The organism is Streptomyces marincola, from assembly GCF_020410765.1.
GTDB classification, from domain to species: domain Bacteria; phylum Actinomycetota; class Actinomycetes; order Streptomycetales; family Streptomycetaceae; genus Streptomyces; species Streptomyces marincola.
The window spans coordinates 3,830,210-3,885,461 of the sequence record NZ_CP084541.1 but is presented as its reverse complement, the minus strand read 5'-3'; the positions used below and the strand labels follow the sequence as shown (position 1 = coordinate 3,885,461).

Annotated in this window: 57 protein-coding genes, 2 pseudogenes and 1 riboswitch; of the genes and pseudogenes, 23 read left to right on the top strand and 36 right to left on the bottom strand. The window is 74.4% G+C overall.

What is annotated here, in order from left to right; translation table 11 throughout:
- Positions 1-31 precede the first annotated feature (31 nt).
- The 9 genes from LC193_RS17020 to LC193_RS16980 all read right to left on the bottom strand — a co-directional run bounded on the left by LC193_RS17020 (position 32) and on the right by LC193_RS16980 (position 8,422).
- Complete coding sequence (locus LC193_RS17020) at positions 32-214, bottom strand: hypothetical protein (protein WP_086159214.1); 183 nt, start codon at positions 212-214, stop codon at positions 32-34.
- Between the two features lie 96 nt (positions 215-310).
- Entirely contained in the window at positions 311-586 is a 276-nt protein-coding gene (locus tag LC193_RS17015; RefSeq protein ID WP_226075186.1) for a hypothetical protein, read from the bottom strand.
- Positions 587-697: 111 nt separating this feature from the next.
- Positions 698-1,495: a type III pantothenate kinase gene (locus LC193_RS17010; protein WP_086159216.1), complete on the bottom strand. Its 798-nt coding sequence runs from the start codon at positions 1,493-1,495 to the stop codon at positions 698-700.
- Positions 1,496-1,497: 2 nt separating this feature from the next.
- Positions 1,498-2,505 carry a carboxylating nicotinate-nucleotide diphosphorylase gene (gene nadC / locus LC193_RS17005; RefSeq protein WP_404819538.1) on the bottom strand — a complete coding sequence of 336 codons (1,008 nt, stop codon included), beginning with the start codon at positions 2,503-2,505 and terminating at the stop codon, positions 1,498-1,500.
- Between the two features lie 35 nt (positions 2,506-2,540).
- Positions 2,541-4,301 (bottom strand): L-aspartate oxidase, encoded by a 1,761-nt coding sequence (locus LC193_RS17000; RefSeq protein WP_226078679.1) that lies wholly within the window; start codon positions 4,299-4,301, stop codon positions 2,541-2,543.
- Positions 4,302-4,333: 32 nt separating this feature from the next.
- Positions 4,334-5,197, bottom strand: a complete 864-nt coding sequence (panC, locus tag LC193_RS16995) for a pantoate--beta-alanine ligase (protein ID WP_226075183.1) — start codon at positions 5,195-5,197, stop codon at positions 4,334-4,336.
- Positions 5,194-6,159 carry a Rossmann-like and DUF2520 domain-containing protein gene (locus LC193_RS16990; RefSeq protein WP_226075181.1) on the bottom strand — a complete coding sequence of 322 codons (966 nt, stop codon included), beginning with the start codon at positions 6,157-6,159 and terminating at the stop codon, positions 5,194-5,196. The genes panC and LC193_RS16990 overlap by 4 nt, the downstream gene beginning before the upstream one ends.
- 223 nt (positions 6,160-6,382) lie before the next feature.
- Positions 6,383-7,060 (bottom strand): response regulator, encoded by a 678-nt coding sequence (locus LC193_RS16985; RefSeq protein ID WP_226075179.1) that lies wholly within the window; start codon positions 7,058-7,060, stop codon positions 6,383-6,385.
- Between the two features lie 147 nt (positions 7,061-7,207).
- Complete coding sequence (locus LC193_RS16980; protein ID WP_226075177.1) at positions 7,208-8,422, bottom strand: sensor histidine kinase; 1,215 nt, start codon at positions 8,420-8,422, stop codon at positions 7,208-7,210.
- A 115-nt stretch (positions 8,423-8,537) separates the two neighbouring features.
- Here LC193_RS16980 and LC193_RS16975 point away from each other — a divergent pair, with 115 nt between their 5' ends.
- Positions 8,538-9,542, top strand: a complete 1,005-nt coding sequence (locus LC193_RS16975; protein WP_226075175.1) for an SAM-dependent methyltransferase — start codon at positions 8,538-8,540, stop codon at positions 9,540-9,542.
- 22 nt (positions 9,543-9,564) lie between these two features.
- Here LC193_RS16975 and LC193_RS16970 read toward each other — a convergent pair whose 3' ends face one another.
- The gene (locus LC193_RS16970; RefSeq protein WP_226075173.1) at positions 9,565-10,707 is read right to left on the bottom strand and encodes an NADH-quinone oxidoreductase subunit D; all 1,143 of its coding nucleotides are present in this window, start codon (positions 10,705-10,707) and stop codon (positions 9,565-9,567) included.
- A gap of 55 nt (positions 10,708-10,762) precedes the next feature.
- On the opposite strand from LC193_RS16970, the gene LC193_RS16965 reads away from it, so the two are divergent.
- Both LC193_RS16965 and LC193_RS29005 read left to right on the top strand, forming a co-directional pair.
- Positions 10,763-11,275 (top strand): PH domain-containing protein, encoded by a 513-nt coding sequence (locus LC193_RS16965; protein ID WP_226075171.1) that lies wholly within the window; start codon positions 10,763-10,765, stop codon positions 11,273-11,275.
- A 1-nt stretch (position 11,276) separates the two neighbouring features.
- Entirely contained in the window at positions 11,277-12,836 is a 1,560-nt protein-coding gene (locus LC193_RS29005) for a PH domain-containing protein (RefSeq protein WP_264086274.1), read from the top strand.
- Positions 12,837-12,879: 43 nt separating this feature from the next.
- Here LC193_RS29005 and LC193_RS16945 read toward each other — a convergent pair whose 3' ends face one another.
- The 8 genes from LC193_RS16945 to folP form a co-directional block, all read right to left on the bottom strand.
- Entirely contained in the window at positions 12,880-13,227 is a 348-nt protein-coding gene (locus LC193_RS16945) for a hypothetical protein (RefSeq protein ID WP_226075169.1), read from the bottom strand.
- On the bottom strand, positions 13,224-13,871 hold the full coding sequence (locus tag LC193_RS16940; protein WP_226075168.1) for a hypothetical protein: 648 nt from the start codon (positions 13,869-13,871) through the stop codon (positions 13,224-13,226). The genes LC193_RS16945 and LC193_RS16940 overlap by 4 nt, the downstream gene beginning before the upstream one ends.
- Positions 13,868-15,256, bottom strand: coding sequence for a hypothetical protein (locus LC193_RS16935; protein WP_226075167.1), 1,389 nt, complete (start codon positions 15,254-15,256; stop codon positions 13,868-13,870). Before LC193_RS16935 ends, LC193_RS16940 begins: the two co-directional genes overlap by 4 nt.
- Positions 15,253-16,785, bottom strand: coding sequence for a hypothetical protein (locus LC193_RS16930; RefSeq protein ID WP_226075166.1), 1,533 nt, complete (start codon positions 16,783-16,785; stop codon positions 15,253-15,255). Before LC193_RS16930 ends, LC193_RS16935 begins: the two co-directional genes overlap by 4 nt.
- Entirely contained in the window at positions 16,782-17,075 is a 294-nt protein-coding gene (locus tag LC193_RS16925; protein WP_226075165.1) for a DUF6317 family protein, read from the bottom strand. Before LC193_RS16925 ends, LC193_RS16930 begins: the two co-directional genes overlap by 4 nt.
- A 41-nt stretch (positions 17,076-17,116) precedes the next feature.
- Entirely contained in the window at positions 17,117-17,848 is a 732-nt protein-coding gene (locus LC193_RS16920; RefSeq protein ID WP_226075164.1) for a hypothetical protein, read from the bottom strand.
- 223 nt (positions 17,849-18,071) lie between these two features.
- Entirely contained in the window at positions 18,072-18,575 is a 504-nt protein-coding gene (locus LC193_RS16915) for a nuclear transport factor 2 family protein (protein ID WP_226075163.1), read from the bottom strand.
- Entirely contained in the window at positions 18,572-19,492 is a 921-nt protein-coding gene (folP, locus tag LC193_RS16910; protein ID WP_226075161.1) for a dihydropteroate synthase, read from the bottom strand. The genes LC193_RS16915 and folP overlap by 4 nt, the downstream gene beginning before the upstream one ends.
- A 172-nt stretch (positions 19,493-19,664) precedes the next feature.
- Between folP and folB the strand changes: the two genes are divergently transcribed.
- The 3 genes from folB (at position 19,665) to LC193_RS16895 (ending at position 21,254) form a co-directional block, all read left to right on the top strand.
- A complete protein-coding gene (gene folB / locus LC193_RS16905; RefSeq protein WP_086159232.1) occupies positions 19,665-20,024 on the top strand; it encodes a dihydroneopterin aldolase in 360 nt (119 codons plus the stop codon).
- Positions 20,021-20,632, top strand: a complete 612-nt coding sequence (folK, locus tag LC193_RS16900; RefSeq protein WP_226075160.1) for a 2-amino-4-hydroxy-6-hydroxymethyldihydropteridine diphosphokinase — start codon at positions 20,021-20,023, stop codon at positions 20,630-20,632. Before folB ends, folK begins: the two co-directional genes overlap by 4 nt.
- Positions 20,633-20,750: 118 nt before the next feature.
- Positions 20,751-21,254, top strand: coding sequence for a DUF3180 domain-containing protein (locus tag LC193_RS16895; RefSeq protein WP_226075159.1), 504 nt, complete (start codon positions 20,751-20,753; stop codon positions 21,252-21,254).
- A gap of 43 nt (positions 21,255-21,297) precedes the next feature.
- Here LC193_RS16895 and LC193_RS16890 read toward each other — a convergent pair whose 3' ends face one another.
- The gene (locus LC193_RS16890; protein ID WP_226075158.1) at positions 21,298-22,479 is read right to left on the bottom strand and encodes an ABC transporter ATP-binding protein; all 1,182 of its coding nucleotides are present in this window, start codon (positions 22,477-22,479) and stop codon (positions 21,298-21,300) included.
- A gap of 50 nt (positions 22,480-22,529) precedes the next feature.
- On the opposite strand from LC193_RS16890, the gene LC193_RS16885 reads away from it, so the two are divergent.
- From LC193_RS16885 to LC193_RS16870, 4 genes are all read left to right on the top strand, one after another.
- Complete coding sequence (locus LC193_RS16885; RefSeq protein ID WP_226078676.1) at positions 22,530-23,300, top strand: ABC transporter permease; 771 nt, start codon at positions 22,530-22,532, stop codon at positions 23,298-23,300.
- Positions 23,301-23,302: 2 nt separating this feature from the next.
- A complete protein-coding gene (locus LC193_RS16880; RefSeq protein ID WP_226075157.1) occupies positions 23,303-24,064 on the top strand; it encodes an ABC transporter permease in 762 nt (253 codons plus the stop codon).
- The gene (locus LC193_RS16875) at positions 24,061-25,035 is read left to right on the top strand and encodes an ABC transporter substrate-binding protein (RefSeq protein WP_226075156.1); all 975 of its coding nucleotides are present in this window, start codon (positions 24,061-24,063) and stop codon (positions 25,033-25,035) included. Before LC193_RS16880 ends, LC193_RS16875 begins: the two co-directional genes overlap by 4 nt.
- A gap of 86 nt (positions 25,036-25,121) precedes the next feature.
- Positions 25,122-25,964, top strand: coding sequence for a hypothetical protein (locus LC193_RS16870; protein ID WP_226075154.1), 843 nt, complete (start codon positions 25,122-25,124; stop codon positions 25,962-25,964).
- Positions 25,965-25,972: 8 nt separating this feature from the next.
- On the opposite strand, the gene folE is transcribed toward LC193_RS16870, so the two are convergent.
- The 6 genes from folE to dacB form a co-directional block, all read right to left on the bottom strand.
- On the bottom strand, positions 25,973-26,593 hold the full coding sequence (gene folE, locus LC193_RS16865; protein ID WP_226075153.1) for a GTP cyclohydrolase I FolE: 621 nt from the start codon (positions 26,591-26,593) through the stop codon (positions 25,973-25,975).
- 96 nt (positions 26,594-26,689) lie between these two features.
- Positions 26,690-28,693, bottom strand: a complete 2,004-nt coding sequence (gene ftsH, locus LC193_RS16860) for an ATP-dependent zinc metalloprotease FtsH (protein ID WP_226078675.1) — start codon at positions 28,691-28,693, stop codon at positions 26,690-26,692.
- Between the two features lie 214 nt (positions 28,694-28,907).
- Positions 28,908-29,462, bottom strand: a complete 555-nt coding sequence (gene hpt, locus LC193_RS16855) for a hypoxanthine phosphoribosyltransferase (protein ID WP_086159240.1) — start codon at positions 29,460-29,462, stop codon at positions 28,908-28,910.
- 16 nt (positions 29,463-29,478) lie between these two features.
- Positions 29,479-30,540 (bottom strand): tRNA lysidine(34) synthetase TilS, encoded by a 1,062-nt coding sequence (gene tilS / locus LC193_RS16850; RefSeq protein ID WP_226075152.1) that lies wholly within the window; start codon positions 30,538-30,540, stop codon positions 29,479-29,481.
- 152 nt (positions 30,541-30,692) lie between these two features.
- Positions 30,693-31,832, bottom strand: a complete 1,140-nt coding sequence (locus LC193_RS16845) for a zinc-dependent metalloprotease (protein ID WP_226075151.1) — start codon at positions 31,830-31,832, stop codon at positions 30,693-30,695.
- A 51-nt stretch (positions 31,833-31,883) separates the two neighbouring features.
- Positions 31,884-33,305, bottom strand: a complete 1,422-nt coding sequence (dacB, locus tag LC193_RS16840) for a D-alanyl-D-alanine carboxypeptidase/D-alanyl-D-alanine endopeptidase (protein WP_226075150.1) — start codon at positions 33,303-33,305, stop codon at positions 31,884-31,886.
- Between the two features lie 102 nt (positions 33,306-33,407).
- On the opposite strand from dacB, the gene LC193_RS16835 reads away from it, so the two are divergent.
- Both LC193_RS16835 and LC193_RS16830 read left to right on the top strand, forming a co-directional pair.
- On the top strand, positions 33,408-33,902 hold the full coding sequence (locus LC193_RS16835; RefSeq protein ID WP_226075149.1) for an inorganic diphosphatase: 495 nt from the start codon (positions 33,408-33,410) through the stop codon (positions 33,900-33,902).
- 62 nt (positions 33,903-33,964) lie between these two features.
- Positions 33,965-34,028: riboswitch (guanidine-III (ykkC-III) riboswitch) on the top strand.
- 10 nt (positions 34,029-34,038) lie between these two features.
- Entirely contained in the window at positions 34,039-34,353 is a 315-nt protein-coding gene (locus LC193_RS16830) for a DMT family transporter (protein ID WP_226075148.1), read from the top strand.
- 65 nt (positions 34,354-34,418) lie between these two features.
- Here LC193_RS16830 and LC193_RS16825 read toward each other — a convergent pair whose 3' ends face one another.
- The 3 genes from LC193_RS16825 to LC193_RS16815 all read right to left on the bottom strand — a co-directional run bounded on the left by LC193_RS16825 (position 34,419) and on the right by LC193_RS16815 (position 37,954).
- The gene (locus tag LC193_RS16825) at positions 34,419-36,047 is read right to left on the bottom strand and encodes a threonine/serine exporter family protein (RefSeq protein ID WP_404819429.1); all 1,629 of its coding nucleotides are present in this window, start codon (positions 36,045-36,047) and stop codon (positions 34,419-34,421) included.
- 108 nt (positions 36,048-36,155) lie between these two features.
- Positions 36,156-37,004 carry an ABC transporter permease gene (locus tag LC193_RS16820; protein WP_404819428.1) on the bottom strand — a complete coding sequence of 283 codons (849 nt, stop codon included), beginning with the start codon at positions 37,002-37,004 and terminating at the stop codon, positions 36,156-36,158.
- Positions 37,001-37,954: an ATP-binding cassette domain-containing protein gene (locus tag LC193_RS16815; RefSeq protein WP_226078672.1), complete on the bottom strand. Its 954-nt coding sequence runs from the start codon at positions 37,952-37,954 to the stop codon at positions 37,001-37,003. The genes LC193_RS16820 and LC193_RS16815 overlap by 4 nt, the downstream gene beginning before the upstream one ends.
- Before the next feature lie 309 nt (positions 37,955-38,263).
- Here LC193_RS16815 and LC193_RS16810 point away from each other — a divergent pair, with 309 nt between their 5' ends.
- A complete protein-coding gene (locus LC193_RS16810; RefSeq protein ID WP_086159247.1) occupies positions 38,264-38,875 on the top strand; it encodes a PadR family transcriptional regulator in 612 nt (203 codons plus the stop codon).
- 43 nt (positions 38,876-38,918) lie between these two features.
- On the opposite strand, the gene LC193_RS16805 is transcribed toward LC193_RS16810, so the two are convergent.
- On the bottom strand, positions 38,919-39,827 hold the full coding sequence (locus LC193_RS16805) for a helix-turn-helix domain-containing protein (protein ID WP_404819427.1): 909 nt from the start codon (positions 39,825-39,827) through the stop codon (positions 38,919-38,921).
- Between the two features lie 299 nt (positions 39,828-40,126).
- On the opposite strand from LC193_RS16805, the gene LC193_RS16800 reads away from it, so the two are divergent.
- Complete coding sequence (locus LC193_RS16800) at positions 40,127-40,657, top strand: ATP-binding protein (RefSeq protein WP_450264470.1); 531 nt, start codon at positions 40,127-40,129, stop codon at positions 40,655-40,657.
- A 41-nt stretch (positions 40,658-40,698) separates the two neighbouring features.
- Here LC193_RS16800 and LC193_RS16795 read toward each other — a convergent pair whose 3' ends face one another.
- The 3 genes from LC193_RS16795 to LC193_RS16785 all read right to left on the bottom strand — a co-directional run bounded on the left by LC193_RS16795 (position 40,699) and on the right by LC193_RS16785 (position 42,532).
- Entirely contained in the window at positions 40,699-40,935 is a 237-nt protein-coding gene (locus tag LC193_RS16795) for a DUF397 domain-containing protein (protein WP_226075143.1), read from the bottom strand.
- 197 nt (positions 40,936-41,132) lie between these two features.
- Positions 41,133-42,281: a CobW family GTP-binding protein gene (locus tag LC193_RS16790; RefSeq protein ID WP_226075142.1), complete on the bottom strand. Its 1,149-nt coding sequence runs from the start codon at positions 42,279-42,281 to the stop codon at positions 41,133-41,135.
- On the bottom strand, positions 42,278-42,532 hold the full coding sequence (locus LC193_RS16785) for a type B 50S ribosomal protein L31 (RefSeq protein WP_226075141.1): 255 nt from the start codon (positions 42,530-42,532) through the stop codon (positions 42,278-42,280). Before LC193_RS16785 ends, LC193_RS16790 begins: the two co-directional genes overlap by 4 nt.
- 276 nt (positions 42,533-42,808) lie before the next feature.
- Between LC193_RS16785 and LC193_RS16780 the strand changes: the two genes are divergently transcribed.
- Complete coding sequence (locus LC193_RS16780; protein ID WP_226075140.1) at positions 42,809-43,783, top strand: DUF3048 domain-containing protein; 975 nt, start codon at positions 42,809-42,811, stop codon at positions 43,781-43,783.
- On the opposite strand, the gene LC193_RS16775 is transcribed toward LC193_RS16780, so the two are convergent.
- Positions 43,713-44,942: an MFS transporter gene (locus LC193_RS16775; protein WP_226075139.1), complete on the bottom strand. Its 1,230-nt coding sequence runs from the start codon at positions 44,940-44,942 to the stop codon at positions 43,713-43,715. The genes LC193_RS16780 and LC193_RS16775 overlap by 71 nt on opposite strands.
- A gap of 63 nt (positions 44,943-45,005) precedes the next feature.
- Here LC193_RS16775 and LC193_RS16770 point away from each other — a divergent pair, with 63 nt between their 5' ends.
- The gene (locus tag LC193_RS16770) at positions 45,006-45,977 is read left to right on the top strand and encodes a helix-turn-helix domain-containing protein (protein ID WP_226075138.1); all 972 of its coding nucleotides are present in this window, start codon (positions 45,006-45,008) and stop codon (positions 45,975-45,977) included.
- A gap of 2 nt (positions 45,978-45,979) precedes the next feature.
- Here the strand turns inward: LC193_RS16770 and LC193_RS16765 are convergent.
- A pseudogene (locus tag LC193_RS16765) lies at positions 45,980-46,253 on the bottom strand (hypothetical protein); the annotation flags it as partial.
- A 94-nt stretch (positions 46,254-46,347) separates the two neighbouring features.
- Here LC193_RS16765 and LC193_RS16760 point away from each other — a divergent pair.
- The 5 genes and pseudogenes from LC193_RS16760 to LC193_RS16740 all read left to right on the top strand — a co-directional run bounded on the left by LC193_RS16760 (position 46,348) and on the right by LC193_RS16740 (position 51,945).
- Complete coding sequence (locus tag LC193_RS16760; RefSeq protein WP_226075136.1) at positions 46,348-48,273, top strand: ABC transporter ATP-binding protein; 1,926 nt, start codon at positions 46,348-46,350, stop codon at positions 48,271-48,273.
- Between the two features lie 75 nt (positions 48,274-48,348).
- Positions 48,349-49,347, top strand: a pseudogene (locus LC193_RS16755) (rod shape-determining protein); the annotation flags it as partial.
- Between the two features lie 423 nt (positions 49,348-49,770).
- Positions 49,771-51,180 carry a dihydrolipoyl dehydrogenase gene (gene lpdA, locus LC193_RS16750; protein WP_226075134.1) on the top strand — a complete coding sequence of 470 codons (1,410 nt, stop codon included), beginning with the start codon at positions 49,771-49,773 and terminating at the stop codon, positions 51,178-51,180.
- 139 nt (positions 51,181-51,319) lie between these two features.
- Positions 51,320-51,556, top strand: coding sequence for a hypothetical protein (locus LC193_RS16745; RefSeq protein WP_226075131.1), 237 nt, complete (start codon positions 51,320-51,322; stop codon positions 51,554-51,556).
- Positions 51,553-51,945: a type II toxin-antitoxin system VapC family toxin gene (locus LC193_RS16740; RefSeq protein WP_226075129.1), complete on the top strand. Its 393-nt coding sequence runs from the start codon at positions 51,553-51,555 to the stop codon at positions 51,943-51,945. Before LC193_RS16745 ends, LC193_RS16740 begins: the two co-directional genes overlap by 4 nt.
- Positions 51,946-52,073: 128 nt before the next feature.
- Here LC193_RS16740 and LC193_RS16735 read toward each other — a convergent pair whose 3' ends face one another.
- Positions 52,074-52,508 carry an Rrf2 family transcriptional regulator gene (locus LC193_RS16735; protein ID WP_226075127.1) on the bottom strand — a complete coding sequence of 145 codons (435 nt, stop codon included), beginning with the start codon at positions 52,506-52,508 and terminating at the stop codon, positions 52,074-52,076.
- 128 nt (positions 52,509-52,636) lie between these two features.
- On the opposite strand from LC193_RS16735, the gene LC193_RS16730 reads away from it, so the two are divergent.
- Both LC193_RS16730 and LC193_RS16725 read left to right on the top strand, forming a co-directional pair.
- Entirely contained in the window at positions 52,637-53,386 is a 750-nt protein-coding gene (locus LC193_RS16730) for an SDR family NAD(P)-dependent oxidoreductase (protein ID WP_226075125.1), read from the top strand.
- A gap of 104 nt (positions 53,387-53,490) precedes the next feature.
- Positions 53,491-54,651: a sensor histidine kinase gene (locus tag LC193_RS16725; protein WP_226075123.1), complete on the top strand. Its 1,161-nt coding sequence runs from the start codon at positions 53,491-53,493 to the stop codon at positions 54,649-54,651.
- A 153-nt stretch (positions 54,652-54,804) separates the two neighbouring features.
- Here the strand turns inward: LC193_RS16725 and LC193_RS16720 are convergent, their stop codons facing one another.
- Entirely contained in the window at positions 54,805-55,227 is a 423-nt protein-coding gene (locus LC193_RS16720) for a DUF2000 domain-containing protein (protein WP_226075121.1), read from the bottom strand.
- Between the last annotated feature and the right edge of the window lie 25 nt (positions 55,228-55,252).

The window sequence follows — 55,252 nt, the reverse complement described above, 5'->3', positions numbered from 1 at the left end:
CGCGCGGCGCGGAGCGGCGCCGGGACCGGCGTCAGGCGGTGCGCTCGGCGGGCCGGTCGCCCTCGTCGGCGGCCCGCGCGGCGAGCGCCGCGTCGACGGCGGCGTCCTCCTTGTACTTGTTGGCGCCACCCTGGGTCTTGATGATCGTCCTGATCAGCAAGGTGAAGCCGACGGCCATGACGGCCGGCGGGAAGAGTGCGGCGATGTAGTCCACGGTGTTCGGCCTCCTGGAACGTGCTCGGCGAGCCGCCACTCAGCCTACCGACCGCCACCGGCCGCCCTCAGGTCGCCCTCCGGGCCGCCTCGCCGCCTACTGGCCGCCCTCGGCGGCCGGGCCGCCGCCCCGCCCGCCCGAGGCCGACCCGGCGGCGCCCTCGCCCTCCTCGGGCGCCGGGCGCGGCGACCCCTGCTGCGCCCCGGCGGACCCGCCGGGACCCGCCGGGGCCGCCGGGCGCTTGCGGTGCGGGGGGAAGACCTCCGCCGGGGTCGGCACGGGCCGGGCCGGCCGCTGCTCGCCGCTGTCGCTGCCGTCACCGCCCGCGGGGCGGGAGCCCCGCGAACCCTGGGAACCGTTCGACGTAACCATAAACCGACATTAAGTGCTAAACAGATAATCCGGCGCCATCTGCTCCGCCGACGGCGTGTCCCCCGTGCGGGCGGCGTCGGCGCCGGCTCCCGCGCCGGGGCCGCCGCCGGGTCACGACCTGGCGACGTTCCGCTCGTACACCAGGCGCAGGCCCACCAGGGTCAGCCACGGCTCGTGCTCGTCGATCACGGTCGACTCCCGCAGCACCATGGGCGCAAGACCGCCGGTCGCGATCACGGTCACGTCGTCCGGGTCGTCCGCCAGCTCGCGCGACATGCGCTCGACCATGCCGTCGACCTGGCCCGCGAAGCCGTACAGGATGCCGGACTGCATCGACTCCACCGTGTTCTTGCCGATCACGTGCCGCGGCCTGGCCAGCTCGACCTTGCGCAGCTGCGCGCCGCGCATCCCCAGGGCCTCGACGGAGATCTCGATGCCCGGCGCGATGGCCCCGCCCGCGTACTCGCCGCGCGCCGAGACCGCGTCGTACGTGGTGGCCGTTCCGAAGTCCACGACGATGCACGGGCCGCCGTACAGCTCGACCGCGGCGACCGCGTTGATGATGCGGTCGGCGCCGACCTCCTTCGGGTTGTCCGTGAGGATCGGCACGCCGGTCTTGACCCCGGGCTCGACCAGCACGGCCGGGATGTCCCCGTAGTACCGCCTGGTCACCTCGCGCAGCTCGTGCAGCACGGAGGGCACCGTCGAGCAGATGGCGATGCCGTCGATCCCGTCGCCCAGTTCGTCACCGAGCAGCGGATGCATCCCCATCAGGCCCTGCAACAGCACCGCGAGCTCGTCCGCGGTGCGCCGCGCGTCGGTGGAGATGCGCCAGTGCTCCACGATCTCGTCCCCGTCGAACAGGCCGAGGACGGTGTGCGTGTTGCCGACGTCGATGGTGAGCAGCATGGTCAGTCGCGCCTCTCGGGGCGGAGGTCGAGCCCGATGTCCAGGATCGGGGCCGAGTGGGTGAGCGCGCCGACCGCGACGTAGTCGACGCCGGCGTCCGCGTAGGCCCGCGCGTTCTCCAGGGTCAGGCGGCCCGAGGATTCGAGCGCGGCGCGGCCCGCGACCAGGGCGACCGCCCGCGCGGTCTCCTCGGGCGTGAAGTTGTCGAGCAGGATGAGGTCGGCGCCCTCGTCGAGCACGGGCTCGATCTGGTCGATGCGGTCCACCTCGACCTCGACCGGAACGCCGGGGAACTCCTCGCGCACGCTGCGGAACGCCTCCGCCACGCCGCCGGCCGCGACGACGTGGTTGTCCTTGATCAGCGCCGCGTCGGACAGCGACATGCGGTGGTTGGCGCCGCCGCCGCAGCGCACGGCGTACTTCTCCAGGGCCCGCAGGCCCGGGGTCGTCTTGCGGGTGTCGCGCACACGGGTCTTCGTGCCCGCGAGCACGTCGGCCCACGCGCTGGTGGCGGTGGCGATGCCGGACAGCCGGCACAGCAGGTTCAGCGCGCTGCGCTCCGCGGTGAGCAGGTCCCTGGTCCTGGTGGTGACCGACAGCAGGACCTGCCCGGCCGCCACGCGGTCCCCGTCGGCCACGTGGCGTTCCACCTCGAAGTCGTCGGTGCACACCAGGGAGAGCACCGCCTCCGCGACCTGGAGGCCGGCGACGGTCCCGGCCTGCCGGGCCACGAAGTCGCCGGTGGCCACCGCGTCCTCGGGAACGGTCGCCACGGTCGTGACGTCCACGCCGTTGTCCAGGTCCTCCTCGACCGCCAGGTGGGCGATGTCCTCGACCTGGACCGGGTCGAGGCCGCCGGCGGCGAGCAGCTCGGCGAGGCCGGGGTCGAGGCCGCACTCCAGCGGGTCGTGCGCGAACGCCGGCTCCCCGCCGCCGCAGCCGCAGCCCGCGCCGCAGCCGCCGGCCGCCGCGGGGTCGTCCGGTCGGGCACCGATCGGCAGGAGCGTCAGCTCGACGGGCCGGGCGGTGGGGTGGTCGGGGCTGGTCACGGCTCGGGGTTCTCCCTCTTGACTGCCGCGCCCACGGGGCGCGGTGCGGGTTCCGGTGTCGGGGGCGGCACGGCGGGGCGGCCCGGTGGGCCGGCCGCCGTCGCCGGGAAGGCGGCCGTTCCCGTGGGGTGGACGGCCAGGACGCGGCCCGCCGCGCCCGGGGTCAGCGCGGCGACCAGGTGGCGGCGCCAGCGGGCGTCGTCCCGCTCGGTGCGGTCCTCGCGCCAGTGGCAGCCGCGGGTCTCGGGGCGCAGCGCCGCGACGGCCACCAGGACGCGGGCGACCAGGTGCAGGTTCGCCGTCTCCCAGGTGTCGGCGCCCGGCTCCGCCGCCTTGTGCTCGCCGTCCGCGGCCAACCGGTCGAGCGCCCGCCCGGCGGCGGCGAGGCCGGCAGCCGAGCGCAGCACCCCGGCGCCCTCGGTCATGACGCGCTGGACGGCCGCCCTGGCCTCTGCGGGCAGCAGCGCGCCGCCCGCCGGGCCGTGCGGCGGGGGAACGGGCGGCCCCGCGGGGGTCAGGTCGGCGGCGACGGCGGCGGCGATGCGTTCGGCGAAGACGAGTCCTTCGAGCAGCGAGTTGGACGCCAGGCGGTTCGCGCCGTGCACGCCGGTGCACGCGGTCTCTCCGCACGCGTAGAGTCCCGGCACGGTGGTGCGTCCCGCCAGGTCGGTGCGGACGCCGCCGGAGGCGTAGTGGGCGGCGGGCGCCACGGGAACGGGTTCTGTCACCGGGTCGATGCCGTGCGCGCGGCAGGCGGCGAGGATGGTGGGGAAGCGGCGTTCCCACATGGCGGCGCCGAAGTGCCTGGCGTCGAGGTACATGTGGTCGATGCCCTGCTCGTGCATGCGGCGCGTGATGGCCTTGGCGACGATGTCGCGCGGCGCGAGTTCCGCCAGCTCGTGCTGACCGGTCATGAACCGCGTCCCCGCCGCGTCCACCAGGTGCGCGCCCTCGCCCCGCACCGCCTCGGAGATCAGCGGCTGCCTGCCCTCGGCCTCCGCGCCGAGGAACAGCACGGTGGGGTGGAACTGCACGAACTCCAGGTCCGCGACCTCCGCGCCGGCGCGCAGCGCCAGCGCCACGCCGTCGCCCGTGGAGACCGCGGGGTTGGTGGTGACGGAGAACACCTGTCCCATGCCGCCGGTGGCGAGCACCACCGCGGGGGCGTGCACGGCGCCGACGCCGTCGTGCCTGCCCTCGCCCATGACGTGCAGCGTCACGCCTGCCGCCCGCCCCTCGGCGTCCTTGAGCAGGTCGAGGGCGAGCGCGTTCTCGACGGTCTCGATCCCGGCCTCGCGCACGGCCGCCACCAGCGCCCGCGAGATCTCGGCGCCGGTCGCGTCGCCGCCGGCGTGGGCGATCCTGCGGCGCCTGTGGCCGCCCTCGCGGGTCAGGGCGATCCCGCCGCCCGGGGTCTCGTCGAACCGCGCGCCGAGGCCGATCAGCCGCCGCACCGCGGCCGGGCCCTCGGAGACCAGCGCGGTGACGGCGGCCTCGTCGCACAGCCCGGCGCCGGCCGTGAGCGTGTCGGCCCGGTGCTGGGCGGGTGTGTCGCCCTCGCCGAGCGCCGCCGCTATGCCGCCCTGCGCCCACCGCGTGGACCCGTCGTCGAGCCTGGCCTTGGTGACGATGACCGTGCGCAGGCCCGCGGCGGCGCAGTGCAGCGCGGCGGTGAGCCCGGCGACGCCCGAGCCGACGACGGCCACGTCCGCGGTGATCGCCCAGCCGGGCGCGGGCGCCGGCAGGGGTGCGGTCATGGCGGCGGGCAGGGGTATGGCCGCGCGGGCGGTCATGCGGCCCCTCCCAGGTCGAGGCGGAGGTTGTCGATGAGCCGGGTGGTGCCCACGCGCGCGGCCACCGCCATGATCGCCTCGCCGGTGTACCCGTCCGCGACCTCGGTGAGGCCGACGGGGTCGAGCAGCGCCAGGTAGTCGAGCGCGAGCGGCGGGTCGGCCTCGGCGGCGCGGTCGAGCACCTTGCGCGCCGCGGCGCGTGCCCCGGTGGCGGAACGGTGGTCGCGCGCCGCGAACAGCGCGCGGGACAGCGCGAGCGCCGTGTCGCGCTCCGTCGGGGCGAGGTACCGGTTGCGGCTGGAGAGGGCCAGGCCGTCCGCCTCCCGCACGGTGGGCACGGGCACGACCGTGACGGGGAAGTCGAGGTCGCGGACCATGCGGCGGATGAGGGCGAGCTGCTGGGCGTCCTTCTCGCCGAACATCGCGTAGTCGGGGCGGGTCAGGTGCAGCAGCTTGGCGACGACCGTGAGCATGCCGTCGAAGTGGCCGGGGCGCGCGGCGCCTTCGAGGCGGTCCCCGAGCGGTCCTGCCGCGACGCGCACCAGGGGCGGGCCCGCCGGGTAGACCACGTCGTCGGTGGGCGCGAACACCAGGTCGGCGCCCGCCGCGAGCGCCAGGTCCACGTCGGCGTCGAGGGTGCGCGGGTAGCGCTCGAAGTCCTCGCCCGCGCCGAACTGGAGCGGGTTCACGTACACCGTCACGACGACCTGCCCGTCCGGTCCGACGCGCTCGCGGGCGGCCCTGATGTTCGCGGCGTGCCCCTCGTGCAGGGCCCCGAGCGTCATCACGACGGCGCGCGCGGCGCCCGGCCGGTAGCGGGCGTGCAGGTCCTCGGCGCGGCGCGCCACGGCGTTCGTCATCGTTCTCCTCCGCGTTCTCCTCCGTCGCCCGTCCCCCCGGGGCGCTCCGCGCCGTCCGCGAGAACGCCGAGCAGCGCCTCGGCCAGCTCGGGCTTCAGCAGTCCGTGGTCCAGGGCGCGGTCCGCGGTGGTGCGGGCCATCGCGAGGTACCCGGACAGGGCGTGCGGGGCGCGGGCGCGCAGCTCCGCGACGTGGGCGGCGACCGTTCCCGCGTCCCCGCGCGCGACCGGCCCGGTGAGGGCGGCGTCGCCGGAGCGCAGCGCGTTGTCGAGGGCCGCGCCGAGCAGCGGCCCGAGCATGCGGTCGGGCGCGGCGACGCCCGCGGTGCGCAGCAGTTCGAGTGCCTGGGCGACGAGCGTGACCAGGTGGTTGGCGCCGAGGGCGAGCGCCGCGTGGTACAGCGGGCGGGCGTCCTCCTCGATCCACTCGGGCTCCCCGCCCATCTCGATGACCAGCGCCTCGGCCGCCAGGCGCAGCTCGGCCGGCGCGGTGACGCCGAACGAGCAGCCGGCCAGGCGCTGCACGTCGACCTGGGTGCCGGTGAACGTCATGGCGGGGTGCAGCGCGAGCGGCAGGCCGCCGGCGCGCAGCGCGGGGTCGAGCACGCCCGCGCCGTACCGGCCCGAGCAGTGCGCCAGCAGCTGCCCCGGGCGGATCGCGCCGGTCTCCGCGAGCCCCGCGACCAGCGCGGGCAGCGCGTCGTCCGGCACGGTCAGCAGCACCAGGTCGGCGCGGGCCAGCACCTCGTCGGGGGTCACCAGCGGCACGCCGGGCAGCAGCGCCTCGGCGCGGCGGCGGGAGGCGTCGGAGACGCCGGAGGCGGCGACGGGCCGGTGGCCGGCCAGGCCGAGCGCCGCCGCGAGGGCCGGGCCCACCCGGCCGGCGCCGACGACGCCGACGCGGAGCCTGGCGGGGCGGTCGCGCGCCTCGGTGCTCCTGTGGGCGCTGGCGGCGTCGTTCACGGCGGGGGTGGCCCCTTCCTGGGGTTCCTGGGGTTCCTGGGGTTCCTGGGGTTCATGTTCCGGGCGTTCCGATCGTCCGGGCCGGTCCTGGCGTTCCGCGGGCGCTTGGCGGGCGTCGTCGGTGACGCGTCGCTCCTGGCGTCGCGGTCCGCGTGCCGGTACCGGACATCGCTCCAGCTTAAGGCTGCCCGCCGCGGCCCGTGGGTCCCGCTGCGCCCCGCCGTCACCGCCCGCCGGCCCTCACCAGCCCGGTCTCGTAGGCGAGCACGACGGCCTGCACGCGGTCGCGCAGCCCCAACTTGGCGAGAATACGGCCCACATGGGTCTTGACGGTGGCCTCCGAGACGAACAGCGACGCGGCGATCTCGCCGTTGGACTGGCCCTGTGCGATCAGCAGCAGCACTTCGCGCTCGCGGTCGGTCAGCTGGTCGAGTTCCGGGTGCGCGTTCTCGTCGGGGGCGGGCAGCAGCGTCATGAAACGGTCGAGCAGGCGGCGGGTGGTCGACGGGGCGACGACGGCGTCCCCGCTGTGCACCGCGCGGATGGCGCCGAGCAGTTCGTCCGGCGGAACGTCCTTGAGCAGGAAGCCGGCCGCGCCCGCGCGCAGTCCCGAGAACGCGTACTCGTCGAGGTCGAAGGTCGTCAGGATCAGCACCTTCGGTTGGCCGGGGCCGCCCTGCCCGTCCCGGCAGATGCGGCTGGTGGCCTCGACGCCGTCGAGGCGCGGCATGCGCACGTCCATCAGCACCACGTCGACGGCGGTGGAACGCAGCACGTCCAGGGCCTCGGCCCCGTCGCCCGCCTCCGCGACGACCTCCATGTCGGGCTGGGCGGTGAGCACCATCTTGAATCCGGTTCGCAGAAGGACTTGATCGTCGACGAGCATGACGCGGATCGGCATCGGCCCATCCCCCTTCGAGTTGGCGGTCGCGGCCCTGGCCGCGACCGTGTCCGTACCAGCGGTCGTGGCCGTGTTCCCGGCCCGCGCACCGCACACCACGCGCCGCGCGTGGTGCGCCGGCCGCGCACCGCGTTCATTGTGCGCCGGTCACTCGGCGCCGGTCAGCGGCAGCGTTGCGCTGATGCGGAACCCGCCGCCGGGACGCGGCCCCGCGACCAGCACGCCGCCGACCATGCCGACGCGCTCCCGCATGCCGATCAGCCCGTGCCCCATGCCGTCGGCGCCGCGCTCCTCGTACAGCTCGCGCTGCGCGCCGCGCCCGTCGTCCTCGGCGCGCACGGTCAGCGCGTCCGCGCCGTATTCGAGCCGCACGGTGGCGACGACGCGCGGGCCGCCGTGCTTGCGCGAGTTGGTCAGGGCCTCCTGGACGATGCGGTACGCCGTCAGCTCGACGCCGCGCGGCAGGGGCCTCGGCGTGCCCTCGACGCGGAAGTCCACCGGCAGACCGGCGTCCCTGACCTGGTCCACGAGGTCGGCCAGCTGCTCGACACCAGGCTGCGGCACGTACTCGCTGCCGGTGCCCTCGCCGTCCTCGCTGCGCAGCACCCCGAGCAGGCGGCGCATCTCGGTCAGCGCCTGCCTGCCGGTGCCCGAGATCGTCTGGAGGGCGGTGCGGGTCTGCTCGGGCGCGGTGTCGAGCACGTACGCGGCGCCGTCGGCCTGGACGACCATCACGGACACGTTGTGGGCGACGACGTCGTGCAGCTCGCGCGCGATGCGCGCGCGCTCGGCCGCGACCGCCATCCGCGCCTGCGTCTCGCGTTCCGCTTCGAGGCGGTGGGCCCGCTGCTCCAGCTCGGCCCAGTAGGCGCGGCGCGTGCGCAGGGAGTCGCCGAGCACCCAGGCCAGGCAGAACGCGATGGTGAGGAAGACGACACCGACCGCCTGCTGGCCGAACGACGCCCCCTCCGTCTCGTTCGGCCAGCGCAGGGAGGCCGCGGCCGGCCCGGCGAGCGCCGTGCCCAGGGCGACCCAGGAGGGGGCGCGCGGCGGGCGCGACGCGACGGTGAAGATGATGACGAGGAAGGCGAAGTTCGACGGGAGCGGGGGAACGTCCGCCGCGAGCTGGAACAGTCCGGTGCCGATCGCGAGCGCCAGCATGTACTCGGGCCTGCGGCGGCGCAGCAGCACGACCACGAACAGCAGCGCGGCTGCGATCATGCTCCGGATCTCCGGCCGCTCGTAGCCGCCGTTCGGGGTGCTCATGGCGATGGCCATGAACGTCATGAACAGCAGCACGAACGCCCCGATGCCGTCGACCCAGGTCGGGTGACGGCGGATGAGGTCGTAGAGCCGGTGCACGTCACCCAGAGTAGGCAGGATGTGTGGCTCGGGAGTCAGCCGGACGACCGATACGTGGGGTCCTCACCTACTCCTCAAGGTGGACGAGACGTACGGACCGTGACACGGGAGGAACATGAACGACGAGCCCGCCGCCGGCTGGCGCGCCACGGCGGAACGCGCGCTGTACGGGCCGGACGGCTTCTTCGTCCGCGAGGCGCCGGCCGACCACTTCAGGACGTCGGCGCACGCCTCGCCGCGCTTCGCCGGGGCCGTCGCGCGGCTGCTGCTGCGCGTCGACCTGGCGCTCGGCCGCCCGCGCCGGCTGGCGTTCACGGACGTCGGCGCGGGGCGCGGTGAGCTGGTCGCGGCCGTCCTCGCGGCGCTGCCGCGGGACGTGGCGGCCCGGCTGCGGCCGTGCGCCGTGGAACGCGCCCCGCGCCCGCCGGGGCTCGACCCGCGCGTGGAGTGGCGCGCGGAGCCGCCCGGGGGCGGCGAGGGGCTGCTGTTCGCCAACGAGTGGCTGGACAACGTGCCGCTCGACGTCGTCGAGCGGGGTCCCGACGGCGTGCCGCGCTACGTGCTGGTGACGGCGCGTGGCGAGGAGCGCCTGGGCGGGCGGGTCACCGGGCCGGACGCCGACTGGCTGCGCCGCTGGTGGCCGCTGCCCGCGGAGCCGGGGACCAGGGCCGAGATCGGGCGCCCGCGCGACGAGGCGTGGGCTGCGGCGGCCGGCAGCCTGGCGCGCGGCCTCGCGGTGGCCGTCGACTACGCGCACACGCGCGAACGGCGCCCGCCGCTCGGCACGCTCACCGGCTACCGCGCGGGCCGCGCGGTGCGGCCGGTGCCCGACGGCGGCTGCGACCTGACCGCGCACGTGGCGCTCGACGCGTGCGCGGGGCCGGGCGCGGTGCTGTGCTCGCAGCGGGCCGCGCTGCGCGCACTCGGCGTGACGGGCGAGCGCCCGCCGCTGTCGCTCGCGGCCGAGGACCCGGCCGGCTACCTGCGGGCGCTGGGCGGCGCGGGCGAGGCGGCCGAGCTGACCGACCCGGCCGGGCTCGGCGCGTTCACGTGGCTGGTGCAGCCGGTGGGCATCGACACCGGCGGCCTCGGGCTCGGGCTCGGCGCCGGTCCCGGCTGAGGGGCCCGCGCCGGCCCGCGGGTCACTTGTCGATGTCGCCGACGACGAAGAAGAACGACCCGAGGATGGCCACCATGTCCGAGACCAGCGTGCCGGGCAGCAGCTCGCCGAGCGCCTGGATGTTGTTGAACGAGGCGGAGCGCAGCTTCAACCGGTACGGGGTCTTCTCGCCCTTGGAGACCAGGTAGTAGCCGTTGAGGCCCAAAGGGTTCTCGGTCCACGCGTACGTGGCGCCCTCGGGTGCCTTCAGCACCTTGGGCAGCCGCTGGTTGACGGGTCCTGGCGGCAGCTCGGCGAGCCGGTCGAGGCAGGCGTCGGCCAGGTCGAGCGCGTTCCTCGTCTGGTCGAGCAGGACCTCGAACCTGGCCAGGCAGTCCCCCGCCTCCCTGGTCGCCACGCGCAGCACGCCGCCCAGCTCGCCGTAGGCCAGGTACGGCTCGTCCCGGCGCAGGTCGAAGTCGACGCCGCTGGCCCGCGCGATGGGCCCGGACACGCCGTAGGCGTGGACGGCCTCGGCGGAGAGCACGCCGACCCCGCGCGTGCGGGCCAGGAACACCTCGTTGCCGAGCACCATGTCGTCGAAGCGGCCCAGCCGGCCGCGCACGGCGGCGACCGCGTCCCTGGCCCGGCCCGTCCAGCCGGCCGGCAGCTCGTCCTTCAGGCCGCCGACGCGGTTGAACATGTAGTGCATGCGCCCGCCGGAGACCTCCTCCATCACCTGCTGGAGGTCCTCGCGTTCGGTGAAGGCGTAGAACATCGGCGTGAGACCGCCCAGTTCGAGCGGGTAGGAGCCGAGGAACATCAGGTGGTTGAGGACGCGGTTCAGCTCGGCGAGCAGCGTCCGCAGCCACACGGCGCGCTCCGGCACCTCCATCCCGAGCATGCGCTCGACGGCGAGGACCACGCCCAGTTCGTTGGAGAACGCCGACAGCCAGTCGTGCCGATTGGCCAGCACGATGATCTGGCGGTAGTCGCGCGCCTCGAACAGCTTCTCCGCGCCCCGGTGCATGTAGCCCACCACCGGCTCGGCCCGCGTGATGCGCTCCCCGTCGACCACCAGGCGCAACCGCAGCACGCCGTGCGTCGCGGGGTGCTGGGGCCCGATGTTGAGGACCATGTCCGTACTTTCCGCGGCCCCGCCGATCCCGACCGTCGTCTCCGCCATGCCGCTCAGTCTTTCACCTCTCGGCCCGCCCGCGCCCGTTCTAAGCTTGCGGACCATGGACACGGTGGCACGAGGACCGGGACCGCGCGGGGGGACCGGTGAGGCCGGCGAGACCTGGCGGCCGGTGCTGCCCGCGCTGCTGCGCATGCGCCGGCTCCTGCTGGTGCTCTGGCTCGGCCCGCTCGCCCTGCTCTGCGGCCTGCTGCCGCCGCTGCTCGGCGCCGGGGCGTTCGCGCTGCTCGCGCTGCCGCCGCTGGCCGCGGCGGCGTGGGGCTGGGGGGCGCTGAGCCGCAACTGGCACTCCTGGGGCTACCTCGAACGCGACGACGACCTGCTCATCAGCCGCGGCGTGCTGTGGCGCAAGGTGACGGTCGTCCCGTACGGCAGGATGCAGCTGGTCGAGGTGACGTCGGGGCCGCTCGACCGCAAGTTCGGCCTGGCGCGGCTCCAGTTGCACACCGCGGCGGCGGCCACGGACGCCACGATTCCCGGACTCGACCCGGCCGAGGCGCAGCGGCTGCGCGACCGCCTCACGGAGCTGGGCGAGGCCCGTTCCGCGGGGCTGTGACATGAGCGGTGGCACGGAGGACTTCCCGGCGGGCAGCGGGAAGCGGCTGCACCCGCTCACCCCGTGGCGGCGGGCCTGGGCGCCGCTGGCCGGCCTGTTCGCCGTCGGGCTCCAGAACGCGGACCAGATCGGCTCGTGGTCGGACTCGCTCGGCTTCGTGTGGCCCGCGCTGCTGGTGGCGGGCGTCCTGCTGTGCGCGGCCTGCTACGGCTGGCTGTCGTGGCGCGTGACGCGCTACCTCGTGACCGACACGGAACTGCGCATCAGGACGGGCCTGCTGTTCCGGCGGGCGGCGCACCTGCGGCTCGACCGCATCCAGTCCATCGACATCACGCGGCCCCTGCTGGCGCGGGCGCTCGGCGTGGCGAAGTTGAAGATGGACGTGGTGGGCTCGGGCGCGGCCGACGAGCTGGCGTTCCTCGACGAGCGCGAGGCCCGCGAGCTGCGCGCCGAACTGCTGGCCAGGGCCGCGGGCATCGCGCCCGAGGCGGCGCCGACCGCGGGCGAGGCCCCGGCGCGGGAGCTGTTCCGGGTCGAGTCGCGCACGCTCGGCTGGGCGCTCGCGCTGCTCGGCAGCACGTGGGGGTCCCTGCTGCTCGCGGCGGTGGTGACCCCGTTGATCTGGTCGGCGACCTCAAGCTGGTTCGCGGCGCTCGTCGTGGCGGTGCCGATGTTCGCGGCGGTGTGGCAGGCCGGGCTCGGCAGCTTCCTCAGCCAGTACGGCTGGACGGTGGGCGAGTCGCCCGACGGGCTGCGGCTGGACCACGGGCTGCTCCAGCGGGAGCACGCGACCGTGCCGCCCGGCCGGGTGCAGTCCGTGCGGATCGTGGAGCCGCTGCTGTGGCGCCCGCGCGGCTGGGTCCGCGTCGAACTCGAGGTCGCGGGCGCGGGCAACGAGAGCGGGCTGCTGCTGCCCGTCGCGACCAAGGAGGTCGCGGCGGCGCTGATCGGGCGCTTCCTGCCGGCCGTCGACATCGACGAGGCGATGGCGGCGGTCGGCCCCGCGCCGCGCCGGGCGCGCTGGGCGCTGCCGGTGTGGCGGGTCGGGTACGGGCACGGCGTGACCGGCACGGTGTTCGTCGCGCGGCGGGGGCGCCTGCGCAGAACGCACACGCTGGTGCCGCACGCGAAGGTGCAGAGCGTCCGGCTGACGCAGGGCCCGTGGATGCAGCGGCTGCGGCTTGCCGACATCCACGTCGACCACGGCGCGAACGGCACGGCGAGCGCGCGCCTCCAGGACGCGGACTACGCGGAGCGCGAGGTGGCGGCGCAGGCCGGCCGTTCCCGGCTGGGCCGGGGCAGCGCGGCCCCGGAACGCTGGCTCACCGGCGCCGCCGCACCCGCCCCGGAGGCGGACGCGCAGGACAACGCCGCACAGGACCAGGCCGCGCCGGAGAACGCCGCGCCCGCCCCGGACGCAGCGCAGCACACCGCCGCGCCGGGGCACGGTGCGGACGGGCGCGTCGCGGAGGACAGGCCGGGGGGCGCGGCGGACGGCGGGCCGCCCGCGGCGACGCGGGACGGAGCCGGCCGGGAGGAGTCGGCGGAACGCCGGGACTGACCGGCGGCCGACGGGCGCCGCGCGCCCGCGCACGCCCCCGCGCTCAGGCCGTCCTGCCGCCGCCCGCCGCGACCAGCTTGAGCAGTGCCTGCGCCGCCGTGTTCACGTGCTCGGTCGTGCCCGGCAGCACCAGGAAGGGGCGCGCGCCCCAGCCGGGGGACACCAGATACTTGGTGCCGTTCACCGTGAGCGCGACCGTCTTGCCCCGGGTGAAGCGCACGAGGTTGCCCGAGATCTGCCCGAGCGGCGCGCTGTCGATGGGCTGCCGGTCGCTGCCGAGGAGCGTCAGCGTCCCCCGGTCCACGACGACGAAGCCGTGCTGCGCGACGGGCCGCAGCCCCTTGCCGATCTGGACCTCGTCGAAGACGAACTCGGGCTCCGCGCCGCTCATGACGTTCCCTCCGCGGCGGTCTCCTGCCGGCTGATGGTCAGCGTGGCCGCGATCTCGTCGGCCGTCTCCTCCATGGCCGCGCCCAGGGTCGGGCTCGGCCAGGTGACGGTGAGTTCGACGAAGCCCTTGCCGTAGCCGGGCGGCACCACGTAGTACGAGACGTACTCGGTCATCACCCGCCGCCCGTCCTCGCCCGGCTCGTTCAGCACCAGCTCGTGCACCCGGCAGGCCGGGCCCGCCGGGAGGTCGACCGTGCTGATCAACGGGTCGCGGTAGCGGTAGGGCTGCGGCCTCGCGGCCAGTTCGGCCATCGCCGCGACGGTGCTCTGCTCCGCCGTCGCGGGCAGCGGCGCCACGAACGCCGTGACGGGCACGAGCGGGCGCGATGTCAGCGGCTCCGGGGGCACGTAGACGGCCACGGGCGACGCGTCGCGCTCCAACGCGCCGTCCCTGATCACCTGGAGCTCCGGGTACACGGCCTCCGCGTAGTCCTGGCTCAGCTCGCCTCCCCGGTCGGCTATCGCCTGGGCGGCCTGCTCGGCCACGTCGGCGGCCCCCATGTCCAGTTGGAGCCAGAACTCCTCAGGGTGCTCGAACGCGGCCACCCACGTGGTCGCGCCAACCTGGTTCCGGGCATCGGTCACAGCGTCGCAGCTCCTTCGTCTCCGGGGGCCTGCACCGCCCCGGACCTCGCGTCGGGCGCCGGGCCTGCCGGGACGAGCCGGTTCAGCGACCACTTCCGGACGGCGCCCCGGATCACGTACGGTACGACACCGATCGCGAACGCCAGTCCGAAGACGACGGGGAACGGCGCCCAGTCGACGTTCCCGCCCGCCATGCCGAAGAAGGCCGGCACGGCGCCGACCGCGACGATGGACGGCATCAGCACCGAGTAGGCGAACAGGTCGTTCAGCCCGTAGTCGCCCGCGCGCCACCGGCGCGCGGTGCGGTCCTCCGGCCGGCGCCCGGGGAACGCGGGCAGCGGCTGCCTGCGCAGGCCGATGCCCGCGCGGGCGCAGAAGTCGCGCAGCCTGCCGAGCCCCGGATCGCCGGCGAGCCAGGTGTCCCCGTGCAGGAACACCTGCGCGACCTGCCGGTCGTCGGTCAGCGCGACGCCCCAGGGCCGTCCGTCGTCCTCGAACACCACGGCCTCCCGCACGCCCAGCACCGGGTCGGCGGGCGGCGGCACGAGCCGCTTCTCGTGCTGCGCGGTGCGCAGTTCGAGCGCCTCGTCGGTCAGGCGCACGGCGGCGCGCCGCAGGAAGCCGCGCGTCACCGCGATGCCCGGGCTCGGGCGCAGTTCGGCCAGGGCGGGGCGTTCCGCGCGGGCTCCGGCCAGGCCCAGGGCGAACGCGGCCCCGGCCGTGCACAGGGCGAAGACGAGGAACGGCACGGAGACCAGCACCGCCCAGATGCCCTCGTCGCCGGTGGCGCCGCCGACGAAGAACGAGCCGAGGCCGAGCACGAGCAGCTGGGCGAGGCCCAGCAGCATCGGCAGCACCGCGGGCCCGTCCTTCGGCCCCGGCCGCAGGGTGCCGGCGAACGCGGGCGCGCGCGGCGGCTCCGCGCCCTCGGGCGCGACGCGCACGGCGATGCCGTGGTGCCGCAGGAACGCGGCCACGCCGGAGCGTTCGAGGTGGCCGCCCCGCCCGACGCCGTTGACGGCGGTCGCCACCGCGTCGGGCGTCTCCAGCGGAACGGGCAGGGCGCCGTTCGGCTGCCAGTCGCTCAGCACGAGGCAGGCCAGCGCCCGCCCCTCGCCGTCGCACAGGTGCAGGCAGCCGCCGGCCTCGCTGGGCCGGCCCTTGCCGAGGTTGCGCAGCCGGGCGCCCGAGGCCGAGGGGCACAGCCGGCCGTCGACGTGCACGGCGGAGGCGATGCCGCGCGGGCCCACCGGCCAGGCGTGGGCGCGGAAGCGGTCGCGGACCACGAGGCGGCCGTCGTCGACCGTGACGCGGGCGCGCCGCAGCACCCCCCAGCGGGCCAGGGGGCGCTGCGCGGCGAACAGGACGGGCGGCACCGTGTTCATCGGGTGGCGGGCTCCGGGAGGGTGGCTTCCTCGACGTCGTAGTCGAGGTCGCCCGGCTGGACGAGGTCGCCGACCAGCGGGTGGTCGCCCTCGGAGAAGCCGGGCCAGTTCCACAGCGAGTCCACGCCCTCGACGCCGAACAGGCCGTAGTTGCCCGAGGCGGAGCCGAGCGCGGCCGAGCCGGCCGAGATGCCGCCGGTCGCGCCGAGCCCGCCCACGTCGGCGCCGGCGTTCGCGGCCCGGCCGAGCGCGAGCGCGTCGGCCGCGGCCTCGCCCTGGCCGAAGAACTGGTGCGCCCCGGCCTGGAGCGACCTGCCGAGGCCGGCCTCCCCGATGGTGGTCGGGATGTTCCGCAGGCCGGCCAGGCCCTGGGAGAAGCCGCTGCCCCAGTTGCCGCCGTGCCGCAGCACGCCCAGGTTCTGCGCCAGCTCGGTGCCGAGTCCGCCGAACGACGCCCGGCCCCAGCCCAGCAGGCCCGACGGCCGGGAGAACGCGGTGCCCGCGCGCCCGGCCAGCGCGGCGCCGTCCCCGACGATGCCGGCGGCGATGGCGTTGCGCGCCGCCCGGTTGCCGGTGGAGACCTGCATGACGCTGCGGAACGCGCCGAAGCGCGCCGCGCCGCCCGCGCTGGAGAGCGCCGGGGCGATGGCCCGGCCGAGGCCGAAGGTCGCGATGCCGATGATGTCGAGGGCGAAGTTCAGCCACTTGCCCTGGAGGGCGTTGCCGATCGCGGAGAGGGCGCCGGCCACGAGCGCGATGGTGCCGAGGACGCCGGCCAGCGCCTGCCCGATCACGGGTATCCAGCTGACGAGCAGCGCCAGGACCCCGCAGATGGCGGCGATCCTCCCGGCCCATTCCCCGATGACGATCAGGATGTTCTTGATGGCGTCGAAGAACGCGCCGATGTGGTCGAGGATGCCGTCCTTGAGGCCGTCCCCGCCGATGAAGTCCCCGATGGCGGTGGCGGCCCGCTGGGCGGCGGCGTCCTTCTCCTCGATGAGGCCGCGCAGTTGGGTGCGCAACGACTCCAGCTGGCCGTGCGCGTTCGTCAGCTGGCCGTCGAGGCTGCTGAGCCGCGCGTTCGCGTCGTCGAGGGCGTCCTGCGCGTCGTCCGCCTCGGAGTCCTCGGCGTCCCGCACCTCCTGCTGCGCGCTCGCGTACTGGCCGGTGAGGCTGCTGATCTGCTCCTGGGCGTCGATGGCCTGGGTGCGCAGCGACAGGCTCTCGGTCTGCGCGTCCTCAAGCTCCGGCCAGTAGGCGGCCAGCGCGTCGGCGGCGGCGTCGTAGCGGCCCCACGCCTTCCAGATGTCGTCGGACAGCTCGGTGGCCTTCTCGCGGAACGCCTCGCCCGCGGGCGACCGCCAGCCGTCCTGGCTGTCGGTGACGTCTCCGAGCAGTTCCTTGGCGCGTTGGATCGCGTCGGCGGTGCGCCGGTAGCGCGCCGCGGCCTCCTGCACCATCTCCCAGTCGCCGGGGATCGGGTCGCGCCCGTCGTGTGTCAGCGGGTGCCAGTCGGCGGGCCTGCTCACCCGTTGTTCCCTTCAATCGCGTCGACGAGGTCGTTCTCGACGCCGTCGTAGCCGTCGGCGGCCTCCCTGGCCTTCTCGGCGAAGCTCTCCAGGCTCTCCATCAGCTTGTTGCGGTGGATGCGCCAGTTCTCCGCGAACTCCTCAAGCTCGCCCGCGAGGCCGTCGTGGCCCACTTCGTCGGCGTACTCGGAGGCGACGTCCTCCGCGTTCTCGAACTCGGTGGCCACCAGGCGCAGTTTCTCGCCCAGCTCGCGGACTTCGTCCACGGTGATTTCGAGGTCGTATCCCATTCCCCCTCTTCCTCGCACTCGCGGGCCCGGTCAGCCGCCCGCTACTCCGACCACCGGAACGAACCGGCGATGGCGTCGAACATCTCCACCTGTGCGTCCGCGAGTTCGCGCAGCGGGGCGCTGAACGTCAGCACCAGCCACGCGGTCGAGTACGGGACGGGCAGGTAGAACTCAAGCAACGTGTTGGGACGCTCCTCGGGCTGTCCCAGTTCCTTGGAGTCCTCGCTGAGTTCCGTCCTGCGGCAGCGCACGGCCTCGCCCGAGGGCAGCCGCACCACCGAGACCTCGGCCTGCCCGTGGTACTTGTCGCGGATGCCGTCGGCCAGCGTCGCGGGCGGCAACTGCTGGGTAGCGGTGGGGTGCTCGGGCTCCGCGGTCACCATGAGGCTGGCCGGGATCGGGACGCCGAGCGCGGCCTGGGTGGACAGGTAGATCTCGATGGCGTCGCGCTGCGCGGCGCTGTCGGTCACGTTGCCGAGCAGTTCGCGCAACTCGTGCCGCTTGGTGGCGAATTCATCCTTGTTCGGGTACGCCATGTCGACCAGGATCTGCACGGCCCTGGCCCGTTTGGTCTCGGAGCGCAGCGGGATGCGGAACCAGTCGGTGGGCGTGATCATGCGGTACCGGGTCGGCGGGCCGGTGAGCGCGGGCTCCTGCCGTGCCACGGGCTCCTGGCCCGACTTCGGCTCCGCCCCTGCCGCGGGTTCGCCTGCCCCGGGCTCCCCGGTCCCGGTCCCGGCCTCGTTCCCCACGCGTTCGTCCGCCAGCGCCACGCGGCACTCCCCCGGTCGTTTGTGCACGTTCTTTTTCGATTTGGGACCGTATCCGATCGGTTGGCGGCGCGGCAACGAACGTGGAGCGGGGCGGCGGGCAACGGCGGGGCGGGCGCGCGCCGGAGGTGACGGACCGCTCACGGCACGTCGACGGAACGCCGCACGTTCCCGTGCACACGGGCGCGCGGTCCGGGACGCAGGGAGAACGGCCGCCGCGCCGCCGTCAGGCGAAGCCGGTGACGCCCCCGGGGCCGCCCTCCGCGGGCCCGTCCCCGTTCTCCTCGTCGTCCTCGTCCTCGTCGTCGCGGTCGATCAGCACCGGGGAGCCGTGGCGCGCCCACACCTTCCACGCGCCGTCCCCGGCGCGCCGGAAGATGTTCGTCGCCACCACGAGGCCGCCGACCAGCGGACCCGCCGAGCCGTCCTCCTCGGCCGGGCCGCCGCTGAGGATGTTCTCCGTGCAGGTGACGAGCGCCGTGTCACCGAGGACGGACACCTCGACGTCCGTCAGGAAGAACTGGATGTACTCGGTGTTGGCCATGATCAGCGCGTAGGAGCGCATGACGTCCTGCCGCCCGGTGATCACCGGCCACCCCGGGTGCACCACGCTGACGTCCTCGGTCAGCCACTGCGCGGACAGCGCGTCGAGGTCGCCGCGTTCGAGGGCGTCGTACAGCGCGGTGTTCGCCGCGGCGACCGCCTCGACGTCCGTCCCCGCCCCGCTCACGAGCCACCGCCCCCCGCGCCGGCGTCCGTGCCGCCGACCGCGGCCCCGTCGTCGCCCCTGCCGTCCGCGCCGCCGACCGCGCGGACGACCCGCACGGCGTCCGCGTTCGCCCGCACCTCGTGCACGCGCACCGCCCACGCGCCCGCGCCCGCCGCCAGCGCGGTCACCGCGGCCGTCGCGGCGTCCCTGGCCCTGGCCGGCGGGGGCGCGGCGCCCGGCGGGACGAGGGCCCGGCCGAGGAACCGCTTGCGCGAGGCCGCGACCAGCAGCGGGAGGCCGAGTTCCGCGCGCAGCCGCGCGGTCGCCGCGACGAGCGCGAGGTCGTGCGCGGCCTGCTTCGCGAAGCCGAGCCCTGGGTCGGCGATCAGCCGCTCGGCCGGGATGCCCCCGGCCACCGCGTGCTCGACGCTCTCGCGCAGCTCGGCCAGGACCTCGCCCACGACGTCCGCGTACACGGCCCGCTCGTTCATGTCGACGCTCTGGCCGCGCCAGTGCATCACGACGAACGGCACGCCCGCCTCCGCGACCGAGGGCACCATGCCGGGATCGGCCCGGCCGCCGCTCACGTCGTTGACCACGCGGGCACCGGCCGCGACCGCGGCTCTGGCCACCGAGGCGCGCATCGTGTCCACGCTGACCACGGCCCCCTCCGCGGCCAGCGCGCGCACCACGGGGACGACCCGGCGCAACTCCTCGGCCTCGTCGACGCGGGAGGCGCCCGGCCGGGTCGACTCGCCGCCGACGTCGATCAGGTCGGCGCCCTCGGCCACCAGGGCCAGGCCCCGTTTGATCGCGGCCTCGGTGTCGAACCAGCGCCCGCCGTCGGAGAACGAGTCCGGTGTGACATTGACCACCCCCATGACCGCGCAGCGGTCCCAGCGGGGCAAGCCGGACACGTGGCCGTGCGAGTAGCTCATGCCCCCAGGGTAGGCCCCGGCCGGGGGCCCGGAGCCCCGGCGGACGGCCGGGACGGGCGCACGTGCGGGTGGGGCTGACCCAAGGGGGGAGGGGTCGCAGGTAGATTCGAATGCCTTCAGTCTTTTTGGTTGGCCTCAGCCGGCGGGCCACCGACCGATCGGAGTGATCGCAGTGGACCGCATCACCCTGCGCGGACTGCGCGCCGAGGGCTTTCACGGCGTCCTGCCGCGGGAACGTGCGGAAGGACAACTGTTCGTCGTCGATGTGGTGCTCGGGCTCGACACCCGCCCGGCGGCGGCCTCGGACGACCTCGCGCTGACGGTGGACTACGGCGCGGTCGCGGCCGAGGTCACCGCCGTCGTCGCGGGCCCGCCGTGCGACCTGCTGGAAACGCTGGCGCAGCGCATCGCCGACCAGTGCCTCGCCCACGACGCCGTGCGCGAGGCGGAGGTGACGGTGCACAAGCCGCAGGCACCGATCACCGTTCCCTTCGACGACGTGACCCTCACCATCAAGCGGAGCCGAGCATGATCCCCAGCAACGCCGCTTCCTCCCCCGACCCGACCGTGCAGCCGGTGCCCGCCTCGGTGGTGCAGCAGGTGGACGCCGCGGACTCGACCCTGCACAACCCGCAGCGCGCCGTCCTCTCCCTCGGCAGCAACCTGGGCAACCGCCTCGACACCCTCCAGGGCGCGCTCGACGCGCTCGCCGACACCCCGGGACTGCGGGTCAAGGCCGTCTCGCCGGTCTACGAGACCGAGCCGTGGGGCGTCGACCCCGGCAGCCAGCCCACCTACTTCAACGCCGTGGTCATCATCAAGACCACGCTGCCGCCCGCCTCCCTGTGGGAACGCGCCCAGGCCATCGAAGAAGCGTTCGAACGCGTACGGGACAGCCGCTGGGGGCCGCGTACCCTCGATGTCGACATCGTCGCGTACCAGGGAGTCGTCTCCGACGACCCGGCGCTCACCCTCCCGCACCCGCGGGCCCACGAGCGGGCGTTCGTCCTGGTGCCGTGGCACGATGTCGAGCCCGACGCCGAGGTGCCGGGCCGCGGCGCGGTGGCGGACCTGCTGCCGGCCCTGGGCGACCAGGGCGTCTCGCTCCGGACCGACGCCGCGCTCGTGCTCCCTGACTGACGCGCTCGGGGGCGGCGCGGCCGGCCGTGCCGCCCCCGGGTGACCGCCACGGCGGGGGCACGTTCCGGCACGGTGACGACCTGATGGCACGACGGCACGACGAGGGGCGCGAACAGCGGTGAACCAACTGCGGATCGGGACACTGGCCGGGCTCTTCGCCGCCGCACTCGGACTGAGCTGGGCCGGCGTCGGCCTGTGGGAGTCGTTCGGCAACACACCGCCCGCGGTCCCGCTGCTCTCCCCCGTCATCCTGACCCTGATCGCCGCCGCGCTGCTGGCGACGGCGCTGTCCCTGCGGTCGCGGCTGCGCGCGCAGCGCGAACGGCGCCCGGGGGCGCGGCCGGTGGACCGGATGATGGCGGCGCGCGCGGTCGTGTTCGGCCAGGCGAGCGCGCTGGTCTCCGCGCTGGTCGCGGGCTGCTACGGCGGCCTCGGGCTGTTCCTGCTGATGGAGCGCTTCGACGTGCCGAACCGCCGCGACCAGGCGCTCTACGCGGGACTCGCCGTGCTCGCCGGCGTCGCGGTGATCGCGGCGGCCCTCTTCCTCGAACGCGTCTGCCGCCTGCCCGACGGCGAGGGCGGGGCCGGCGAGGGCGAAGGACCCGTGCGCTCGCCCGTGTGACCCGCGGCGCCGGGGCCCGCCGCGCGGGGACCGGGCGGCCCGGTCAGTCGGCCGCGACCCGCGGCGCCTCGGCCGTGTCGAACGCGACCTCGGCGCGCGGCACGTCCAGCGCGTCCGCGTCGATGGACCGGCGCAGCGCCTCGTGCAGGCTGCCCGGGGTGAGCACGCCGAGGAAGCGGTCCTCCTCGTCGAGCACGGCGATCCAGCCGGCGTCGTACTGGAGCATCATGCTGAACGCCTTCTTCAACGACGCGCCCAGCGGCAGCCACGCCTCCATGCGCCGCGCGTGGCGCGCGACCCGGCCCGCGTCCTCGCCGCTCCGCGCCTCGTGGGCCGGCACCCAGCCGTGCAGCCGCTCGTTCTCGTCGAGCACGACCGCCCAGCGCGCGCCGTCGGCCCGCATCCGCGCCGCGGCGCGTTCCATCGGGTCGGCCAGGTGCACCACGGGCGGCTGTTCGAGGTCGCCCTTCTCCACCGGCGTCACCGACAGCCGCTTCAGCCCGCGGTCGCTGCCCACGAACGACGCGACGTAGTCGTTCGCCGGGGCGCCGAGCACGGCCGCCGGCGAGTCGAACTGCTCCACGCGGCCCTGGCCGTAGACCGCGATGCGGTCACCGAGCCTGACCGCCTCCTCGATGTCGTGCGTCACGAAGAGGACCGTCTTGCGCATCTCGGCCTGGAGCCGCAGGAACTCGTTCTGGAGGCGCTCGCGCACCACCGGGTCCACGGCCCCGAACGGCTCGTCCATCAGCAGCACCGGCGGGTCGGCCGCCAGCGCCCTGGCCACGCCCACCCGCTGCCGCTGCCCGCCGGAGAGCTGGTCGGGGTAGCGGTCGCCGTACACGGCCGGGTCGAGGCCGACCAGGTCAAGCAGCTCCGCCGCGCGCTGCCTCGCCTTGGGCCGCCGCCACCCGAGCAGGTGCGGCACGGTCGCGGTGTTGTCCAGAACGGTCCGGTGCGGGAAGAGGCCCACCTGCTGGATCACGTAGCCGATGCGCCGGCGCAGGCGGACCGGGTCGTACTCGGCCACGTCGCGCCCGTCGAACAGGATGCGCCCGGCCGTCGGCTCCTCCAGGCGGTTGACCATGCGCATGGTGGTCGTCTTGCCGCAGCCCGAGGGACCGACCAGCGTGACCAGCTCCCCCTCGGCCACGTCCAGGTTCAGGTCGTCGACGGCGACCGTGCCGTCCGCGTAGCGTTTGGACACCTGCTCGAACCGCAACATGTTCATCATTCTGTCAGCTTCAGCGTCTAGGGTGGTGGAACATGAGTGCGATGGCCGCCGAAAGCTGCCTGACGAGAAACGAGTGGATCTGCGGCGAGTACGTCAGCAGCCGCTCGGACGAGCTCGGTGACGCCCTCGTCGAACACGTCCTGATCACCGCGGGAGCCGTCGGCCTCGCCGTGCTCGCCGCGTTCCCGCTCGCCCTGGTCGCGCGCCGCTGGCGGCTGGCCGCGGGCCCGGTCCTCAGCCTGACCACCATCCTCTACACGGTCCCCTCGCTCGCCATGTACGCGCTGCTGCTGCCGGTGTTCGGCATCTCCGCGTCCGTGGTCGTCTGCGGCCTGGTCCTCTACTCGCTGACCGTGCTCGTGCGCAACATGCTCACCGGCCTCGCGTCCGTTCCCGACGAGGCGAGGGAGGCGGCCAGGGGCCTGGGCTACGGCCGCGTGCGGCTGCTGTTCGCGGTCGAGCTGCCGCTGTCGCTGCCCGCCCTCATGGCGGGCGTGCGCATCGCCACGGTCTCGGCGGTCTCCCTGACCACCGTCGGCGCGATCGTCGGCCACGGCGGCCTCGGCAACCTCATCTACTCCGGCATGGACAGCTACTTCAAGGCGCAGGTGCTGACCGCGTCCGTGCTGTGCGTCCTGCTCGCCGTCACCGCCGACCTGCTGCTGCTCGGCGCGCAACGGCTGCTCACCCCCTGGACGCGGCACCGCGCGCCCCGCCGCGCACCGCGCCGCGACACCGCGCTCGACCTGGCCGACGGCCCGGCGGACGGCCCGGCGGACAACCTGGCGGACAACGTTGCGAAAGGGGTCTGACCATGGACGTGATCCCCGACGCCTGGACCTGGCTGACCACGGGCGAGCACTGGTCGGGCGAGTCCGGCGTATGGCAGCGCCTGGGCGAACACCTGTACCTCTCCGGCCTCTGCCTCGCCCTGGCCTGCGCCATCGCCCTGCCGCTCGCCCTGTGGCTCGGCCACGGCGGCGGACGCGGGTTCGGCGGCGCGCTCGCCATCAACATCTCCAACGCCGGCCGCGCGATCCCCACGTTCGCCGTGCTCGTGCTGCTCACCCTCGGCCCGCTCGGCCGCCACGGCGACCTGCCGACCATCGTCGCGCTCGTCCTGTTCGCGGTGCCGCCGCTGCTCACCAACGCCTACATCGGCATCGCGGAGGCCGACCGCGACGTCGTCCAGGCCGCGCGCGGCATGGGCATGTCCCGCGCGCAGCTGCTCGCCCGGGTCGAGCTGCCGCTCGCGTTCCCGCTGCTCATGACCGGCGTGCGCACCGCGGCCGTGCAGGTCGTGGCCACCGCGACCCTCGCCGCGCTCGCCGCGGGCGGCGGGCTCGGCCGCATCATCACCGCGGGCTTCGCCACCTACGACACCGCCCAGGTCGTCGCGGGCGCCACGCTGGTCGCCGTGCTCGCCCTCACTGTCGAGGGCGTGCTCGCCCTCGCCCAGCGGCTGCTCGACCCCGCCCGCGGGCGGAACCGGGCCCGCCGCCGCGCCCCGGCCGCCGCGCCCGCGGCCCCCCGCACTCCTGCCGCACCGGAACCCGTCGAACGGAGCACCCCGTGACCGCCACCCCCGCCCGCCGCAGGCGCGCCCTGCTGACCGCGAGCGCCGCCACCGCCCTCGCCCTGTCCCTGACCGCCTGCGGCGGCGGGGACACCCTGGAGGAGGAGGGGGGCGACGGCGGCACCGAGGAGAGCGCGGGCTCCCTCACCGTCGGCGGCGCCAACTTCACCGAGGCCACGATCATGACGGAGCTGTACGCGCAGGTCCTTGAGGAGGCCGGCTACTCCACCACGATCACCACCACCGAGGGGCGCGAGCTGTACGCGCCCGAGCTGGAGAGCGGCGCGATCGACGTCGTTCCCGAGTACGCGGCCACCATGACGGAGTACTACAACGCCCAGGAGAACGGGCCCGACGCCGAGCCCGTCGCCTCATCCGACGTGAACGCCACCGTCGCGGCGCTGCGCGAGCTCGCCGAGCCCCGCGGCCTGACCGTGCTGGACGCCGGCGAGGCCGTCGACCAGAACGCGTTCGCGGTCAGCGAGGAGTACGCCGCCGAGCACGGCCTGGAAACGCTCTCCGACCTGGGCGAGGCCGGCCTTCCTGTGCGCGTGGCGGCCGGCGAGGACTGCCCGTCGCGCCCGTTCTGCCAGCCGGGCCTCGAAGAGACCTACGGCATCGACATCACGGCCGTCGACCCGCTCGGCGTCGGCACCGTGCAGGCCAAGCAGGCCGTGCAGAACGGCGACGACCAGCTCGTGCTCGTCACCACCACGGACGCCACCCTGGAGGACTTCGGCCTCGTGATCCTGGAGGACGACCGGAACCTCCAGCTCGCGGACAACCTGCTGCCCGTCCTGAACACGGAGACCGCGAGCGACGAGAACGTCGCCGCCGCGCTCGACGAGCTGACCGCGGTGCTCACGACCGACGACCTGATCGAGCTGAACCGGCAGGTCGACGCCGAACGCCGCAAGGCCGACGAGGTCGCCCGCGACTACCTCGTCGAGCGGGGACTCGTCGGAAGCTGAACACCAGACGACCCGCGCATAACGGCAGCGGCACAACCCCCCGGTCACTCTCCCGCGCGCACACGGCGTCACGGTAGGTTTCGCCCATGGCACGTGGACGTCACCGCTCCTCAGCACTGCACAAGGTGCTGGTTCCGGCCGGACTCGGCACGCTCGCGCTGGCGTGCGCGGCGGGTTCCTGGCTGTTCGGGGACGGCGACGCGATAGCGCTCAGGAGCCTCGTCGCGGTGACCGCCGCCGCCGCCCTGGTCGCCGCGGCGCTGCTGCGGCGCTGGGACCTCGCGGCCGGGCGGCAGGTCGCGAGGGAACGTGCCGCCAAGGCCGGTCTCGCGTGGCAGGTCGAGGAGCGGCAGGCCGAGCTGGAGGAGGCGCAGGAGCAGATCGCCGCCTTCGAGGAGAAGGCCCGCGCCAAACGGGCCGAGCTGGCCAGGCTGCGTTCCGAGCACGCCGCGCTGCTGCGCCGGTACGCCACGGCCGAGAGCGAGCGCGCCAAGGCGCTCGAAGGCCGCAGGCAGCTCGCCATCGAGGCGGCGGCGCCCGCCAGGGAGCTGGCCACCGGGGCCGCCGACCACAGGACGGCGGGCGGCGCGCCGACCCCGCTCACGTACCGGCAGGCGCACGAGGCGCTCGGTGCGCTGGCGCGCAGCGCCGCGCGCCAGCGCGAGACGCTGGATGCGCAGGAGGCGCGCGGGGCCCGAGTGGCGCAGAAGGCCAGGGAGGCGCAGGAGAAGCAGGCGCAGGAGAAGGGCGCGCGCGGGCGGAGCCCGCAGCCACCGGCCGCGCCGCCGCGCCCGCGCCCGTCCGGCGGCTTCGACTTCTTCGGCACCGGAAACGGCACCGGTACCGGAAGCGGCACCGCCGGGCGCGGCGAGGGCCGGCGGCCCGCGGTCCCGGAACAGCCGGCCGGCGGCTCGGGCGACCGGACCTGAGGCGCGCGCTACCGCGCGAGGATGAGGCTCATCGCCTCGGCCCGGGTCGCCGCGTCCCGCAGCTGCCCCCGCACGGCCGAGGTCGTGGTCTTCGCGCCGGGCTTGCGCACCCCGCGCATGGTCATGCACATGTGCTCGCACTCGATGACGACGATCACCCCGCGCGGCTCAAGAATCCGCATCAGCGCGTCCGCGATCTGCGTGGTCAGCCGCTCCTGCACCTGCGGGCGGCGGGCGAACACGTCGACGAGCCTGGCCAGCTTGGACAGACCGGTGATCTTGCCGTTGCTCGACGGGATGTAGCCGACGTGCGCGTAGCCCACGAACGGCACCAGGTGGTGCTCGCAGGACGACAGCACCTCGATGTCCTTGACCAGCACCATCTCGTCGTGCCCCAGGTCGAACGTCGTGGTCAGGACGTCCTCGGGGCGCTGCCACAGACCGGCGAAGATCTCCCGGTAGGCGCGCGCCACCCGGGCCGGGGTGTCCCGCAGCCCCTCCCGGTCCGGGTCCTCCCCGACCGCGATGAGCAGCTCGCGTATCGCGTTCTCGGCACGCTTCTCGTCGAACTCCCCGATGGGGCTGTCTCCGGACCCATCCCCGGGCGCCGGCGTCAACGCGTCGGTCATGTGCTCCTCATTCCCTCTCGCCGGCCGCGGCGTCCCGCCGTGAACATGCACCGCGCCCCTCACCGTGCAACGTGAGGGGCGCGGGAGACATTCCGGTCACTCGTCGCCGCGGGGCTCGTCCACGGACTCAAGGGGCGGCTTGCCCTTTTCCAGGCTCCCGTTCGCCAGGTTGATCCCCTTGGTGGGGAACGTCACCGGCGGCCGGGTGGAGGGGGTGCGGCGGGCGGAACCGGTCCACGCCGGCCGCGCCGGACGCTTGATCACCGGCTGGAAGATCTCCGCCAGCTCCTCCTTGTTCAGCGTTTCCCGCTCAAGGAGCGCGAGGACGAGGTTGTCGAGGACGTCGCGGTTCTCCACCAGGATCTCCCAGGCTTCGTTGTGCGCCGTCTCGATCAGCTTCTTGACCTCCTCGTCCACCAGCCCGGCGACCTCTTCCGAGTAGTCGCGCTGGTGGCCCATGTCCTTGCCGAGGAACGGCTCGGAGTTGTCGGTGCCGAACTTGATGGCGCCCAGCCGCTCCGTCATGCCGTACTGCGTGACCATCGCCCTGGCGGTGGACGTCGCCTTGTCGATGTCGTCGCCCGCGCCCGTGGTCGGGTCGTGGAAGACCAGCTCCTCGGCCGCGCGCCCGCCCATCATGTACGCCAGGCGGTCGAGCATCTCGTTGCGCGTGGTGGAGTACTTGTCCTCCTCGGGCAGCACCATGGTGTAGCCGAGGGCACGGCCGCGGGAGAGGATCGTCACCTTGTGCACGGGGTCGCTGTTCGGCGACGCCGCCGCCACCAGGGCGTGCCCGCCCTCGTGGTACGCGGTGATCATCTTCTCCTTCTGGCTCATGATCCGGGTGCGCTTCTGCGGTCCCGCCACGACGCGGTCGATCGCCTCGTCGAGGAACTTGTTGTCGATGAGCTTGGCGTTGCTCCTGGCGGCCAGGAGCGCGGCCTCGTTCAGCACGTTGTTCAGGTCGGCGCCCGTGAAACCGGGCGTGCGGCGCGCGACCGCGCCCAGGTCCACGTCCGGGGCGACCGGCTTGCCGCGCTGGTGCACCTTGAGGATTTCGAGGCGGCCCTGCATGTCCGGCCGGTCGACGGCGATCTGCCGGTCGAAGCGGCCGGGACGCAGCAGCGCCGGGTCGAGGATGTCGGGCCGGTTGGTCGCGGCGATCAGGATCACGCCGCCCTTGACGTCGAAGCCGTCCATCTCGACCAGCAGCTGGTTGAGCGTCTGCTCCCGCTCGTCGTGCCCGCCGCCCATACCGGCGCCGCGGTGCCGGCCGACCGCGTCGATCTCGTCGACGAAGACGATGGCCGGCGCGTTGGCCTTGGCCTGCTCGAACAGGTCGCGCACCCGGGAGGCGCCGACGCCGACGAACATCTCGACGAAGTCGGAACCGGAGATCGAGTAGAACGGCACCCCCGCCTCGCCCGCGACGGCGCGCGCGAGCAGCGTCTTGCCGGTGCCGGGCGGGCCGTAGAGCAGGACGCCCTTCGGGATCTTCGCGCCGACGGCCTGGAACTTCGCGGGCTCCTGGAGGAACTCCTTGATCTCGTGCAGCTCCTCGACCGCCTCGTCGGAGCCGGCGACGTCCGCGAACGTCGTCTTCGGGGTGTCCTTGGTGATGAGCTTGGCCTTGGACTTGCCGAAGTTCATGACGCGGGAGCCGCCGCCCTGCATCTGGTTCATCAGGAACAGGAAGACGATGATGATCAGCAGGAACGGCAGGATGGACAGCAGCATGCCGACGAACGGGTTCTGCGACTTCGGGGAGACCGTGTACCCGTCGGGGATCTGCTCGTCCTGGAACTTGGACTGGAGCATCTGCGCGATGTCCCAGCCCTGCTCGTCGATGTAGTTGGCCTGGACCTTGTTGGTGTCCTCGATCTCCTGACCGTCCTTGAGCTCGACCCGAATGGTCTGCTCATCACCGGTCGTGAGCTCGGCGGACCGGACCTGGTTCTGGCTGATCGCCTGGACGACCTCGCCGGTGTCGACCGTCTTGTAGCCCTCGGACGAGCTGAACACCTGCATCAGCAGAATCACGGCGAGGACGGCCAGCACGATCCACATCACTGGCCCACGGAAATAGCGCTTCACGTCTATCCATACGGGGCGGCGCGGCCCCGTCCCTCCTGCCACGTAGAGGCACAGCCCCCGGATGGGATCCGCTGTGCGCGCGGTGTCGGCCGTAGTGCGCCCGGCCTGTATCAGCTGACCTACGGCGACGGTACCCCAGCAGTGCCGCCCCGCGCTGCCGGGCGTCGGGCAACCGCCGCTCTGCCCGACTCAACGGTAGGGCATCGCGGGGTGTTCCCGGCTACCCGTTGTAGACGTGCGGGGCGAGCGTGCCGACGAAGGGGAGGTTGCGGTAGCGCTCGGCGTAGTCGAGCCCGTAGCCCACGACGAACTCACTCGGAATGTCGAAGCCGACCCACGCCACGTCGATGTCGACCTTCGCCGCCTCGGGCTTGCGCAGCAGGGTGCACACGCGCAGCGAGGCGGGCTCGCGGGAGCCCAGGTTGGACAGCAGCCAGGAGAGCGTGAGCCCGGAGTCGATGATGTCCTCGACGATCAGCACGTGGCGGCCCTGGATGTCGGTGTCCAGGTCCTTGAGGATGCGCACGACGCCCGAGGACTGGGTGCCGGCCCCGTAGGACGACACCGCCATCCAGTCCATGGTCACCGGGGTGGACAGGGCACGCGCGAGGTCGGCCATCACCATCACGGCGCCCTTGAGCACACCGACGAGCAGCACGTCCTTGCCCGCGTACTCCGCGTCGATCGCGGCGGCAAGCTCCGCGAGCCTGGCGTCGATCTGTTCCTTGGTGATGAGCACCGACTCCAGGTCGGCCCCCAGATCCTTCTCGTGCACCCGTGCCCACTGCTCTCTACTGGTTCGCCTGCTGGAGCACCAGTCTGCCACCCTGCCTCCTGGCCTCGACGCGGCCGGGCAGGTTCAGCGGGCGCTGGCCGCGCCAGGCGGTGATGAGGCGGTCGGTCTCCTCGATGTGGCGGGCGAACAGCGAGCCGGCCGGGGCGCCCGCGGCGATGGCCGCCCGGCGCAGCACCCGGCGGCGCACGGCGGGGGGCAGGTCGTGCAGCGCCGCGATCTCCAGCGTGCCGTCGGGGCGGGTCGCGGCGCGCTGGGCCTGCGTGGCCCACGCGTCCAGGGCGTCGGCGTCGTCGCGGGACAGCTGCGCGGTGCGGGCCAGGGCCTCGACCACGCCGCGGCCCAGCGCCTTCTCCAGGACGGGAAGGGCCTCGTGGCGCACGCGGGAGCGGGTGAAGGAGGGGTCGGCGTTGTGCGGGTCGTCCCACACCGGCAGGGCCTGGACCAGGCACGCCTTGCGCGTGGTCTGGCGGTCGACGGCGAGGAACGGGCGCCGGTACCTGCGGTCCGTGCCGCACGCGCCCGACAGGCCGCCGGAGACGGCCGCCATGCCGGAGAGCGAACGCGTGCCCGAGCCGCGGGCCAGACCGAGCAGTACGGTTTCCGCCTGGTCGTCGCGGGTATGGCCGAGGAGCACGGCCTGGGCGCGGTGCCGTTCCGCCGCGGCGTCGAGCGCGGCGTACCGGGCGGAGCGGGCGGCGGCCTCGGGGCCGCCGGCGCGGCCCACGCGGACGGTGACCGCCTCGACGGGGGCGAGCCCGAGCGCGGCGAGCCGTTCCGCGACCTCGTGGGCCCTGAGGTCGGAGCCGGCCTGGAGGCCGTGGTCGACCGTGACGCCGCCGGCCCGGACGCCGAGGCGCGGGGCCTCGAAGGCGAGCGCGGAGGCGAGTGCCATGGAGTCCGCGCCGCCCGAGCAGGCGACGAGGACGAGGGGGGGCTGCTCGGCGGGGGCGGCCGGGGCGGCGGCGCGGGGGGCACCGGCGAGCACATCGGCGAGGACGTCCTGGAGAGCGCGGCGGACCGCCAGGCGTATCGCGGCGACCGCGGGGTGGGGACCCATGTCCGAATCACTTCTTTCTGGCAGATCGAGCCCGGGAGCACTGTCACGCAGCGTAGGTAAATGGTGACAGAGAACGTCTGTTACCCGAGCATCGCACGCCAGGCATGAGGCGACGGTCCCTCATACGAGTGATTCTGGGTCGGTTCTGCAACCTACGACGCGGTCGGCTTCACGCGCGCGACCCACTGTTCCGGGCGGGCGATCTCCTCCTTGCCCGGCAGGGTGTTCGGTGACGTCCACACCTTGTTGAAGCCCGTCATGCCGGCCTGTTCGACCACCTGCCGGACGAAACGCTCTCCGTCCCGGTACTGGCGCAGCTTGGCGTCCATGCCGAGCAGGCGGCGCAGCGCCCGGTCGAGCCGCCCCGCGCCGGTCTGCCTGCGGCGCGTGAACTTCTCCCTGATCTCGGCGACCGAGGGGACCACGGCCGGCCCCACCCCGTCCATGACGTAGTCCGCGTGCCCTTCGAGCAGCGACATCACGGCCGTGAGCCGGTCGAGGATCTCGCGCTGCCTGGGGGTCTGCACCAGGTCGACGATGCCGAGCCCGCCGTCGTTCTCGCGCGCGCCCGCCTCGTCCTGGCCGCGTCCCGCCAGGCTCTGGGCGGCCTGCCGCAGCCGTTCGAGCAGCGTGGCCGGGTCCACGTCGGCCTCGGTGAGGAACGCCTGGATCTCGCTCTCCAGGTGGTCGCGCAGCCAGGGCACGGCCGTGAACTGGGTGCGGTGCGTCTCCTCGTGCAGCGCGACCCACAGCCTGAAGTCGTGGGGGTGCACGTCGAGTTCGCGTTCGACGTGCACGATGTTCGGCGCGACGAGCAGCAGCCGCCCGGCGCCCGCCTGCCCCTCGCCGCCGCCCGCGGGCAGCTCGGGCCCCGCCGGTGCGAACGTCTCGTACTGGCCGAGGACACGCGAGGACAGGAACGACAGCAGCATGCCGACCTCGACGCCCGTCACCTTGCTGCCGACCGCCGTCAGCGCGGCGCCGCCCGGGACGCCCTCGCGCCGCTCCCGCATCCGGGACACCAGGGGCCGCAGCACGGCGCGGAAGCCGGCCACGTTGGCCCGCACCCAGCCCATGCGGTCGACGACGAGCACGGGGGTGTCCACGGCGCCCGAGCCGAGCCCGGTGAACTCGCGCACGTGGGCCTCGGACGCCACCGCGTGGCGGCGCAGCTCCGCGACGATCGCGCGGGCCTCGTCGCGGCTCACCTCCGGGCCCGGCCGGGTGATGCGGGCCGCCGTTGACACCGCGAGGTTCCAGTCGACCAGGTCCGTTCCGCCGAGGCTCGTCATGCTGTCAACGGTACGGTGCCCGGCGCGAAAGCGGATAGGGCACCGGTGCCCTCACCGGCAGCCGCAGGTCGCGAGCCGTGTGGCCGCCGCGTCGAGGGCCGCCTCGGCCGCGCCGGCGTCCCTGGTGTCCGAGGCGAGGAACGCGAACGCCAGCACCCGCCCCTCGGCGGTCACCGCCGTGCCGGCCAGGGCGTTCACGCCGGTCAGGGTGCCGGTCTTGGCCCGCACCAGGCCCGCGCCGCCGTCCCCGCCCTCGCCGCCGCCGCCGTCGTAACGGCCGGCCAGGGTGCCGGTGAAGCCCGCCACCGGCAGCCCGGTCAGCGCCGGGCGCAGCTCGGGCCGCTGCGGGTCGGCGGCCAGCGCGAGGGCGCGGGTGAGCAGGGCGGCGCTGACGCGCCCGTCGCGGTCGAGGCCGCTGGCGTCGGCGAGCCGCACGCCGTCCAGCGGCAGCCCGAGCGCGTCGAGGCGCGCGGTGAGGGCCCGGTCCACGCCGCGGAAGTCGGCCGGCTGCCCGGCGTCCACGGCCACGGCCCTGGCCACGGCCTCGGCCAGGTCGTTGTCGCTGTGCGTGAGCATGCGCTCGACGAGGACGGACAGCGGCGCGGAGCGGTGGACGGCCAGCCGCTGCGCGTCCTCGGGCGCGGTCTGCCGCCCCGGCCGCCCGTCGCCGCCCCCGATGCCCTCGTCGGCGAGGAGTCCCGCGAAGACCGCGGCGGCCTCGGCGGCCGGGTCCGCCGTGCGCGGGGCCGGGCCGCTGGTGCTGTCGTCGGTGCGGCCCGCGTTCAGCTGGAGGGGGGTGATGGTCGCGATGTTGCTGTTGCCCTCCCCGATCGGGTGAAGTTGCTCGCGCGGGTAGCGGGAGATGTCGTAGGCGACGCCCGCGGTCTCGACGTCCCGCTCCGCGAGCGCCCGCGCGGTGCGGTGGGCGAGCCCTCGGAGGTCGTCCCTCGTGAGGGTGGTGTCCCCGCCGCCGACCAGGACGACCCGTTCCCGCTCCGCGTCCCACACGGCCTCGGTGGTGAGCCTGTGGTCGGGGCCCAGGGCGTCGAGCGCGGCGACGGCGGTCAGCGACTTGACCGTGGAGGCCGGGGCGCGGCCCTCGCCCGCGTCGGACGCGTAGAGCGCGGTGCCCGTGGAGATGTCCACGACCGCGCCCGCCGCGCCCTCGCCGAGCGCCGGGTCCGCGAGCAGCGGCGCGAGCGCGCGTTCGACGGCGGCGGGGGACAGCGGGGTGCCCGCGCCGTCGAGGGGTGGGAGCACGGGCGCCGCAGCGGGTACAGTGCCACCCGCACGCTCCGCTTCCGTGCTGTCGCGCTCCGCGTCCGCCGCGGTCGCGCGGTCGCGTTCGGCCGCCCGCTGCCCGGCGTCCCAGGGACCGGTGAGCGCGACGGCCCCTGCCGCCAGGACGAGGCCGGCCGCCGCCGAGCCGATGGCCGGCCGCCAGGCGGCACGGCGGTCGCGAAGCGCTTGCACTGCCCTGCGCACGGTACGGACCAGCCCCTTTCGCGTGCGGACACCTGCGTGGGGGACACTTAACCACCTGTCGCGAGCGCAGATCGGTTAAGGAGTGTCCCCGTGCAGTTCGACGTCACCATCGAGATCCCCAAGGGTTCCCGGAACAAGTACGAGGTGGATCACAAGACGGGGCGGCTCCGGCTGGACCGCCACCTGTTCACCTCGACTGTGTACCCGGCGGACTACGGGTTCGTGGAGGGCACGCTGGGTGAGGACGGAGATCCGCTCGACGCGCTGGTGCTTCTGGAGGAGCCGACGTTCCCCGGCTGCCTGATCGAGTGCCGCGTGATCGGCATGTTCCGGATGCGCGACGAGGCGGGCGGCGACGACAAGCTGCTGTGCGTGCCGGCCTCCGACCCGCGGATGGCGCACTTCCAGGACATCGACTCGGTGAGCGAGTTCGACCGGCAGCGCATCCAGCACTTCTTCGAGGTCTACAAGGACCTGGAGCCCGGCAAGTCGGTCGAGGGCGCCAACTGGGTCGGCCGCGCCGAGGCCGAGGCCGAGATCGAGGCGTCCATCAAGCGGCTCGCGGCCTCGGGCGAGCAGCACTGAACGGCCGCCCACCGGCCCGTGCCGGTGGGCGGGCACCGACGGTCTGCGGTGTGAGAACCTGAGGTCAGAGCCCCACCGGCTCCTGGACGAGGTGCGCCGTACCCAGCCATGACAAGACGGCGCGGGGAGTCTTGTGATGGCGTGGATCGTTCTGGTGGTCTCCGGTGTTCTCGAAGCCGTGTGGGCCACGGCCCTCGGCAAGTCGAACGGCTTCAGCCGCCCGGTGCCGACGGCCGTGTTCGGCGTGGCACTCGCGCTGAGCATGGCCGGCCTCTCCTACGCGCTGCGCACCCTCCCGGTGGGCACCGGTTACGCCGTGTGGGTGGGTATCGGGGCCGTGCTGACGGCCGCCTACGGGATGGCGTTCGAGGGCGAGAGCGCGAGCGTGGTGAAAGTGCTGCTGCTCGCGGGCATCGTCGGGTGCGTGATCGGCCTGAAGCTCGTGCACTGAGCAGGGGCGGGGCGGCCGGGTCCGCGGGCCCGGCCACCCGGCCGCCGCCGGTCGCGCGGGGGTGCTCAGAACCCGCGGGTGCGCTTGGCGCCGCGGCGGCCGATGGGCGTGGTCTGGCCCGGCGTCTTGATGAACAGCCGCGCGATCTCGTTGCCCAGGTTCACGCCGACGGCGATGGCGAGCGCGAGGGTGACGGCGGTCAGCAGGTTTTCCAGGCCGGCGTTCACGTTGCCCTGGGCGAAGCCGAGCAGGCCCAGGTAGACGGCGCTGCCCGGCAGCAGCGGGCCGATGGCCGCGGTCACGTAGGGCAGCGACGAGGTGAACCGGTACCGGGACTGGAGCTGACCGAACAGGCCCACCATGCCGGCGCCCACGGCCGTGGCGGCGAACGGCGAGAGTCCCGCGGTGTCGTGCATCGCGCCGTAGACGAGCCAGGCGACGCCGCCGTTGAGGGTGGCGGGGATCACCGTGTTCCGCGACTGCTGGAGCAGCACGCAGAAGGTCAGGGACAGCAGCAGCGCGGCGCCGAGCTGGATGGCGGGTCTGGTGGCGCGGGCCACGACGTCGGGGTCGAGCCGCACGCCCGAGGTCTCCCCGATGTAGAGCACGGCGAGCACGCCGCAGACGATGCCGACGCTGAGGTAGATCACTTCGAGCAGGCGGGCGGAGGCCGTGAGGTAATAGCCCGTCAGGCCGTCCTGCACGCCGGCCACCAGGGCCCGCCCGGGGATGAGCGCGAAGAGCCCTCCGGTGATCATCGCCGCCGCCTGCACCTCCTCGCGGCCCGTGGTGTGCGAGGACGCCCACAGCACGCCGACGGTGGCCGGGGCCATGGCGGCGGCGACGAACCCGTAGAACTCCGGCAGTCCGCGGCTCGACGCCAGCCACGCCAGCCGGTCGCCGACCATGGCGCCGAGCGCGGCCAGCAGGAACACCTGCCAGCCGCCGCCGACCAGCGTGCTCGCGGCGCCGGCGAGCAGGCCGGCCGCGATCGTCAGCTGCCACTTGGTGAACGGGTGCCGGTTGCGCCGGATGTCCGCGAGCCTGCGGTACGCCTCCTCAAGCGTGACGTCCCCGCCCGAGATGTCGTCGACGAGCTGGAACACCGCCGCCAGGCGCGTGTAGTCGGTGCCGCGGCGGCGCACCGTGCGGCTGAGCGAGACGGGGGGTTCGACCAGCGAGGGCTGGTGGGTCACCGAGATCAGGGTGAAGGTGACGGTGGCCTCGCAGCGGTCGAGGCCGTAGGCGTGCGTGACGCCGAACATCGCCGCCTCGACGTCCTCGGCGCCCTCGCCCCCGGCGAGCAGCAGCTCCCCGATGCGCAGGGTCAGGTCGAGCACCCTGGGCACGGGCAGCGCCGTGTCGTCCTCGCCGCGCGGCACGTACTCGGGCGCCGGGCGTTCTGCCAGCGGCAGCCTGACCATGCTGCGCATGCGGTCCTGCCACGGGCTGGTGCCCCGGTTCCACGACAGGGCGGGTATGCCCTGCGCCGGGGTGTACTCGCTGTGCTGCTCCTGGCGCGGCGTCACCGTCAGCCCCTCGGGCACCGCGAACTCGGACGTCGGGTGCTCGCTCTCCTGAGCGGGCAGTTCGAGCCCCTCGGGAACGGCGAAGCCGGAGGTCGTCTCCGAATCCGTCGGCTCCTGCGCGCCCGGCCGCGTGATGTCCCCGGCCACTGTCGTTCCGCTCCTCACTCCCGGGATTCGGCCACCCGGTCGAGTGGCCCTCTCGCGAGCATAGGTTCATCCGTGCGGCGCCGCCCGGGCGCGGTGGCGCACGGGCGGCGGGAGGGGCGCGGCGCGTCAGCGGCTCAGCCGCCCGAAGCGGGTCAGGGCGAGCGGGACGAAGACGGCGAGCAGGGCGAGGGGCCAGGCCACCGCGAGCGCGAGGGCGTGGTCGGCGGCCCAGGAGTCGTTCGGCCAGCCGGGGTTGCCGAAGAGTTCGCGAACGGCCCCCGCGGTGGCGGACATCGGGTTCCAGTCGGCCACGGCCGCGAGCCAGCCGGGCATGGTCGAGGGCGAGGTGATGGCGTTGGAGCAGAACACCACGGGCCAGATGAGCAGCTGCACCGCCTGGACCATCTCCGTGCGGCCGGCCACCAGGGCGAGGAGGATGCCGGCCCACAGCATCGCGAAGCGCAGCAGGAGCAGCAGGCCGACGGCCGCCATGCCCTCGGCGAACGTGCCGTGCCAGCGCCAGCCGACGAGCCACCCGGCGCCGAGCAGGACCAGCAGCCCGACGGCGGACTCGGCCATGTCGAGCAGGCTGCGCCCGACGAGCACGGAGGAGGGGGCGATGGGCATCGAGCGGAAGCGGTCGAGGAGGCCGCGGTCGATGTCGGCGGTGAGCGCGACCATGGTGCTTTCGAGGCCGAACGCCATGGCCATCGTGAGCATGCCGGGCACCAGGAACGCGGCGTAGTCGCCGCCGCCCGCCACCGCCATGCCGCCGCCGATGAAGTACGTGAACATCACGAGCATCAGCACGGGGAACGCGAGGCCCACCAGGAGCTGTCCCGGCCGGCGTGCCCAGTGGGCGAAGCCCCGGCGGGCCATGGTCGCGGAGTCGCTGACGAGCCGGCGGGCCCTGGGCACGGGCACGATCGCGGGTTCGGTCGCGGGTTCGGTCGCTGGTGCGGTCGCGGCACTCACGCGGCGGCCTCCTTGCTCGCGGCGGTCAGGTGGAGGAAGACCTCGTCGAGGGTGGGCCGGCGCAGGGCGATGTCCTCGGCGTCGATGCCGGCGGCGGCCAGGGCCCGCACGGTCTCGGTGAGCGCGGTCATCCGGTCGGTGACCGGCGCGCTGACCAGGGCGCGTTCCGGGTCGGTCGCGGCCTGCGCGGCGCCGGTCGCGGCGGCCACCGCGGCGGCGGCCTCGGCGAGGCGGGCGGGGTCGCGCACGACCACGTCGACCCGGTCGCCGCCGACGGCGGCCTTGAGGTCGTCCGCGGTGCCCTCGGCGACGCGCCGGCCGCCGTCGAGCACGGAGATGCGGTCGGCGAGCTGGTCGGCCTCCTCCAGGTACTGGGTGGTGAGGAGCACGGTGGTGCCGCCGCCGACGAGGGAGCGCACCGCCTGCCACACCTCGGCGCGGCCCCTGGGGTCGAGCCCTGTGGTGGGCTCGTCGAGGAAGAGGACGGCGGGCCGCGTGATGAGGCAGGCGGCCAGGTCGAGGCGGCGGCGCATGCCGCCGCTGTAGTGGCGGACGGCCTTGGCGCCGGTGTCCGCGAGGTCGAACCGGTCGAGGAGTTCGGCGGCGCGGCGGGCCGCGGCGCGCCCGCCGAGGTGGTAGAGGCGGCCGAAGAGTTCGAGGTTCTGCCGGCCGCTCAGTTCCTCGTCGAGCGCGGCGTGCTGCCCGAGCAGGCCGATGCGGTACCTGACCGCGTCGGGCTCGGCCGCGACGTCGTGGCCCGCGACCCGGGCCAGGCCGCTGTCGGGGCGGAGCAGGGTGGTCAGGACGCGGACGGCGGTGGTCTTGCCCGCGCCGTTGGGCCCGAGGAGGCCGTGCACCGTGCCGCGCGGCACGGTGAGGTCGAGGCCGTCGAGCGCCTGGGTGGCGGACTTGGCCCGGCCGAGGGACTTCCTCAGGTCCCGGACGGTGATCGCGTCCTCGCCTGAGCCGGAGCCTGAGCCGGCACCGGAGCCGCCGGACGCGCCGGTGTGCTGTGCGGGGGTGGGCAACCCGTTTCCCCTTCCGTGCGGTGTGTGCGCGGCCCGCGCGGGCGGAGCACACACTAGTCAAATTTGACGAGTGAGCCAGGGAGCGGGACGGTAGCCGACCCGGAGCCCACTAGTCAAACTTGATTAGCACCCTGCCCGCGCCTCTCCCGCGCTCGCCCGAGGCCGCGGCGCCGGGTAGCGCGGTGAGAGACTGCCCGGCACGTAAGCCATGTCGAGGAGAGGCGGCGGCCCATGTCGGTCATCCGGCTGCTGGTCCTGGGCGCCGTGCGCCAGCACGGCCGCGCCCACGGCTACCAGGTGCGCAACGACCTGGAGTTCTGGGGCGCGCACCAGTGGTCGACGGCCAAGCCGGGCTCGATCTACCATTCGCTGAAGCAGATGGCCAAGCAGGGGCTGCTGATCGCGCACGAGGTCGCCCCCAGCACGGCGGGCGGCCCGCCGCGCACGGAGTACGAGCTGACGCCCGAGGGCGAGGAGACCTACCTCGACCTGCTGCGCTGGGCCCTGCGCTCGCACGACGAACGCATCGACGTGCTGACCGGCGGGGTCGGGTTCCTCGTCGACCTGCCGAGGGCCGAGGCCATCGCGCTGCTCAAGGAGCGCGTCGCGGCGCTTGAGGCGTGGCGGGCCGAGGTGCTCGACGCCTGGACGCCGCAGGAGTCACCGGCCGAGTGGGGCCACATCGGCGAGGTCATGCGGCTGTGGGTGCACAACGCCGACAGCAGCGCCGCGTGGACGCGCGGCCTCATCGAACGCCTGGAGCACGGCGCCTACGTGATGGCGGGCGAGGGCCGGCGCAGCGTCGAGGTCCTGCCCGACGGCATGACCAACCCGTTCGCCTGAGCACACGCCCTCCGGCCGGGCCCTGCCCCCGCCCGCCACCGCCTCACACCAACTGGCGCATCCCGTGGATCAGCTGCCGGGTGCCCGCCTCGTCGAGCGCCTCGGCGGCCAGCCGGTCGAGCACGACCTGGTAGGCCGCGACCTCCTCGCCCTTGTCCAGGTACAGCGCGCCCGTCAGCTGCTCCAGGTACACCAGGTCGGACAACTCCCGTTCCGCGAAGCGCAGCAGCGTGAACGCGCCCGACTCCGCGACGTGCCCGCCGCGGACGAAGGGCACGACCTGGAGGGTGACGTTGGGGTGCTCGGAGAATTCGAGCAGCGTCCGCAACTGCCCCTCCATCACCTCGCGTCCGCCGTACGGCCTGCGCAGCGCCGCCTCGTCGAGCACGCAGTGCAGGTGCGGCCCGCTGTCGGAGAGCAGCAGCTTCCGCCGGTCGAGGCGCAGCGCGATGCGCCGGTCGATCTCCTTGCGCGAGGGCGTTCCCTTGTGGCCGCTGACCATGACCGCGTGCGCGTACTCCTCGCTCTGGAGCAGGCCGTGCACGAACTGCAACTCGTAGGTGCCGATCCGCTCCGCCGCGGCTTCGAGCCCGATGTAGGTCTGGAACCAGCTCGGCAGCACGTCGCTGTAGCTGTGCCACCATCCCGCCTGCCCGGAGGAACGGGCGAGGCCGAGCAGCGGCTCGCGCTCGGCCTCGTCTGTCACCCCGTACAGGGTCAGGAGATCGGCCACGTCGCGCTGCTTGAAGCTGACGCGGCCCAGTTCCATTCTGCTGATCTTCGACTCGGAGGCGCGGATCGAGTATCCGGCCTCCTCCCGGGTCACTCCGCGCGCCTCGCGCAGCTGCCGCAGCTGCGAGCCGAGGAGTATGCGGCGCACCATGGAGCCGCCGGCCCGCTGCCCCCCGGTGGCGCCGGCGCTCGGCGCCCCGGCCGTCCGCTGAGTTCTCATGCGCTCCCTCGCCCTCCAGTTCTGCCGGTGCGAAGTCTGCCACCTCGGGGCTCCGTTGGGTGTGCGCCCGGTTACAGCGGATCAATTTTTTTCGTGCACGTGCATCTGCCCTTGCATTTGCCCTGAGCGTTGGGAAGCATGAGATCCACGCGCCGTCACCGGCGTGCTCATGACCTTCGCCCTCGCGGACGGGCGCGGGGAGAACGGGGGTTGCTACTCATGACGTCAGCCCGTCCAGGACAGCCGTGCCGCAGTCGCATCGCCAGGAGTGTCGCGCCATGGGGACCGGAGGAACGCCCATGCTCGACGTGTTAGGGCACCGGTCCCTCCCGGTCGATGTCCGCACCCTGTCGGGCACGGCGACACTGCCGCTGGCCTCCCGGCCCGAATCGGTGCGCACCGCGAGGAATTTCACGCGCAGCACGCTCCACGGCTGGCGACTGCCCGAGCAGTTCGACGCGGTCTCCCTCGTGGTCTCCGAGCTGGTGACGAACGCGCTGCGGCACGGCACCGCGGCGCGGCCGGCGGAGCCCGAGCCCGCCGCGCCCGCGACCGCTCCCCCCGCCGGGCCCCAGGCGGGCCGGCCGGCCGTGAACGGGGCGGCGGCACGGGCCGCGGTCGAGCTCGAACTGATCCGCTGCGCCGGGCGCCTGGTGTGCGCCGTGCGGGACCCGAGCGCGGCCGGGCCGCGGCTCGGCGAGGTGGACGGCACGGCCGAGTCGGGCCGCGGCCTCCACCTGGTGGAGTGCTTCAGCGACGGCTGGGGCTGGCGCCCGCTGACGGGGGAACGACGCGGCAAGGTGGTGTGGGCCGTCTTCCGCACCGGCTGACCCCGCGGGCGGGCCGGCCCCCGGGGCGGCCGGGCGGGCGGCTAACCGATCAGGTGGTCGAACTCCCCGTCCTTGACGCCGCGCAGCAGCGCCTCGACCTCGGCGGTGGTGTAGACGAGCGCGGGCCCCTCGGGGAACCGGGAGTTGCGGACGGCCACGTCCCCGCTCGGCAGTTTGGCGAACTCCGCGCAGGTGCCCTGCGAGTTGCTGTGGCTGCTCTTCAACCACACCACGCCCCGGAGCTTGTGCGCGGCGATGCCGTTGTACGCGTCGGGCACTGGTTCTCTCCCGGTCGTGCGAGTGGTGCATAGGGAGCCCCACGCACAACCATGAGACTCAACTGTCCCGGATCATAACGTCGTTCAATTGCATATGCACGGGATAATGCACGTGCACGACGCGGCGTCGCCGCGCCGTCACCCGTGGTCGGGATCTCCGGGTGGGACGGCCGGGGACGCCGCGCGGTTCCCGCCGTTCACAGGGCCGGGTCGAGCAGCGCGTCGAACGCGGACGGCAGCCGCCGCCAGGCGTCCCGCCCCGCCGCGTACTCCGCCTCGCTGAGCAGGCAGGACGCCAGCATGGCCCGGATGCCGTGCCGGTCGATGCCGGGTCCTGTGAACGCGAGCAACTGCACGCGGTCACCGAACTCCGGGTGCCAGTCGATCGCCGCCGCCGCCCGCCGGACGCCTGGCACCATCGCCCACGCCACGTCGGGCAGCGTGGCCAGCCAGGGCCCCGCGCTCTCCACGGAGAGGGTGCCGCCCGCCGCGTCCCAGGACAGCAGCGTGTCCGGGCGGTCGGCCAGCCAGAACCTGCCGCGGCTGCGCGGCGCGGCGCACGTGAGGTCCTCAAGGGCGTTGAAGAGCCGCCCGGGGTGGAAGGGCCGCCGGTGCCGCCACAGCAGCGTGCCGACGCCGTACTCCTGGGCGTCCTGCGGCAGCAGCGCGCTGGCCGGGTGCTGCCGCTCCGCCGCCGCGGCGGCGTCGAAGCCCGACGCGGCGAGCAGCGGGAACGCGGGGTCGCCGACCGCGACCTGCCGCGCCGTCGGGTGCAGCTGGGTCAGCAGCGCGAGGTCGGCCTCGGACACGGGGTCCTCGCCGTGCGCCACGGCCACCACCGTCGCGTATTCGAGCTGCCGTGCCCAGGTGTCCGCGACGGTGCGCCGGTCCTCGGGCGCGGCGGGGAGCCCGACGTCCGCGAGGTCGTCGCCGCAGGCCAGGTAGGGCAGCACGAGGGCGGGGTCGACGGCCGTCACGACGCCGGCCGGCCGCAGCGCCCCCGCGGCGTGCTCCGCGACGGCCTCGGCCATGGCCCTGGGCTCGACGGAGTCCCACAGCTCGACGACGGCCAGCGCGCAGTCCCGGCCCTCCGCCAGCCGCCGCAGCTGGGGCACCAGGTCCTCGCGCACGGCGCAGCACGGGCAGTCGTCGACCGGCGGGGCCTCCCCCCGCTGCCTGACGCCCCCGGCGTCGCGGACGGTCCTGACGACGGTGGCGCCGGAGAGGTCGTGGTGCAGGGCCAGGCTGCCCGGCAGGGCGGCGAGGAGGTGTTCGACTGCTTCCCGCCGCGCCTGCGCGTGCAGCCCCGCGACGAACACGACCGGCAGCGCCGGGACGGGCGTCACCGCTCCCCCCGCTTGCCGTAACGGCGCTCGAACCGCTCCACGCGCCCCGCCGTGTCGAGCACGCGCGCGGTGCCGGTGTAGAAGGCGTGGCTCGCGGAGGAGATCTCGACGTCGATCACGGGGTACGTCTCGCCGTCCTCCCACTCGATGGTCCGGTCGCTCGTGGCGGTCGAACGCGTCAGGAAGGCGAAGCCCGCGGCGCGGTCGCGGAAGACGACCGGCCGGTACTCGGGGTGGATTCCGGACTTCATGGCGGCTCCTTTCCACTGCTGCGGAGTGCTCCGGCTGGGTGGTTCGCGAGGTTCGTCCCGACCCGAGTACCCGGTGACCGCCGGCCATGACAGCCGGACCCGCTCCCGTTCCCGCCCGGGCCCGCTCCCCACTATACAGAAACGGAAACCATTTTCATTAAGAAGAGGATCACACCGCCGCCCGGCGCGACCCGTGTCGCGGCGCGGCGTTCCGTGGTCCACTGGACACCAGGAGTGACCCCGGGGGAAGCCGGGAGTAGCGGAGAGGTGACGCCGATGCCACGTCCGGTCCGAGGCGCCCGCGGCGCGGCGCGCACGTCGTTCGGGCGCTTGCTGCCGGTCGTGCTCGCCGTGCTCGCGGCGCTGACCGCCGGGTGCCAGGCCGAGGAGCGGGACGAGGACGAGGGGCGTTCGCCGTTCACGGGCCGCCCGGCCGAAAGCGGCGCCCGCGTGCTCGCCGTGAAGGTCGACAACGCGCCCCAGGCGCGGCCCCACACCGGGCTCGGCGAGGCGGACCTGGTCTACGTCGAGCAGGTGGAGGCCGGGCTCAGCCGCCTGGTCGCGGTGTACGCGGACCGGCTGCCCGAGCGCGTCGGCCCGGTGCGCAGCGCGCGGGAGTCCGATATCGAGCTGCTGGCGCAGTTCGACGAGCCGGCGCTGGCCTACTCGGGTGTGCAGAGCCGGCTGCGGGACGAGGTGGCGGACGCGCGGCTGGTCCCGGTGTCGCCCGACACCGCGCCCGGCGCCTACCTGCGCGACCCGGAGCGCGCGGCGCCGCACAACCTGTACGCGCGGCCCGCCGCCGTGCTCGACGCGGCGCCTGGGGCCGGGGAGGCCGACGACATCGGCTTCGTGTTCGGCGAACCGCCGGCCGAGGGCGGCACCCGCGTCGAACGGCACCGCGTCGACTACCCGAACGCGACGTTCGACTTCACGTGGTCGGAAGGGGAAGGAACGCCGGGCTGGCAGGTCGCGATGGACGGCACGCCGGTGCCCGGTGTGTCACCCGCCACCGTCGTCGTGCAGGAGGTCACCGTCCGCGACTCCGAGTACGGCGACTCCCTGGGCAACGTCACCCCCTACACCGAGACCGTCGGCTCGGGCGACGCCGTCGTCCTGCGCGACGGGCAGGCGTTCGAGGCGGAGTGGGAGCGGCGCGGGGAGCGCTCGGGCACGGAGTTCACGACGCCGGACGGCGATCCGCTGCGCTTCGCGACCGGTCAGGTGTGGGTGGTGTACGCGGCGGCCTGACGAGTCCTGGCGTGAGCGCGAGGCTGATCAGCAGCGAGGCCGCCGCCATGGCGCCCATCGCCTGCCCGGGCGGCAGCCACTGGGCCGCGGCCCCCGCCAGGGTCGCGCCGACGGCCTGCATGGTCATGGTGCCGGCGGCCTGGAGGCCGAGCGCCTGGCCCCTGATCTCCTCGGGCGTGAGCGCGATCAGCCGTTCCTGGAGCAGCAGCGAGGCGCTGAAGCCCGTGCAGGCCAGCGCGACGAGCGCGGCGGCCAGCGGCAGCGGCAGCCGCCAGGCCGCCGGCAGCGCGAACAGGAGGAACGGCGCGGCGAGCAGCAGCCGCAGCGGCGTGATCAGCGCGGGCCGCCGCGCGGCCGGGACGAACCTGCCCAGCGCCACGTCCCCGGCGAGCATGCCGAACGCTGACGCGGCGAACAGCACGCCCGCCGCCTCCGGCGACCAGGGCACGAACAGGGCCTCGCAGCCGACGACCAGCCCGTTGGGCAGCCACAGCGCGAGGTAGACGTACCGGCGTTCGGCCGCCGACCACAGCCGCCGGTTGACGCGCCAGGTCTCGCGCACCGAAGGACGCCCGCCGCCGGGCGCCGGGCGGTCGCGCAGGCCGAGGCGCGCCACGGCGGCCGAGGCGAGGAAGAGGGCGGCGGAGAGCAGCAGCGCCCCCCGCGCGGAGACGGCCGCGACCAGCAGCCCGCCCGCCGCGTAGCCGGCGACCTGCGTGGCGCCGCCCGCGACGGCGAGCACGGAACGGCCAAGCACGTAGCCATCGGCGGGCAGGATCCGCAGCAGCAGCCCCCAGCGCAGGCCGCCGGTCACCGAGCCGACCAGGCCGGTGACCAGGACGAGGGGCAGCGCGGTCCACACCGGCGCCCCCGGCACGGCGAGCAGCAGCGCCGCGCCCGCGCACACCACCGGCGCGGCGGTCAGCCCCGCGCGCGGTCTGAGCCGGTCGGCCGCCGACATCAGCAGGGTCGCGCCGATGGCGTGCGCGAACGAGCCGCCGAACATGCTCAGCGCGGTGAGCAGCGGCGACCCGGTCGCCCGGTGCACCAGGGTGCCCAGGGCGAGCCCCTGCACCGTGAGGGCCGCCAGGTGCGCGGCGGTGGTCGCGAACAGCGGGGTGAACTCGGGCGCGTGGAACAGTTGACGGTAGGTGCGCATGCCCGGGAGTGTTCCGGCGGGCCGCGCTGGAGCGCGAGAGATTCGGGTGGAGGCGAAACGTCGGTGGGCGTGTGGCTGGTGGGCTCCGACGTGCTGGCGCGCGGCCGGTTCGCGGTCTCGGCGCTGTCCGAGACGGTCGCGGCGCTGCTCGGGCTCGCGGGGATCGGCGTCGCGCCGGGCGAGGCGGGACGGCTCGCGGCGCACCGGCCCGCGTTCCGCGCGCTGCTGGCGCGCGAGCCGTTCGCGGCGGCGTTCGTCGCGCACGCGGTGCGCCCGCGCTGGCTGCCCGACTTCCTGACCGTGCCACCGCTGCCGGGGGACAGCTCGTTCCACGACGAGCTCGACCGGCTGCGGGCGACGCCGCGCCCGCGCGTGGCCGCCGACCTGGCCGAGTGCCGGGTCAGGAACGGCGACCCGGGCCCGCCGCCGCCCGCGCTCGACGTGCCGGACCCGGCCGGTGCCACCGCCGCGCTGCTCGGCTGGGTGTGGACGCACGTGGTCGCGGCGGACTGGCCGCGCAGGCGGCGGCTGTTCGAGGCTGACATCGTGTCGAGGACGCACGCGGTCGGCACCGGCGGCTGGGCGGCGACGGTGGCGGGGCTGCGCCCCGGGCTGCGCTGGCTCGGCGAGGGGCGGCTGCGGATCAACGCCCGCCCCTACCCGCCGCGCGACCTGGCGGCGGCGCAGCTGCTGTTCATCCCGGTCACGACGCCGCGCGGCTGGGTGGGCTGGGACGAGCCGCACCGGTACGCCATCACCTACCCGTGCGCCGGGCTGCTGGGTGCGGAAGGACCGGCGCCCGCGCCCGCCGAGGCGCTGCGGCGGCTGATCGGCCCGGCCCGCGCGGCGGTGCTCGCGGCGCTGGCCGCGCCGCGCAGCACGACGCAGCTGGCCGCCATGACGGGGCTCGCGCTCGGCTCGGTGGGCGGCCACCTGAGGGTGCTGCGCGAGGCGGGGCTCGTCGACCGGCGCCGCGCGGGCCGTTCGGTGCTGTACTACCGCACGGAGCTGGGCGAGCGGCTGGCGGAACGCTGACCGCGCGCCGCCGCGCCCGGCCGGCCCGTGGTCAGCGCGTCGACCGTGGTGACCGCGCGCAGGTCGGCGCCGTCGCGCCCCAGCTCCAGCACGATCGCGCCCGCAGAGCCGCGGACCGACCGGGAACTGGTCGCCGCCGTCGGCTACGGCACCGGGGCAGGGCCGCGGGGCGGGCGCCGTCTCCGGCAGGGCGAGGTGGCCCACCGTCGTGAGGCCGTCGGCCGGGTACGCGACCGTTCGCGTGGTCACCGTGTTCGCGCGGCCCGCCGTAGTGATCTCGGTCCGGGCCCGGACCGGTGTTCCGCCACGGGCGGAGCGGCCGGGGGCGCGCATTGACTTCAAGTAATGTTCAAGTTCTAGCCTCTCGGTCATGAGCATGGAGATGACCGCGTGGAACGCGCTGTACAACGCCCGGCACGCCAAGGACGACCAGCGGCCGTTCTCCCGCCGCACCCTGCGCCGCATCGGCGCCTTCGCCCGCCCGCACCGGGCGGCGCTGGTGTGGTTCCTGCTGCTGAGCGTGGCGTCCGCGCTGTTCGCCGTGGCCACGCCCGTGCTCGCCGGCCGGGTCGTCACCGCGATCACGGAGGGCGCGGCCGAACGCACGGTCGTCCTGCTGGCCCTGCTGATCGCCGCCATCGCGGTGGCCGAGGCAGCCGTCGGCCTGCTCGCGCGCTGGCTGTCGGCCCGCATCGGCGAGGGGCTGATCCTCGACCTGCGCACCACGGTGTACGACCACGTCCAGCGCATGCCGGTCGCGTTCTTCACCAGGACCAGGACCGGCGCCCTGGTCAGCCGCCTGAACTCGGACGTGATCGGCGCGCAGCGCGCGTTCAGCGGAACGCTCTCCGGCGTCCTCGGCAACGTGGTGACGCTGCTGCTCGCGCTCGTCGTCATGCTCGGCATCAGCTGGCGGATCACGCTGCTCGCGCTCGCGCTGCTGCCCGTGTTCGTGCTGCCCGCCCGGCGCATGGGCGCGCGCCTCGCCCGGCTCTCGCGCGAGGCGGCCAACCACAACGCGGTGATGTCCACGCAGATGACCGAGCGCTTCTCCGCGCCCGGCGCGACGCTCGTGAAGCTGTACGGGCGGCCCGAGGAGGAGTCGCGCGAGTTCGCCGCGCGCGCCGGGCGCGTGCGGGACATCGGCATCCGCACGGCGATGCTCCAGATGGTGTTCGTGACCTCGCTGACGCTGGTGTCCGCCCTCGCCCTCGCCCTGGTCTACGGCCTTGGCGGCTGGTACGCGCTGCGCGGCGGCCTCGAACCCGGCGCGGTCGTGTCGCTCGCGCTGCTGCTGACCCGGCTCTACGCGCCGCTGACGGCGCTCGCGGGGGCGCGGGTGGAGGTGATGAGCGCCCTGGTCAGCTTCCAGCGGGTGTTCGAGGTGCTCGACCTCAAGCCGCTGATCGAGGAGCGGCCCGGCGCCGCGGCCGTTCCGCCCGGGCCCGTGGCCGTGGAGTTCGAGAACGTCGACTTCGGCTACCCGGCCGCGGACCGGGTCTCGCTCGCGTCCCTCGAAGAGGTGGCCACGCTCGACGCGCGCGGCGGCGAACAGGTCCTGCACGACGTGTCGTTCCGCGCGGAGCCCGGCCGGCTCGTCGCCCTGGTCGGCTCGTCGGGCGCGGGCAAGTCGACCATCGCCCAGCTCGTGCCGCGGCTGTACGACGCGGACCGGGGAACGGTGCGCGTCGGCGGGGTGGACGTGCGCGACCTCTCGGCCGCCTCGCTGCGCGAGACCCTCGGCATGGTCACGCAGGACGGGCACCTCTTCCACGACACCGTGCGCGCCAACCTGCTGTTCGCGCGCCCCGATGCCGACGAGGCGGACCTGTGGGACGCGCTGCGCAGGGCCCGGCTCACCGACCTGGTCGCCGCGCTGCCCGACGGGCTCGACACGGTGGTCGGGGAACGCGGCTACCGGCTCTCGGGCGGCGAGCGGCAGCGCCTGACGATCGCGCGGCTGCTGCTGGCCAGGCCCAGGGTGGTGATCCTGGACGAGGCGACCGCGCACCTGGACGCCACCTCGGAGGCGGCGGTGCAGGAGGCGCTCACCGAGGTGCTCGCGGGCCGCACGTCCGTCGTCATCGCGCACCGGCTCTCGACGGTGCGCGCGGCGGACCTGATCCTCGTGGTCGAGGCCGGCCGGATCGTCGAACGCGGCACGCACGACGCGTTGCTGGCCGCGGGCGGCCGGTACGAGGAGCTGTACCGGACGCAGTTCGAGACGGATGCGGAACCGCGCGGTGAGGACCTGGCGGCGGCCGGGCCCCGGGGGACCGGAGAACCCGTCAGCTGACGGCCCGTCGGCCGCGCTCCCCCGGTCGGCGCACTTCAGCGGGCGGCGTTCCGGTAACGCCCACAACATGATCATATGACCCTCAGTCTTGATCATCTTCGTCGCTGCACGGTGGCCGCGGACCTCGGCGCCGCCCGCACCCGCGTCTACGCCAAACAGCACGGCCTCATCGTCGACGAGCCGTCCGTCGTCGCGATGAACACCAAGACCGGCGCACTCATCGCCGTCGGCGCGCCGGCCGAACGGATGGCCGGCCGCACCCCCGCCAACATCCGCGTCATCAGACCCGTCAACGGCGGCACCGTCGTCGACATCGAGATGGCGCAGCGCATGCTGCGCGCCATGGTCGGCGGCAAGCTGCGCCGCACGTGGCGGCTGCGCCCGCTGCTGCGCGCCGCCGTGTGCATCCCCCACGACGCCGACCCGCTGGCCAGGCGCGCCGCGCTGGAGACGCTGATCGGGCTCGGCGCGCGCCGCGTCGAGCTCGTGGACAGCCTCATCACCGCGGGCATCGGCTGCGGCCTGCCCGTCGAGGAGCCGGAGGCCACCCTCATCGTGCAGGTCGGCGCCGCGACCACGGAGATCGCCGTCCTCTCCCTCGGCTCGATCGTCGCCGCCGACAAGGTGCCCATGGGCGGCGAGACCATCGACCGCGCCCTCGTCCAGCACCTGCGCAACCGGCACGAACTGCTGCTGCCGAGCCAGGCCGTCCGCCCGCTGCACGACGCGCTGGCCGGCCCGTTCCCGCACATCACCGAGGTCTCGGGGCGCGACGTGGCCACCGGCCTGGCCCGCACGGTCAAGGTGGACCCCGAGGAACTGCGCGCCGCCGTGCGCCCGCCGCTGACCGGCCTGCTCGACACGATCCGCGCCGTGCTGCACCGCTGCCCGCCCGACCTGGTCGCCGACCTCGCGGAACGCGGCGTCATGCTGACCGGCGGCGCGGCGCGCCTGCCCGGGCTCGACACCGCCATCCGCACCAACACCGGGATGCCCGTCAACGTCGCGGAGGAGCCCGGCCTGTGCGCCGTTCAGGGGCTCGGCGCCCTCATCGAGGGCAAGGTCAGGCCGCTGGGCCGGCCCAGCCTGCGGCCCGCCCGAGGGCCGGGCGCGCGGCAGCGCCGCCGCGCCGCGCGGCAGGCCGCGGCGGAGGCCGAGCAGGCGGCGCTGCCGGGCGCCGGCGCGGAGGCCACGCGCGCGGAGGCCGTTCGCACGGAGGCTGCCCGCGCGCAGGAGGTGCCGCTGGTGCGGGCCAAGAGCCCCGCGGAGGCCAGGGCGCAGAGCCCGGCCGAAGCCCGCGTGCGGGCCGTCGAGATCGAGCGGGCCGAGGAGCCGGAAGCCGCGAGGTCCTGACCGGCGGCCCGCCGTCCGCCCCGCGCGGCGCGCGGGGCGGACGCGCGTGCCCGCCGGGGGGCGGGCGGGGCGCGGCAGGGGTGGAGCGGCAGGGGACAATGGTCGGCGACCACCGTGAGAGCGCGAGAGAAGGCGTGAGGGTTCATGAGCACGCACTACGACGTCGTCGTCCTGGGCGCGGGACCCGGCGGCTACACCGCAGCGGTCCGCGCCAGCCAGCTTGGGCTGCGGACCGCGGTCGTCGAGGAGAAGTACTGGGGCGGTGTGTGCCTGAACGTCGGGTGCATCCCCTCCAAGGCGCTGCTGCGCAACGCCGAGCTGGCGCACCTGTTCACGCACGAGGCCAAGACCTTCGGCATCCGCGCCGAGGGCGCCGTCACCTTCGACTACGGCGCGGCGTTCCAGCGCAGCCGCAAGGTCGCGGACGGCCGTGTGAGCGGCGTGCACTACCTGATGAAGAAGAACGGCATCACCGAGTACGACGGTCGCGGCACGTTCACCGACGCCCACACGCTCCAGGTGGCGCTCGGCTCGGGCGGGACCGAGACGGTGACGTTCGACCACTGCGTCATCGCCGCGGGCGCGACCACCCGGCTGCTGCCCGGCACGAAGCTCAGCGACCGCGTCGTCACCTACGAGGAGCAGATCCTCACCGAGGAACTGCCCGGCAGCATCGTGATCGCCGGCGCGGGCGCGATCGGCGTCGAGTTCGCCTACGTGCTGCACAACTACGGCGTCAAGGTGACGATCGTCGAGTTCCTCGACCGGCTGGTGCCGCTTGAGGACGCCGAGGTCTCCAAGGAACTGGCCCGCCAGTACCGCAAGCTGGGCATCCAGGTGCTCACCTCGACCCGCGTCGACGCCATCGACGACTCCGACCCGAACGCCCCGGTGCGGGTCACCGTGACCAACGGCAAGGGCGAGCAGCAGGTGCTGGAGACCGACAAGGTGCTCCAGGCCATCGGGTTCGCGCCGCGCGTGGAGGGCTACGGCCTGGAGAACACCGGCGTCGCCCTGACCGAGCGCAAGGCGATCGAGGTCGACGGCCGCTGCCGCACCAGCGTTCCGCACATCTTCGCCATCGGGGACGTGACGGCGAAGCTGATGCTGGCGCACGCCGCGGAGTCCATGGGCATCGTCGCGGCCGAGACGATCGGCGACGCCGAGACGATGGAGCTCGACTACCCGATGATCCCGCGGGCCACGTACTGCCAGCCGCAGATCGCGAGCTTCGGGTTCACCGAGGAGCAGGCCAGGGAGCGCGGCCACGACATCAAGGTCGTGAAGTTCCCGTTCACGGCGAACGGCAAGGCCCACGGCCTCGGCCAGCCCTCTGGCTTCGTCAAGATCATCAGCGACACCGAGCACGGCGAACTGCTCGGCGCGCACCTGATCGGCCCCGAGGTCACCGAGCTGCTGCCCGAGCTGACCCTGGCCCAGCAGTGGGACCTCACCGTCCACGAGGTGGCGCGCAACGTCCACGCCCACCCGACGCTGGGCGAGGCGGTCAAGGAGGCGATCCACGGCCTGGCCGGCCACATGATCAACATGTGACCCCGGCCCCCGGCCACCTCGAACGGCCCGCCCCGACCGGCGTCGGGTGCGGGCCGTTCCGGTCGTTGCCGGCCCTCACCGGCCCCCCGGGGCCGTGAGACCGTTTGTCGCGTAATACACTTTGTCTTACGCTTACCTCATGGCTGACACCATCACGATCCGCAGCGATGCGGAGACCGAGCACGCGGTCGACGTCCTCACGCGCGACGGCGGCTCCCGCTCGGCCGCCATCCGCCAAGCGGTGCTGGAAGCGGCCCAGCGCAGGGAGCGCGCCGCCGCCATGCGACGTGCCGCGCTGCGCCTGCCGCTGGGCGAGCCGGACGGCATCGACGTCGCCGCCGAGATCTCCAGGGAGCGCGGGGAAGAGCGTCCGTGATCTATCTCGACTCCGCCGCGGTCGTCAAACTCGTCCACGCCGAAGCCGAGTCCCAGGCCCTGCGCGACTGGCTGGACGAGCGGGCGGAGACCGGCTGGACCAGTTCGTCCCTGGTGGAGATCGAATCGTTCCGGGCCCTGGCCCGGCACGCCCCGCAGTCCGCCACACGGCTCGCCGCGATCCTGGACCTGATCGACATGGTCGACTTGGCACCGCGCATCCGCGTCCTGGCTCAGTCCGTGCGGCCGGCGACGGTGCGGAGCCTGGACGCCATCCACCTCGGCACGGCCCTGTCCATCCATCCCCGGCTCACCTCGTTCGTCACCTACGACAAGCGGCTGGCCGACGCCGCACGAGCCGCCGAACTGCCCGTCGACATCCCGTCCTGACGCCCGGGCGGGCGCGACCGTGACCGCGCGCGGCTGCGGCCCCTCACCGGTCGCGACGGCGAGCCGCGCCGGGCGGCCCCGTCCGCCTCGGCACCCCGAAGGTCAGCCGACCTCACAGGGCAACGCCGCTAGCGAGGTGCCGCGAGTACGTCCCGGAGTACGTGTTCGAGCGTGACGCGGGCCAGCTCGTGCCTCAGGGTCTCCTCGATGCCCTCGTAGATGCTCCGCATGACCGGCTGGATGCCGTGACCCACCACGCATCCCTGGTCGGGGGCGGTGCGGTGCATCGCGAACAGCGGTCCGGGTTCCACTGCCTCGTACACGTCGAGCAGGGTCATCGACTCCAGCTCGCGTGCCAGCGACCAGCCCGCGCCCACGCCCCGCCGTGACTCCACGAGCCCGGCCCTGCGCAGCTCGCCGAGCAGCCGTCTGATCACCACGGGGTTGGTGTTCGCGCTGGTCGCGATCTGCTCGGAGGTGGCGACCTCATGCCCCTGGCGCTGGTACAGGCCGATCCAGGCCAGCGCGTGGGCGGCGATGGTCAGCCTGCTGTTGGCGCTCATGGACCCCTCCTCCCGGCCGCAACGCTTCATGTTACGACAGCGCAGTCGTAACAGCGATAGTTGCGACCGGTCGTTGTAACAGTTAACGTTACGACTATCAGGTGGGGTCAATCAACGAGGTGGGAAGAATGAGCAAGCCACTCACGGGCAAGGTCGCCCTGGTCACCGGGGGGTCGCGCGGACTGGGAGCCGCGACCGTACGACTGCTGGCCGAGCAGGGCGCCGACGTCGCCTTCACCTACGTCAGCTCCGAGAAACAGGCGCAGGCCGTCGTCGACGAGGTGCACGGCAAGGGAGCCAAGGCCGTCGCCTTCCAGTCCGACCAGGCGGACACGAGCCGGGCGCCGGCGCTGATCGACAGCGTGGTCGCGCACTTCGGCGGCCTGGACATCCTCGTCAACAACGCGGCGATCTCCGTGGCTGGCACGGTGGACGACCCGGACGCCGACACCGCCGCGCTGGACCGGATGCACGCCACCAATTACCTCGGCGTGATCGCCGTCATCCGGGCCGCCTCCCGAGTGCTGCGCACGGGCGGCCGCATCGTCACGGTGAGTTCCGGGCTGGGCTCCCGGGTCGGAGTCCCCGGCCTTGCCGACTACTCGGCGACCAAGTCCGGGATCGAGAGGTACACCATGGGCGTCGCACGCGACCTCGGCCCCCGCGACATCACGGCCAACGTCGTAGAGGCCGGACTGATGGAGGGCGGCATGGAACCGCCGGACCCCGAGACCCTCAAGGCCCTGGTCGGCTCGCTGTCCCTGCAACGCATAGGGCGCCCCGAGGAGATCGCGGCGGCGATCGCCTTCCTTGCGGGCCCCACCGCGTCGTACGTCACGGGCGCGGTGCTGGACGCCCACGGTGGCTACAACGCCTGAACCCGAGCCCCTGCCGCGCGCCCCGAAGGACATCGTGCCTTCGGGGCGCGGGTGTACTCCGCTCGGCGTACGCGGGGGGCGCGGGCCGCGCCTACCGTGGGGGCATGGGCGTGGAACTGCTGGTCACGGCGGCCGTCGGCTGCCTCACGGCCGCCGACCTGGCGGCGAACGTGCCCGGCTCGCGCGAGGACGACTGGCTCAGCTGGACGCTGCTCGCCGTCTCGGTGCTCGGGCTGCTCGCCCACCGGCGCCGCCCGCTGCTCTCCGCGGGCGTGACGGGGGCGGCGAGCCTGGGCTGGACGGTGCACGGGCACCTCGGGGAGCTGCTGAACCTGCCCGTGATGGTCGCGCTCTACTGGGTCGCGGTGCGCGGCGACCGGCGCAGGACGCTGCGGGTCGGCGTGGCCGGGGCGCTGCTCTCGGGCGCCGCCGCCGTGGTCGCCGGGCACGAGCAGGGCCGACCCGTTCCCTCGCCCGTGCTGGAGATGGCCATTCCGCTGGTGCCGCTGCTGCTCGGGGAGGTCGTGCGCGGCCGGCAGGAGCTGACCCGCAGGGCTGCGGAGGAGCACGCGCGGGAGACCGCCCGCCGGCTGCGCGAGGAACGGGTACTGCTCGCCCGCGAGTTGCACGACGTCATCGCGCACACCGTGTCCGCGATGACCGTGCAGGCCGGGGTGGCGCTCGACGCGTTCGACCGCAGGCCCGAGGTGGCACGCGCCGCGCTGCGGCAGGTCAGGGACTCGGGCAAGGAGGCGGTGCGGGAGCTGCGCACCACGGTGGCGTTCCTCCGCGAGGACGGCGCGGCGGCCCCGGTCGTTCCGGCGCCGACGCTCGCGCACCTGCCCGACCTGGTGGAACGCGTGCCCCTGCCCGTGGCGCTGCGCTGCTCCCCCGGCCCGCCGCCGCTGCCGCCGCTGGTCGAACTGACCGCGTACCGCGTCGTGCAGGAGGCGCTGACCAACGTGGTGAAGCACTCGGCGGCCCGGCACGCGGCCGTCTCCGTCCGCGCCGCGCCGGGGCGGCTGCTGGTGGAGGTCACCGACGACGGGCCGCCCGTGGCCCGGCCGGGCCGGGCCGCTGGCGGGTTCGGCCTGCTCGGCATGCGGGAGCGGGTGTCGGCGGCCGGCGGCACGCTGGAGCACGGGCCGCTGCCGGCCGGCGGCTACCGGGTGCTGGCCCTGCTGCCCCTCGGGGACGGCGCGCGGCCGACCGAGGACGGCCACCGGCCGGCGGAGAACGACGCACGGCCGGGCCGGGACGGCTGATCCAGGGGGCGGAGGCAGCGCCTCCCGGCAGCTGACGCCGGTCACCGGGGCGTCGGGACCGGCGGCCCGCGGCGGGTCGTTCCCGTGGGTGGGTGCGACTGGGTGGGCGCGACGATGGAACGCGCCCCCATGTACTCCCGGCCGAGGGTGACCTCAGCGCAGGAGGGGCAGGCTGCCGGTCAGCTTCTGCACCTGCTTGCGCGGCCCGTACAGCGCGACGCCCAGGTAGGCGAGGTCCGCGTCGGTGGCCGCCCCGAGCAGTCCGGCGTAGTCCTCGTAGGTGCGGGTGCGCTGCGCGCAGTCGGTGAAGTCGACCGTGAGCACGTCGTCGTGCTCGCGCACCGCCCGGTTCCTGATCGCCTTCACGGTGTCCGCGTCGGCCGTCAGGATCGGGAGGGGAACGGTGGTGATGCCGACGTGCGCGCTGCCGTCGGCGTCCTTGAGGTCCGGCCCGATGAGCGACTCGACCTGGCGGCCGAGGGAGAGGGCGAGTACCGAGGCGGCGTTCGCGGCGAGGCCGGCCGGCAGGGCGGCGTCGACGACGATGGCGACCTTGTGCGGCGCCGGGTTGCTCACTGACATGAGGTTTCCGCTCTGTCCT

Bases quoted from the DNA above. Each gene is read 5' to 3' on its own strand.
- LC193_RS17015 (WP_226075186.1), bottom strand. From the start codon at position 586: ATGGTTACGTCGAACGGTTCCCAGGGTTCGCGGGGCTCCCGCCCCGCG.
- LC193_RS17010 (WP_086159216.1), bottom strand. From the start codon at position 1,495: ATGCTGCTCACCATCGACGTCGGCAACACGCACACCGTCCTCGGCCTG.
- LC193_RS17000 (WP_226078679.1), bottom strand. From the start codon at position 4,301: ATGACCGCACCCCTGCCGGCGCCCGCGCCCGGCTGGGCGATCACCGCG.
- panC (WP_226075183.1), bottom strand. From the start codon at position 5,197: ATGACGAACGCCGTGGCGCGCCGCGCCGAGGACCTGCACGCCCGCTAC.
- LC193_RS16985 (WP_226075179.1), bottom strand. From the start codon at position 7,060: ATGCCGATCCGCGTCATGCTCGTCGACGATCAAGTCCTTCTGCGAACC.
- LC193_RS16975 (WP_226075175.1), top strand. From the start codon at position 8,538: ATGAACGACGAGCCCGCCGCCGGCTGGCGCGCCACGGCGGAACGCGCG.
- LC193_RS16970 (WP_226075173.1), bottom strand. From the start codon at position 10,707: ATGGCGGAGACGACGGTCGGGATCGGCGGGGCCGCGGAAAGTACGGAC.
- LC193_RS16965 (WP_226075171.1), top strand. From the start codon at position 10,763: ATGGACACGGTGGCACGAGGACCGGGACCGCGCGGGGGGACCGGTGAG.
- LC193_RS29005 (WP_264086274.1), top strand. From the start codon at position 11,277: ATGAGCGGTGGCACGGAGGACTTCCCGGCGGGCAGCGGGAAGCGGCTG.
- LC193_RS16945 (WP_226075169.1), bottom strand. From the start codon at position 13,227: ATGAGCGGCGCGGAGCCCGAGTTCGTCTTCGACGAGGTCCAGATCGGC.
- LC193_RS16935 (WP_226075167.1), bottom strand. From the start codon at position 15,256: ATGAACACGGTGCCGCCCGTCCTGTTCGCCGCGCAGCGCCCCCTGGCC.
- LC193_RS16925 (WP_226075165.1), bottom strand. From the start codon at position 17,075: ATGGGATACGACCTCGAAATCACCGTGGACGAAGTCCGCGAGCTGGGC.
- folP (WP_226075161.1), bottom strand. From the start codon at position 19,492: ATGAGCTACTCGCACGGCCACGTGTCCGGCTTGCCCCGCTGGGACCGC.
- folK (WP_226075160.1), top strand. From the start codon at position 20,021: ATGATCCCCAGCAACGCCGCTTCCTCCCCCGACCCGACCGTGCAGCCG.
- LC193_RS16890 (WP_226075158.1), bottom strand. From the start codon at position 22,479: ATGTTGCGGTTCGAGCAGGTGTCCAAACGCTACGCGGACGGCACGGTC.
- LC193_RS16885 (WP_226078676.1), top strand. From the start codon at position 22,530: ATGGCCGCCGAAAGCTGCCTGACGAGAAACGAGTGGATCTGCGGCGAG.
- LC193_RS16880 (WP_226075157.1), top strand. From the start codon at position 23,303: ATGGACGTGATCCCCGACGCCTGGACCTGGCTGACCACGGGCGAGCAC.
- LC193_RS16870 (WP_226075154.1), top strand. From the start codon at position 25,122: ATGGCACGTGGACGTCACCGCTCCTCAGCACTGCACAAGGTGCTGGTT.
- folE (WP_226075153.1), bottom strand. From the start codon at position 26,593: ATGACCGACGCGTTGACGCCGGCGCCCGGGGATGGGTCCGGAGACAGC.
- tilS (WP_226075152.1), bottom strand. From the start codon at position 30,540: ATGGGTCCCCACCCCGCGGTCGCCGCGATACGCCTGGCGGTCCGCCGC.
- LC193_RS16845 (WP_226075151.1), bottom strand. From the start codon at position 31,832: ATGACGAGCCTCGGCGGAACGGACCTGGTCGACTGGAACCTCGCGGTG.
- LC193_RS16830 (WP_226075148.1), top strand. From the start codon at position 34,039: ATGGCGTGGATCGTTCTGGTGGTCTCCGGTGTTCTCGAAGCCGTGTGG.
- LC193_RS16810 (WP_086159247.1), top strand. From the start codon at position 38,264: ATGTCGGTCATCCGGCTGCTGGTCCTGGGCGCCGTGCGCCAGCACGGC.
- LC193_RS16805 (WP_404819427.1), bottom strand. From the start codon at position 39,827: ATGAGAACTCAGCGGACGGCCGGGGCGCCGAGCGCCGGCGCCACCGGG.
- LC193_RS16800 (WP_450264470.1), top strand. From the start codon at position 40,127: ATGCTCGACGTGTTAGGGCACCGGTCCCTCCCGGTCGATGTCCGCACC.
- LC193_RS16785 (WP_226075141.1), bottom strand. From the start codon at position 42,532: ATGAAGTCCGGAATCCACCCCGAGTACCGGCCGGTCGTCTTCCGCGAC.
- LC193_RS16780 (WP_226075140.1), top strand. From the start codon at position 42,809: ATGCCACGTCCGGTCCGAGGCGCCCGCGGCGCGGCGCGCACGTCGTTC.
- LC193_RS16775 (WP_226075139.1), bottom strand. From the start codon at position 44,942: ATGCGCACCTACCGTCAACTGTTCCACGCGCCCGAGTTCACCCCGCTG.
- LC193_RS16760 (WP_226075136.1), top strand. From the start codon at position 46,348: ATGAGCATGGAGATGACCGCGTGGAACGCGCTGTACAACGCCCGGCAC.
- lpdA (WP_226075134.1), top strand. From the start codon at position 49,771: ATGAGCACGCACTACGACGTCGTCGTCCTGGGCGCGGGACCCGGCGGC.
- LC193_RS16745 (WP_226075131.1), top strand. From the start codon at position 51,320: ATGGCTGACACCATCACGATCCGCAGCGATGCGGAGACCGAGCACGCG.
- LC193_RS16735 (WP_226075127.1), bottom strand. From the start codon at position 52,508: ATGAGCGCCAACAGCAGGCTGACCATCGCCGCCCACGCGCTGGCCTGG.
- LC193_RS16730 (WP_226075125.1), top strand. From the start codon at position 52,637: ATGAGCAAGCCACTCACGGGCAAGGTCGCCCTGGTCACCGGGGGGTCG.
- LC193_RS16725 (WP_226075123.1), top strand. From the start codon at position 53,491: ATGGGCGTGGAACTGCTGGTCACGGCGGCCGTCGGCTGCCTCACGGCC.